The organism is Pseudorhizobium halotolerans (assembly GCF_902153235.2).
GTDB classification, from domain to species: Bacteria; Pseudomonadota; Alphaproteobacteria; order Rhizobiales; family Rhizobiaceae; genus Neorhizobium; species Neorhizobium flavum.
Genome location: NZ_CABFWE030000002.1, coordinates 16408 through 74078, shown reverse-complemented (window position 1 = coordinate 74078; position 57671 = coordinate 16408). Strand labels below are relative to the sequence as shown.

Below are 57671 nucleotides of genomic sequence, written 5' to 3'. Positions count from 1 at the left end.
CGCCGACGGGCAAGCCAGTTATCGATTTTCAGGGCACGAAACCTTCGCCTGTCGATATGCCTGGCTCCCCAAAGCCTACCGCGCGATCGCTGCTGACCCTGGCATTTTCTTCGACGAGGATGCCGCGATGGTTGAGTTAGGCATTGGCAAGAACATGGTACGGTCCCTGCGTTTTTGGGTAGACGCTATGGGTATCGCCCGCCCTGCTGCGGACCGCACTCACACGATCACTGAGTTGGGCCACACAATTTTCGGAGCGGAGGGCTGCGACCCATTTTTGGAGGATACGAGGACACTCTGGTTGCTGCACTGGAACCTCTCCTCTGCGGTGACGCCGGGTTTGTTTGCATGGCACTATCTACTCGGTGCTTGGCCTTATGCGGAATTCTCGCGTTCTGAGGCTCTTGCCGCGTTCCTGCGGCAATCGCAACGCCTGGGATATTCCCATTCCAGCGTCACGCTGAGCCAGCATCTGGACGTGTTTCTACACACATATCAGTCAGCGCGAAGCTCTCGAGTCGGCATTGAAGACTCGCTCGATGGTCCGCTCGTGGAATTGCGCCTACTACAGCAGACCGGTGAACGTCGTGGGGAAGCCGGGCGTAGGGAACCGGTATACGCCTTCCGAAAGGAACCGAAGCCCGAAATTTCCAATGATCTGTTCGCTTACGCCGTTCTTGACTATTGGGATCGGGTTGCGTCGGGGGAAAAGACGCTCCTTGTTCGAAACATCCTGTCCGCCCCGGGAGCGCCCGGGCAATCCTTCAAGCTTCCGGAAGATGATGTTCGTGCCCGTCTGGAGGCGCTTTCCCGCGATCGCAGGTATGGCCTCACCTATCGGCCTTCGGCAATTCAAGGTCTGTTGACGCGCGATACCAACCAGAAGGCGAGCGCGAGAGCCATCTATAAGAATGAGGCAATCCTAAATGGTTGAGCTGACCACAACAACGATTGCCGACGTTTTTTCGATCCCTGGCCGGTTTCTCCGATCGATCCAGCTGGAAAAGGACTTCTTGGACGAAGCCGCGCTGGAAAGCTACATCATCACTCCACCCGTGGCGGCTGCGTTGCACCAAATTCTTGCGAGCCTCCGCGCCGGATCGAAGCGGCGCGCCTGGCGCATTACGGGCGACTATGGCGTGGGCAAGTCTTCCATGGCGCTAGTCTTGGCCCGCTTGTTGAGTGATCCCGCAGGCCAGGACACGCAGCGACTGGCGAAGGCAATTGGCTGGGCACAGGCAGACACCGACAGACAGCTACTTCCTATTCTCGTCACAGGCAGTCGCGAGAGTATCCCTGCCGCCATTGCCCGCGGTGTTCGCGAAAGCCTGACGCTTCAGAATGCGGTCGACATACTTAATCCGCGTCTCCAACTAGCACTGGAGGCATGTGAAACGACGGGTTCCATCCGAGCATTGGAGCAATTGATATCCCAGCTCCTGAAGCGCGCCTCCGAGCGTGACCTCGGTATTTTGCTGGTCATCGACGAGCTGGGGAAGCTGCTTGAATATGCAGCGATGAACCCGGACCGAGAAGACGTGTTCGCGCTTCAACGTCTAGCCGAATTGGCGGCCCGAAGCAGCGCAAATCCATTCCTGCTTCTCGGGATCTTGCACCAGGGTTTCCAAGCCTATGCAGAACGCCTGCCGTTAGCGCTGCGCCATGAATGGGAAAAAGTGGCCGGTCGGTTCGAGGAAATTGTCTTCGATCAGCGGCTGATCCACACGGCCGCTCTGGCTGCCGGCGCGCTTGGAGTCGATCGAGATAGGCTTTCCAGGGATGTGAAAGCGCAGGCCGATACGGCGCTAGACAAATGCACTCGGATTGGCTGGCTGGGTGGTCGTGGATTCGCGCTCGACCCCGCAAGTTGTTACCCGCTGCACCCGGCTCTTCTCCCGGCGATGGTGCGGTTCTTTTCGCAGTTTGGCCAAAGTGAACGATCGCTTTTCGGGTTTCTGCTCTCAAGTGAGCCGATGGGCCTGCAGTCTTATGCGGCATCCACACAACTCGGAGCAGGCTGGTTCGATATTCCGCAATTTTACGATTACGTTCGAAGCACATTCGGCCACCGCATATCGGCGGCAAACTACCAAACCCACTGGCTCCGCATCGTCGCGACGATTGATAGCTGTGTCGATGTCAATCCGCTCGAGCTAAAAGTTCTGAAGACCGTTGGGCTTTTGAACCTCCTGGATGCTGACGATCTGTTGCCAACTGAAAGCAGCGTACCCGCCTGCCTGTCGGTGTTTGCCAGTGACGATGTCAACGATGCGATCGAGAACCTTGGTCAGGCGGGATTGCTGTTCAAACGCGGTGGCACTGGCGCATTTCGTCTGTGGCCGACGTCGAGCATCAACCTTTCGGGCGCCGTCGAGGCGGCAAGACGGGCGGTCGGTGAGGTCGAAGCGGTGGCACCGGCGCTCGGCAATTTTCTCGACGGCGAAATGGTATTGGCTCGACGGCATTATCTTGAGACCGGCACCATGCGCTATTTCGAACTTCGATACGCATCTGCCGAAGAGGTTAGCAAAGCCGCCGCTAAACCGACGAATGCCGATGGCCTGATCGTATTGACCCTTGTCGATCAAAAGGAACAGCAGAAGAGCGCAAGGGATACGGCCATGACGCCGCAAATCGCCGAAAACCCGGCGATCCTTGTCGCTCTTACTCCTCCCGTGTGGCATCTCGCTTCACACCTGCGCGATGTCATGATCTGGCAATGGGTGGAGAGCAACACTCCCGACCTGGAAAACGATGATTTCGCATCGGCGGAGGTTCAACGCCAGATCGTCCGTTCGCGGCAGGCGCTGCGTGCTCAATTCAATGAGCTCATCAAAGCCGACAGCAATCATGGGATGGAGTGGATTTATAGAGGAGAGGCATTCACTGCGGTTGGCAAGCTGCCGAAGATCGTCTCGCAGATTTGCTCGGATCTTTTTCCGCTTGCCCCACATGTCACGAATGAGTTGATCAATCGCAACGTCTTAAGTAGTGCGGCCGCATCTGCGCGCATGCGGTTAATCGAAGGGATATTCAATGCCCCGGAGAAGCCTCTTCTCGGCATCGATGAGCGCAAAGCGCCTCCGGAAAAGTCGATGTATCTCTCGGTGCTACGACGGGGCGCCTTGCATGTTGCAGATGGCGACGCCCTCACGCTCCAAATCCCGGCGCCTTCAAATGACCCTCTTCATCTACGGCCCAGCCTAACCAGAATTCTTGCCATGGTGCGTGAAGGCAAGGGCTGCCGCATCGCGATCACGGACATTCTGGCGAGCCTGGCGGGACAGCCATACGGCGTGCGGGATGGACTAGCGCCGATTTTATTGGCTCTCGTCGTCAAAGTGCACGGGCACGAACTCGCTCTCTACGAAAACGGTACGTTTCTCCCGACATTTGGTGCGATGGAATTCTTGCGCCTTACGAAGGCGCCGCAGGCGTTCGAGATCCAGCACTGCAGTGTGGAGGGGGTACGATCCGACGTCTTCATACGCCTCGCCAATCTCTTTGCGACAGGAGTTGAGGGGCGTCAGCCGGTGCTGCTTGATGTCGTGACACAGCTCTGCCAGTTCGCGGCAAAACTTCCGGAATACACGCGGAAGGCAAAGGCATTGTCGCCGACCACCCTTGCCGTGCGCGATGCGCTTCTTTCCGCGAGGGAACCGGCAACTTTACTATTCGCCGATCTGCCCCACGCCTGCGGCCTGCCAACTTTCCGCATCGATGAAGCCGATAATGGCTCCGTGGAGGAGTTTATCGGGCGCTTCACCGATGCGATCCGCGAGCTTCAAAACACCTATGGTGATCTCATCAAACGGATTGTGAAGAGGACGGCCGAAGCGATCGGTCAGGATTCCGTCCATTTTGACCGCGTAGCGTTGGCATCTCGAGGTGCTCGTGTGTCTCTTGCCGCTCGAGAGCCCCGACTTCGTGCGTTTGCGCTGCGGCTAAGGGATCCTGCCCTACATGATGAGGCATGGGCTGAGTCACTCGCGAGTTTCGTGGTGGCAAAACCCCCAAATCGCTGGCTGCCCGGTGACGAGGTCCGGTTCATTGAGGAGATCGGTGCGCTGGCAGAAGTCTTCGCGAAGGTCGAAAGCACAGTCTTCTCAACATCTGAGGACCGGCCCGACATTGACGCTATTCGCCTGAATCTTACTCGTGGTGACGGAAGGGATCTCCTGCGCGTCCTCCATCCAGTTGCACTCGATCAGGCTGATCAAGACTCGATGAACGCGCTGGCGAAGCGACTGCCCCAGGGCGAAACGCAACGCATCCAGATCCTGGCAAATCTCCTTTGGGAGGAACTGGAACGAGCAAACGGAGCCCCGTCCGCGGATAAGACGCCTGACCAAGCGGCTGATGGAAGAAAACAGCATGACCACTGATTACGCTTTTCGGATATCAACGTCCTTCGGTACAGAGCGACCACGGCACATTCTGAGTCTTTCCGGAGGCAAGGATAGCGCGGCGCTGGCAATTTACCTGCGCGACCGCGTTCCCGAGATCGAATATATCTTTCACGACACGGACAAAGAACTTCCTGAGACATATGACTACATCGGCCGCCTTGAGGCGATTCTGGGCAAGCCGATCGTTCGGACGACACCAACCGACAGCTTTGACCACTGGCTGACCGTTTATCGGGGCATGCTCCCCTCGAACCACCGACGGTGGTGCACAAAAATGCTGAAGCTCAAGCCTTTCGAGGCCTATGTCGGCGATGGCCCTGTGATCAACTATGTCGGCCTCAGGGCCGACGAAAACCGATCGGGATACATTAGTACAAAGCCGAACATTCTCGCTGTTTATCCTTTCCAAGATGACGGCCTGGTCCGGGCCGATATCATCCGGATACTGGAAGATTCCGGGCTAGGGTTGCCTCCTTACATGGACTGGGGACGATCGCGATCGGGATGCTATTTCTGCTTCTATCAGCAGAAGATCGAATGGGTTCGACTCCTCGAAACACATCCCGAGTATTTTGAGTTGGCGCAGGCCTACGAAGAAAAAGCGGTTCAGTTCGGTGAGCAGTTCTATTGGTGCCAGAATGAATCCCTTCGAGAGCTGGCAAAACCTGAGCGTGTGGCAAAGATAAAGGCGGACTGGGAAAAAGCTCAGACGAAAAAGAGAGCCAATCGCAAATCACTGTCCCTCGTCGAAACCTTGGGAGGGTTGGAGGTGGAGGATGACAGTCATTTGCGCGACGGTTGTCTTGTGTGTTCAATTTAAAGATGATGGTTGTAGAACCAAGGCTACGGTGAAGCATCGCTAGTCGAGTAACGTGGTGGCGCGGGGGCGAGTGGGATGAATGGGCTAGGAGGCCGCTGGGTTCGGTTTTTAAGACAATACGGACCGATCTCCCGAAATGACAACATGTACGACGAACAGATCCGGCGGTCTGCTCGAAGGTATGATGTCGAAGCGTTGGACTTTACTCACCCGCTTGAAGCAGATCTTTTCACGGCTATTTCCAAGAGCGCGGAACGAGCTCGGTCGGTCATTCTGACTGGGACCGCAGGAGACGGCAAAAGCCGGCTTTGCGGGCGTCTTTGGACAGAACTTGGTGGAAGTTCTGATGATTGGACGGCGAATGAGATCTATCAAGAAGTCTCCGCCGCTGTTGCAGGTCGCGAGCGAAAGGTCGGTATCATCCGCGATCTGACGGCCCTGCCCGCCCAGGGAACCTACGGGGTCTGGGATGGCAAGCATGCGCTGCTGGAGGCGATCAACCGCAGCTTCTTGGATCCGGACCCAGATTTAATCTTCATCGTTGCAGCAAACGACGGCCAGCTACTGGATACGTGGCGACGAGCGGACGTTCCGCTCTCAAAAGAGAGTTATGATCTGCTTGAAGCCTGTCTGGTCGAGGGAAAGCCCGCCACCCACGGCGAAGTGGCGTTTTTCAATCTTAGTGCCGTCCCATGTGCAACGATTATCGACTTGACGTTGGAGGCAATCGTCACGCATCCCGGTTGGGCGGCTGCATACACGGAAGCCGAGCCCGACGGCTTCTTCTCAGAAGCGTGCCCGATCCGACGCAATTACGAAATATTGTCGTCGCCGCAGTTCAGGTCACGACTTCGGCAGCTGTTTGAATTGATGGACCTCAATGAGCTGCACACGCCGATCCGGCGAGTCCTGCTGCTGATTGCGAATATGTTGCTCGGCCATCCTGCTGCCAAAGATCGGCTTATGTCGCCGTCGGATATCCGGCCGTACCTTCGAGCCGGCAAAGCACATTTGGCCGATATTCATCAAAACCTTTTTGGCGCAAATCTTCCAGCCGCGCGGCGGGAAGGCCTAGAAATATTTGAGTTCTTGAACCGCTTTGGCATCGGCGACGAGACTACAAATAGGATCGACAACATCTTGGTCTTTGGTCCTTCGGATGAGACTTTGAGGCCGTATTATGAAAGCCTCGTCGAAGGCGCATTCTCGTCGCAGGCTCTCGACGAGCTGTCCGCCCTGCGAAGTGATTATCTCGAGCGGCCCGACGCAACACAGGAGGGGGAGAACCCCTTCCTGAGTAGCCTTCAGGCGCAACGCCGAGCAATTTTCTTTCAGATCCGCGACGAACAATCGGAGGATCTAAGGCTCTGGGATCTGACTGTCTTCCGTCACGCCGGCGAGTTTTTAAGAGACGTTGTCGCCCCGCTGCAGCAAACAGGAAGGGTGAGCCGCTCCATAGTCGGTCGCCTCGTCAATGGTCTAAACCGAATTTTCACGGGAATGTTGGTCTCAACTGACCGCGAACTTCTGATCGCAGCTGGCCTCTCCGGTTCTGCCGCTGGCCTCAGCCAAATACTGCTGGAGCGGGTGAGTGTGGCACCGCGACGGCATGAGCGCGTGGAGCTTCGAAAAGGAATGCTACCAACCCTCGTCGTGCAAATCGACAGCGGGGTCGAGGTAAGTTTAGAACTCAACCTTGTTCGCTATGAATTTCTCATGCGGGTCGCCGGAGGCGCCTTGCCGGGAAGCTTCTCCAAGGAGTGCCATGAGGACATCCTCGCCTTCAAGGGTGCGATTTTGGCTGCTCTGACCCGCTCCCGCCCGATGGAAGAAACGAACGATCTCAGTTTCAGAATTCTCAGCCTGAATAGCGAAGGCGAACCGGTGGATGATGTTATCGAGGTGAACTGTGCTTGAGTCCCTGCCGCCGCCGCCCAGAAATGATCATCCCAACAATGACATGTGGATTGATGAGCAGATCTGGGGCCATCGTCTTTGGGATGCCACGAGCCCCTGGCTGATTTTTTTGGAGTTCCTTGGCGTCGCTGAAGCCAAGGAACGAGATCAGTTGCTGCTCGACGACCGCGGAGAAAAATACCCACTTCGTTTCAAGCCAGCGCAGCGCATGTATATCCGCAACATTCTCTACAACAACGAGCCGCTGCTGCGGATTGCCGATGAGGGCCTAGCTGATAGCGCCTCCTGGGAAAAGTGGCTCACAGCAATGTCCGATCGCGCCCAGGGCGTCCCCGTGCGGGATTTCACCTACTTGCGAAAGCGCTTCAACTCCTTCGCCGACTTCGTTGCCTTGGTGTCGATGTTGCGTGGAACGACGATCGAGAATGGCTCGAACAAGCGCTGGTCCTCCCGTTTCGTGTTTCCGTTCGGCCGGCACGCCCTTTACGAAGACTTGAACGTTAAGAACAATTCGACCTCCCGCGAGTACATCAACTTTGGGCTTCCCGGCGAACTCGTCTACCAGATGCTCTGTCGGTCGGATCTCGCCGGCGAACTCGCGCCAGAAATTGCGAAGATGTTGGATGGCGACCCGTGTGATCGCCTTCTTGGTTTGTTGGAACCGGATTACGAGGAAGACAAGTCGACTCGAGGCAATAGCTACCTGCCGTACATCCGCCATGAGACGTTCGACGATCTGGCGCGTGACTGGCTTGCTCTGCTGCGCGGCCCACTTCCCCGTTTCGACACCTATCCCCACTTGGCCGCTCTCACAGCACTGCATCTCCTTCGCTATCAGCTAGTCGTTGCCGCCGAGCATTGCTACGCGCCCAAACCCCATTTCGTTTGTGAGATTATTGCACCAAAGCGGACGCCGGTGAGAGAGTTGTCCATCTCGAATTTCCAGATGAACGACACACTGCCCTCGCGAGCGGTGGACGCCTATATCGATGCCATAGGCAGAAGCGACGAGTGGCAACGCCGTCAGCGGGGCGAGACCCCGTTCCCGGATTGCCGGCGCTTGCTCGTTGACACCGTTCGTTGGCCAGACGATGACGATTACAGCGGTCCGCCCGACGAAACCGCGCTTCTCCAGGATCTCAAGCGATCGGCTCAGGCAAGACATCGGCAGCATGTTGCCGCCGTTCATCGATCATATGGTACAGGAGCGGGGTTGGTTTCGCGTCGAGGCACCAGCCAGCTTCGCTATGCGCCGACGGACGCGCTCCTGAAATCTTTGATCTTGGCGAACGTACAAAATCGCATGGACTACAGCGAGTTCTTGGACTTGCTTTATCGCCGGTACGGCTTTGTGATTGGTGAGCGGGAAGCGATTCAGGTTTTGTCCGACGACGAATTCGACCGCAAATCATTTCAATTGAACTCGGGGCGCCTTGAGAGGCGGCTTAGAACGCTCGGTATGCTGCGGCGGCTCTCAGACGCGTGCGCCTATGTCGAAAACCCGCTATCCCTCAGGATGTGACGACGCCATGAATATTCACGAACTGATCGGGAAAGTCGCATGCTCCATTCTCAAGGAGGAGCTCAGCGACGCAAGCGCCGAAGCCGGCACAGCGCGGTTCCTGCTCGATGGTCTGAGCGTTCCGCAAACACTTGCCGTCACCCGGGCTGTGCTCACCGACCTGTTCTTGAGCGAGCGTATCGACATTAAACTGCCGAGGGGGCTCTTTGGCGGGCATGCATTGCCCGAAGAGGTTCTCACTGACCGCAACGCGACGTTCTATCGGAGCGCCGATTGCGACCGAGCAGCCTATCTGATCACAAACGCCAGCGCAGATGAGGGACAAGCGGAAGACATGTCCCTTCATGAGGTGACGCCAATCGGGGCAGCACAGCTGATGGAACGACTGGCGGCGTGGGTTTCAGCCGCGAGTGCAGGTCTCGCATTGACGGATGATGCGAAGGCATGGTGGGACAGGTCTCTCGCAGGCCTTGCCCAAGTGGGATCGGTAGCGCTTGAACGGTTTGCCCGATACGTCGTAGCCACGCGTGAGGCCGTTATCGATGAAGGTTATCCAATCATCGAAGCTCTTGGTTACGCCCTTCCTGCCCTTCAGCTTCCGCGCGATCCTGCTGCCTTCGCCGGAATCAAAGATCGATCGCGTTGGCACGCTTCAGCCTGGCGCCGCGAATTTGTCGGCCTTCGGCGCAAACGGCATCCCTACCTTCTCAAGCAGAATCCGAACCAGATCGTCATCTCGGAGGCCGAGCTGCGAGATGCGTTTGACAAGGCACGGGACGTCATTCCAGCGATTGCACACCCAATTGTCGAGCTGTTCATTGAAAGCAGACCCGGCTGGAATTCCAGCTCGGAAGCCTTGGCAAACTGCCTTTGGGAACATGTAAAGCCGCTCTTTGAAGGCCTAGCCAGGGAAAAGACAAATCTAGGTCAGGATACTCAGCGGTTCTACGCAGAGGGCCCTGACAACCTCCTATCGAGCGAGGATGAAGAATATCTGGAGCTCCTGGCAAAACGGAAGACTACGGGGGCCCCGGATGACGAAGACATCGAGTTCTATGAGCGTCATCGCGATGAAATAAGGGAAGACCGGAAGCTCAAATCCTCTTGGGACAAATTCATCTATGGGCGGCCTTTGGAAACCGAGGATTTCCTCGCCGGCCTGGCCATGATGATGGAGACGCTGAATGCTCGCGCCATGGTGGGCGCGAAACGCAGCCTGACGATCAGGTGTGACTCTTTGACGAAGAGGGACCTTCGCGGGCTGAACAGTGAAGCCGGTCTTTTCTTCTCGCTCAGATATGCTGGTCTGCAAAGGCTGCTCGGCGCAGGCGTGTCCATCGAGTTCGGCTCGTTGATGGATTATCCAGCCGTGCTGCGCGGTTGGCTGGATGCCAAGGACAAGTCTGCCATCAACCGGTCCGTCGCAAAGGCCGCGTTGCAACTCCGCTTTCAGCTTGAGCTGGAAACGACGGATTTTGAGGGAGGAACATCGATCGCCTCCGCTCAGCTGATCTGGAAGTATCGACCCGACGTCATATCCTCTCAGTTGACGGATGACTGGGACCGCTTGTCCGAACATGCTTTTGTCGCACTCCGATGCGGCCGGGAGCCAGGAACGGCAGGGCGCCGACCAGGCTCAATCGATCTTTCCGACGTAAAAACCCTTGTTCCAGCCTATGATCGCGATCGGGGCTCTCTGGTCCCGACCTACAGGCGGGATCGCGACTTGCGTCTCAACTGGCAGGCAAACCTCAAGACGGCGCTTGAGCAGGGCCTTGTCAGCGAGGATGTTTCCAAGAGGCTTCTTGGGGGCTTCGAGCTTTTCTGCGAGCGTTACGAGTTGGCGATCAATTCCTTCCGACTGGAGGGCGCTTCCAACCCCGCATGCCGCGATCAGGCAATGCGTTATTCCGAGCTGCTCGACCTGGTTCGACAGCTCGCACCTGGTGACCGCAATAAGGATCTTTTGTTACGTCCTCTTCTCGAGTTGGGCCAGGCGCAGGTTGGCGACGGCGCGGCAGCGGCAATCGTGGCGCCATGGCATCCGATGCGACTTGCGGCCATGTGGAGGAAAGCCCACCTTGTTCGGCAAGTGGTGCGTAACATCATCGACTTGCCCGGAGGCCTGGAAGGCGACACAAAGCTCTTCTTCCGAGACCTGGCAGAGGACATGCGCCACGTATTCTATCCTGAAGTGGTTGTCTCCTGGACTGGACGCAAGCCGGAGCTTCTGTCACTAGCAGACTTCCAGGGTGATTACTCACTCCACGAACGACCGGTACTCGAGGGCGCCGTAGGCGGTGAGACCAACGACGACGCTGCTGCGGGCACAAACTGCCTGCTGGATTTGACACAACGATATCTCAACCTGCACCCCCACGAGCGCGCGAACATGTCGCTCGTTCTCTACAATTGCGATTCAGCGCGTCTCCCTCAGCAACTTGTCGACGGCCTGGGTGAGCTGAACGATGATGAGGATATGAGATGTCAGGTCATGTTGCGTCATACGGACGGTACTCGTCTCCGCGACATCTATCGGTCGATCCTGACGAGCACGAGCGGCTCTGCTGAGGTCTTGGCAGCTTCAGAGATGACGCAGGATTTCATGGCCAGGCTGCGTATCAGCGTGATCGCTGACCAGGCCCCTCCACCCGATCCCAGAGACGGCCGCCCATACGACATTGTCTTCAGCCAGGACGTAATCTCCCGGCATGCGTCCGTGGAGTGGTATCGGGAATCCGCAGAGCCCGCCGATCTTGTTAGCCTCTTGCCGGCGAGATGGTCGCGCCGGCGACCGGGCGCGATGGATGACCTGAAGTCCTGCGTTTATCTATGTTCCCCAGTCCAAAGCCGGGAAGGCTGGGCTTATCTGTCGGCCATAACCGCATTCCTCAAAAGTGAGGAGGATCCGCAGGACGGTAAGCGCTTGTTGCCGGTACGCCAGCTTGACTTTCGTGATGACAGGACGGCCCGGATCTTTGAGGAAACCCACGACTTGGGCGCTTGGGTCGTTAATTACGATGAACTGCTCGACCGGCGTCAGCTGCAAAACCAAAGCGTCCGAGTAATCCGCTACAAGCAATCCGCGACACAGGGGCGCAACGTCGTTATCTCATCTCGCGCCCCCCTGACGCTGCTCCGTGCAATGGTCCGCCGGAGGCTGGAGGAGCTCCAGCTCGAGCTGGAGCCCGAGCAGTTAAATGCACTTGCGGACCGGTTCATCACCGATGCGAACGACATTTCCGGCGACATTGTTCTAAGGGCTGCCAAACGGGGTGAGGCTGCCGGCGAACTCATCGGCGTCGTCCTAAGCAGATTTCTTGCTCGACAGTCTCTCGAACCGGAGCGGCTAGTCGGCTGGTACTTCCTGGACGATTACGCCAGCTGGCTTGGAGCCCGCGAGGAGACGCAGGCCGACATTCTGGCACTCTCGCCTGCGACTGATGAGAGTGACCAGCTCACCTTGCGCATCCTCGTGACGGAGGCCAAGTATGTCGACGCCGCTTCCTTCCCCCCGAAACGCAAGGAGTCAGAAAAGCAGCTTCGCGACACGATGCGCCGTATTGTGGATGCCCTGGCCGAGCCTAACCGCCTCGATCGCGACTCATGGCTTTCTCGACTCGGCGATCTTCTTTTGGACGGCATCCAGGTTCCGGCTTCGAGCAACGTTCCATTGGTTGAGTGGCGTCGACGCGTCCGGGACGGTTTTGCAAAGATTGAGGTGGTCGGCTTCAGCCACGTGTTCGTCCCGACTGCACTAGATAATTCCTCGGTTACCGACTTCAGCGAGGTTAGCGGTGCGCCTGCTTGTCGGCAGATGATCTTCGGTCGGGCGGAACTAAAGGCGTTGATCGTCGCCTACGCCGAAAATTCGAGCGTCGGTGCGCTACTGACCTCAATTGATCCAATCTACGGAAAGGCGCCGACGCCGCATATTCCCGGAGAGACCACCAAACCCAAACCGAGTTCGCCGCGAGGTGTCGCCAAGACGACGGCGCAAGCCGACGTCGCGGAGGAACCGAAACGCTCTGTGACCGAGACGCCCTCTGCAGAATCTGTCCATCGGGAAGCAGCGGAAGAGCCAGGGGAGCCGGTATCCGCGGAAAACACCGTTGCTGCCGTCATTGAGCGGCATGCTAATGTTGGCCCGGCGGAAATCGGAGCAGACGAGGAGTGGTTGGCAAATACCGGTTTGATGGCGCGTAGCGCCTTGCAGCAATTGGGGCTGCAGGCGAAGCTAGTTGACCAGAAGTTGACTCCAAATGCTGCCATTCTACGCTTTAGCGGGAGCTCTAACCTAACGGTGGAGCAGGTGCTCAAGCGGCGGTCCGAGCTTTTGACAACACATCGCCTTGACATAATCTCGGTCCGACCAGAGCCCGGCGCTGTCGCGCTCTATGTGGCACGAACTCAACGGCAAATCGTCGATATTCAGAGCCTATGGAAACGCTGGAGCCCTGCGGTCTCGCCCACGGGAAACCAGAACATTGTGATTGGAGTGCGGGAGGACGACAACGAGCTTTTCGTCTTGTCGCCCAGTCAGCGGCACGCGCCGCATACACTGATTGCGGGCAGCACCGGTTCTGGCAAATCAGTGTTGATGCAGTCGGTAATACTGGGCATCGCAGCGACGAATGATGCCCGTCACGCGAAAATCGTGCTGATCGACCCGAAACAGGGTGTTGATTACTTCGCGTTCGATGCCCTACCCCATCTGGAAGGTGGGATAATCGATCAGCAAGAAACAGCGGTCGACCAATTAGAGCACCTGGTGCTGGAGATGGACCGTCGGTATCGGTTGTTCAAAGAGGCGCGGGTTCCAAACATCAGCGCATATAACGCCAAGACTACGCCTGAAGAGATGCTACCCACGTACTGGGTCATTCACGATGAGTTTGCGGAGTGGATGCTCACTGACGACTATCGCGCCGCGGTCACCTCGACGGTCGGCCGCCTTGGCGTTAAGGCACGTGCGGCGGGTATCCATCTTATTTTCGCGGCTCAGCGGCCGGAGGCAAACGTCATGCCGATGCAACTCCGATCACAGCTTGGCAATCGGCTAATTCTGCGCGTGGACTCAGAAGGCACGTCTGAGCTCGCCCTAGGTGAGCGTGGTGCCGAAAGATTGCTCGGAAAGGGGCATATGATTGTCCGTGCTGAAGGCGAGCAAGGCCTTATTTACGCTCAGGTCCCTTTTGCCTCGGAAGCGTTTGTCGCAGATATTGTCGAAGCTATTCAAGTCCGTGAGACTTGATTTTTGGCATGGCAAATGCCCGAGCGAACGCAAATCCGTCAGGCAAATGCTCCGCCATCGCCACCTTGGCCTCACCGCAAGAGAACGCAGACCAAGTTTTTGCGCGAAAGCTGCTGTTCGGTGGGTGCCTTGTTCTCGCGACATACAATCAGGGCGTCGGAGAAAAACTTTGCGCCCGCCTTCGATAGCTTGAAAGGTTTGAGCAGTTGTGCCCACTCCCCAGGAAGCTTCATAGAGGCTTCGATGGCCGCTTTGTACTCTTGGTCCTTTGCGACTCCTGAAATCTCATATTTCGCTAAACCTCTAACGAGAAGTTCCTTAATCTTTACGATGAACTCCGAAGTGAAGGCGACCTGATCATCGTCTGTGTCTCGAGCCATGACGTACTTGCCCTGCTGAGAAGCGACCTCGCCATCGAGAAATTTTTGGCCAAAAAGAGGTTTCGCCGTAGCGGTCAGTTCTTCATACACGGGGGGTGGGGAGGGCAGTCCAACTCGGGTGAGATGTGCATGTACGGCCTGTTGAAGCGACAGGATGTAGAGCGGCCGCATCGCAGCTCTTCGCTTCTTGGCACCGAGCCACTCTTTGAAACCTTTGTATTCCACCGAAAAAAGGGCCGAGATCTTCCAATGGATGCGAAACTTGGCTTCATCATCCAGGACGAAAAAGGGAGTATCGGGAAGCGATCGCCGCACCGTTCGATCAGCATGGTCTACAGCAACCAAATCACCCGGTAACAGCAGAATTGTCTGATCTGCGGCAATCTTACGGGTGCCTTTAGGGCTGTAGGCAAGGTCGCATTCAGGGTTCATGATGATGTAAACAGACTTAGGTTTGCCAGCCTCCTCTTCAACGATCAGATCGCCCAATGACAAATGAAGATCTGGGTCCGCTGTGCCTTTAGCTTTGTCGTGGGGATGAGGCTCGAAGTCGCCGACATGCATATCGAAGACAGCGCTATTATAGACGCGTGCGAATGCGGAAGTCGGCGCGGTGATAGCTGGCAGACTCGTGAAATCTTCGTGGTCCAAATCAAGTAGGCTTTTCTTTAGGTCCCCGCGAAAGAGTGCGTCCGACCATAGGCCGGAGAGAAGGTTCATAAGATAATCACCCAGAGGGTGACCGTCCTTCTTAAGCGCAAAATGTTGTAGATTTGCATAATCGCTGAGCGTCAGCTGTGAGATAGTCTCGCGAAAGGTTAGCACTGCGCTCGCAGTCTGCTTTTGGATATTGTCCACGAAAGCTTGGACGACATGACCTTTTTGAAACAGTTCGGCGAGGGCCGTCATCTGGAGATGGATGCCATATTCGTCGGCCAACCATTCTTTAGGCATCGCGTCAAAGAGCCCCGCGATGAGCCCGCTGGCCTCGCGAAACACCTGGGAGTTGCTTTTCACTGATGGATCGGACGAAATAAGAACGATGAGCGGCTTGCGTTCCGACGCGTGAATCTTGCGGGCAGCACTGGACGCTCTGTCAATTGCCTCTTGGCGACCATCAACGCCCAGAAACCAGTCCAGAAATACAATGTCTACGCCCTCCAGACGATCCTCCCACTCGTCTCGACCAGCTGTCCGGACTTCCAATCCAAGTTGGCCCAGGTGATCTACAACGGGCTTCAGACGGTCAAGTTTGGACTGGTGGCCGATTACATATGAACTATCACCAAGAACCTGCTGCAACTTTCCGTCTGCATTATTGCGGGCAGCCGCTACGCCATCTGCGGTGACGTGATCTTGTGATGAAATCCCGTGTGCGCTGGCTTCAGCGAGTAACGCGTCATCTTCTTGAATCTGAGCCCAAATTTCCGCGGCCTCCGTCTCGGTCGGCTCAAAATTGCTGATCGGCTCGAATGCATCATCGATGAAGAGAACACACGCAATCCCCTTGGTCTCAAACAAACCTTTCAAATCGACCTGCACCTGCTCGGCGTCGCCCTTTTTAACTGCAACGTTCATACCATTTCCCCCAAATCCAAGACGAACGAGCGGTAAATGCCGTCGTCACCCCGCTCCAGCTCCAGTGTCGCTTTGTGATACTTTGCAATTTCGCGTGAGATAAAGAGCCCCAGGCCCTTTCCCTGGCCGGCAGGCTTCTTTGTAAAGAATGGATCGAAAACGGCCCGATGGTCTTCGTCACGAATTCCCGGACCATTATCGGTGAAACGGACAGTACCCTCGACGGTATCGAGGTCGATCCAAAGCCTTGGTTGAAAATCTGGATCTATGCGCTTCGCCTGTTTAAGCCAATAAACCGAGTTGGAGATCAAATTTTCGAGCACTTGAACGATCATTCCCCGTACCGCCGTTACGGTAATGTTTGACCCTGACTGCGGAAGTACCCGCAAGTCGCACAGAATACCTTCCCTCGCGAACTGCTCGCGGTGCGACTCCATAATTTCATTGAGAAATCCGCGTAGTTGAATCTTCTCTCTGCGATTGCGACCTGCGGTGCTCAGGGGGTCCAGAATCTTTAGCCGCTTCTGCAACGTCTTCAATTGGGCCGCGAGCGTTGACAGCGCCCGATCCGAAGCAGAACTCGGCATGTGCTGCAAGGTCTCCAGCGCTGTCTCGGTCGCACGGTTCAATTCATGTGCCAAAACCTCGACTGTGATACCAACTCCCGCCAAATTGAGTAGCTGCTTTCGTCCCTCTTGGTATTCGTCAGCCAGGGCGCGCACGTCTGCCATTACCGAGCTAATCTCTGAAATGCCAGATTTGATCTCCTTGATGATTTCAGGCTGTTTTCTTACTTCGGGAACGAGATTCTGCAGAAGGTTTAGGTTCTTTTCCAACCGCTGCTCTTGGGTCTGCAGTCTTTGTTCAACAACTTCTTGGCGTACAGGCTCGCTTGGCGGTTTAGCCGCCTTTTCCATACGCGAGATGAAAGACCAAAAGGTTTGTTGAACGAGATAGGCAAGCACGTCTTGAAATGCCCGCTTCTCTTCACTGTCGATCAGCCCCTCTCGATTAGCCTGATCTTTTAGTTGGGGGTTGCCTGTCTGAGTAATTAGAACCCTGCCGACAAGTTGGGCGCGGTTGACCTTGAAACCGCTGCGCGCCAAAGCCTTTCGGTCCAGGTCGAGCCAGTCATCGTCACTGTTGCCATATGGCAAGACACGAAAACCATCGCGATATAGCAACAATCCACCAGTCCATTGGGCAAGACGATTGCGTACTGTCGCAAGATCTCCCACCCCTTCCATAGCTTTGAGGAGACCGCGGTTATACCAGTAAAACTCAACCTCGAAGGGTCCAATTGCGCGTAAAACAGAGGGATCAGGAGCATCAGAAAACGACAGGAGCTCGACTTCTTCGTAGCCGAATGCCTCCTCCCGCTGCCCGAAGCCCATCCGACCGGACAAGTAAAATTTCCCGTTGGAAAGCTGACGAAACTCTCCGGAGAGTTTCCCGTGAGCATGCTCGAATATCCATGGCTCAATACGCGGGATGGGAAGAACTTCGTCATTGTATTTTAGGATAATGGGGAAGCGCGGCTCCTTCGCGAAGGGATCATTCAGCTTGGCGAAGTCCCGACGCGCAATTTCCTCTACATGAGCCTTTGACCATTCCCGGTGAAACCCGGACACGTGGATACTCGTACCATGGTCTGAGCTGGACTGTTTTCGTTCGCCTTGAAAGGGGGCTAGCGCGATGTCGCCGAGTAGCTCATCGCTCGCGTGATCAAAGCGTGACCAATCAATTACGAGCTTATTCCAGTTTTCATCCTGAAGCGTCGCAGTCGTCACGACGAGATGGCTTCCCAGCCGCATCGCGGATAGACGGCCGATCCCTTTTTCTCCAAGGACGACGAAACCATCAGAACCGCTTCCCTTTTCTCTGAGCTTGGATCTCGTCCCAATCGTTAGGAAGGCTGAATCTAGCTGTTCCAGCGTCATCCCGGTGCCGGCGTCTGCCACTATGATATAGTTTGCGGCAATGACAGCGACCCTCAATTCGATGTAGTTGGATGCGTCCGCCACGTCCTCCTTGAGGTCCGCTACTTGGGGCGCTCCCTCTATTAGGCCGCCAATAATTAGACGCTTGAGTTCGTGGAGCGGCCGCGGATCGGAAGACATCTGAAGGAAGTCGCGCTGAACCGGTCTGGCCAACCTGTTGACTACTGATATGCGGACGTTCTTCGCACCGGCGTCGTAAGAGTTTTTGATGAGTTCGTATAGCGCTATTCCATCGGAGCTGATTAGCTCGCTTCCCAAATGCAGGATCGTCCGGGCAGCAATCTTGAACGACAATTCGTATTCCCCCTGGCGCTCAGGCGCCTGATCTTTCAATAAATCGCATACTACAGAAGTTGTAAAAAACCATTACCAGTGCTCTCTTTAAGAGCGGGCGCAAGCGCTCCCAGCTAGACTACCCCCCGCCCGAAACCGCCCCCTCCCGGTCATCTCGCGCGGCCTGAGCTCGCCAACGATCCTGAGCGCCGCCTGCGGCGTGACCTCGAGCGTCTCGGCGATCATGCCCGCGGAGACGAGCAGCCGTGCGATGACAAGATCGATCAGCGCCGGCAATCTCGAGGAGGCACCCCCGGCCAATGAGGCGCCGCTCCATCATCTGTCTGGCCGCGCCCAGATCCCAGATCGGCCTCAACAAGGGCATCTTCCCACCATCGGCAACGTTCCATGCAATGTTCTACGCCTCGACCTTCTCGGCTGGCTTGACCGGGGCATGCTCTGGGGTCGGCGCCCGAGTGGGCGCTAGCTATCGCATCGTTCGCTGCGCTTGCCCGCGCATGATTTTCCGCGAGACCGATGAGGGCCGCAGCGGTTTCGTGCCGCGTCCGGCTGACGACCCCCGCCGCGGCTGCCACCCGTGAAACATCGCCTCGATCGCCTCCTCGCACTCGAGGTGCCGATACGGGTGTTGTCGGGCGTTTCGGGTGCGGAATTTTCACAGACTCCCTCCTGAAGCATGGAAGCACGTTCAGGAGGACGGCTGCTCGCGATCTAAAGAAAATACTGTTGCGTCGTCGGCTCGCTCTCGGAGGCCCTTGAATGAAGGATGCCGCAGCTTTTCGTCTTCCGTCCAGGCGCGATATTCAATTTCGGCGACGAGCAGCGGCCGCACGAAAACAGCGGCTTTGCGCCGGAGCGCGACCGGAGGCTTTTCCTCCTTGATCGTGTCCAGCAGCTCGCGCAGCTTGACCGATTCCTGGCTGCTCCAACCAGTGCCGCAGCCGCCGACGTAAATGAGCCGATCCTTTTTCAGGGCCGCAAGCAAGAGCCGACCGATCGCCCGGGGAACTGTCGAAGGCTCATAGCCGACGATGACGAAACTGTCGCGACACTTGCAGGTGATTTTCTGCCACCAATCGCCGCGGCCGCTGTGATAGGTCTTGTCCTGGTGCTTGGCGATAATTCCCTCGAGACCATGCTCGCAGGCAGCGCGGAAGAACGCTTCGCCATCCGCTTCGACCTCTTCCGACAATCTGATCACACCTTCGCGGTCGGCGACGATCTGCTCGAGCTGTCGTCGGCGTTCGCGTAGTGGCAGCCGACGCAAGTCGTGCCCGTCGAGATAAAGCAAATCGAAGGCGAAGAAGAGAATTTCGCGCGGATCATGCAGGCTCGGTTTCCGGCCAAGAGCGCGTTGCAGTGCGCCGAAATCAGATCGTCCCTTCTCATCGAGCACGACCGCCTCGCCGTCGAGGATCATAGATTCATGTCCGAGCTGCCGCGCTTCGGCCGCGATCGCGGCGAAGCGGCGCGTCCAGTCATAGCCGCCGCGCGTGATGACGCGCACCCTCCCCGGTTCGACGTGAACCGCGAGACGGTATCCGTCCCACTTCACTTCAAAGGCCCCTTGCGGACCTTTGGGCGGCTTGTCGACAAGCATTGCCACGCACGGTTCGATGCGGGCCGGCAAAGGGTCTGGCGGCGGCTGATCGGACGGCTTTTTTGATGATGCTCTCGTCATGCCGCATTAACGCACAATTTCGCGGAGGCGGCGCAATCGTCGGGCTAATTCTTTTGTGTAGCCCCGTCCTGAGCGTCTACTTCCTGCCGAGGTATTGCATCACCTTCTCGCGGCTCGGGCCTGCCTCACGGATCGCCTCGAGCGCTTTCTGTCGTGTGACCCCCGCGGCCTTCATGATATAGGCGACCTCATGTTCCTGCGTGGACGCAAGCTTGCGGTCACGGCCCTGCTTTTTCGGATCGTCTGCCATTGGCTCCTCCATCGTCACGCAGAAGGATAGGAGCCGATTGGATGGCGACAAGGTAGCGCCCTGGCCCGGCCCCGCGCCATTTGCGGCGCACCAGACCGATTTTATCGCCGATTCTTCAGGCCAGGATATGGGTCTCGCCCCAATGCCTTGGCAATTTTGCGCCAGTCCCGTCCGCCCACTCCAGGTATCCTCAGTATTTCGGCTGCGGACAGGTGCTGCATATCTCCGATCACCTCATGTCCGTGCTGGTTTAGCTCGGTGAGGACCCACGGCGTGAGTTTCAATTCTGCAAGTTTTGTGTCCATGTCGAGATAAGATCAGACCCACGTGCATCGCGCAATTTGCATGATTATGCAATCCCGCCAATCTGACGCCTCAGGAGGAACAAAAATCGCGCATTTCGCAGGTCGCCGCGCCGATCGTCTTCGCGAAGCTGCAGACTATGGCTTCGTCGCCCCCCGAAGAGCATCCTGCGCACTGCGAGCAGCCGCTCAGACATGGAGGGAGCGAATGTCGCTCATGATCGATCCTGTTCGGCGAGCGCTTTCACCAGGCTGACAACGCGAGTCCGAACCTTCTCGTCCTCAATTCGACAGAAGGCGCGAACGAGGGCAAGCATCTGGTCGTTCGATACCAATCGCATTAGTTCCGGATGGAGCGCGGAGCGGCCGCCGGCGTCGCTCTTGGCTCCACCGGGCATATCTTCGAAAAAAAATACGAGACCGGAACCTCCAGCACGTCCGCAATCTGTTGCAGGCAGCTTGCGCCGACGCGGTTGGTCCCCTTCTCGTATTTTTGCACTTGCTGGAACGTGGCCCCGATCGCCTCGCCAAGAATGGCTTGCGCCATCTCCATCCACACCCGCCGCATGCGGATTCGACGGCCAACATGAACGTCTACGGCTTCGGGCTGCTTTCTTTCAGGGGTACGAGTCAGCATGAATTCTCGATCCTTGGGCGATCGGTGCCCTCCCCCGCCCTATCGCAGTTCTGATAGTTCCTCTTTCTTGGTGCCGACGCTCCTATAACGTGACCGGCTCGGTGAACATTCCCCTATTTCAGTGAATATTCCCGTTTTCAGTCCAGTGCTTCGCTGGCGAGCCTGGCTCCAGATATCGGCCGAGGGAGCGAAGATATGCGACAATTTCCAGCAGGAGGAAATCCCGGTCCCCGAACACTTCACCGATGCGATTGAGCTCGTCGGCCGCGGCGTCCATTTCCTCGAGGTCACCGAGCACGTAGCAGTCGTGGCCGATCGCGCAGATGTCGCAGCCGGCCTCGATCTCCGCGTCGGCAAAGGCGGGGATCTCGCTTTCCAACATAAGCCGTCCAGATTCACGTTTCGCCATGTCCATTCATCCTCTTCAAACGCTCGGCGGCCCGAGGAGAAACGGCGCGGCTGACGCCGGGCCATTGCCGCCGTGGCCGCTCTTTCCGATCTTCCCTTGCCGATTGTGCAAGCTGAAAACGTCCTGCAAGGTTTCCTCGTCGAAGCTCGCAGCTTGTCGATGCAGGCCAGGAGCCGATCTACTTTGGTTTGGTTTTCGCCCCACAGATGGAGAGCTGCCGGCGCTAGAAGCTCTTCCGGACTTGCCCCGAGCACCTGGCAGAGATGGATCAGGCGGCCTACCGTCAGGCGGGAAACGCTTGTTTCGTAGCGGGCGTAAACCGCTTCACTGAGACCAAGCAGGGGCGCCAGTTTCGACCGGGAGAGATTTCGCCTCTCGCGGGCTTCCCGGATACTGGCGGAGATTCTTTCTTCCAGCGCGGCGCTGAGTATATTTCGACCGTCCGGGGGTGCTAGCCGATACACTGGTTTGTCAACGTCCGGATCATTGACTTGCTGCAATCCGAGATCCGAAATCCATTGCTGCAGCGACGGTCCTGCCATTCATCCTGCCGGTGGTTGTTCCCGGTGCAGACCACTTTAATGGAAGTGGTTGTGTTCTTGGAACCATCAAAACGTCTTGGGTGGTATCAGTTTGGTGCATCGCTGACGCGACCCCGCTCTATGCCTTCGGCACGAAGACCGCAAAAAAGCGTTCTGCGCCCAGTAGGGTAACGATCGGTTGCGCAAGACCGGCCTCGCGGCCTTCACGTCATGACTGCATCAAATTGCTTCTGAAAGCCGTTTACAGCTTGCGGTGAAATCAGCATATTGGCAACCGGCAACGACAATCGAGAGTTGGTCGTGGCAAGTCGCTAGCCCTTCTTGTCATGCACCACGGGGCCGTCCTGATCTACGAGCCAGGGCGGCCCTTCTCGTATCTGAAATGGCGGCCGCCAGGCGGCCGGCTTTGCCTTCCTGAAGGAGGGAAAGAGGGCGCTGCCCTCTCTCCCTCACAAGGGAAAAAACGGTCTCCCCGTCCTTCCTCCCCTCGCCTCCGGCTCGCTCCGTGCAGGATCGACGAATCCGCATGCGCGGATTTTGCGTCGCCCCTTCGGCTTTGGCCTCGGGCGGGCGAACCCCCTCCGTTTTGTTCCCTTGCCTCCCTCTCTCCCGCTGCTCCGCGCGAGCTCGGGGAGCAGGAGCGGGGCTCCTGCCCCTCGGGCAAGAGCTAGACCGCTTCGCGGAAAGGAAAGGGCTAGAAAATGGTACGAGCAAACACCGCATATGTGCTGGACCCGGAGACCACGATTTTTAGGCCGGTGGAGCTTCAGGTCGATATGGGCATCCGGCCGATCTATGCAATCATCGGGTGCCGACTGCTCGAAGTCGTGCGTTTCGACGAGCGACACACGCTTTTTGTCGATGAGGAAGGGCTGAAGGACGGCCTGACCGCCTTCACCATCTTTGAAGGTTTCCCGCAGCCGATCGCCGGCAAGATCGTTCTCGTCGGTGGCGACGGTCGCGATCCGTACACGTCGCCGCTGATCAGCCTTGAGGATGCAGCCAAGCATTTCAAATGCTGCCGCCCGGTCCTGGACCCGGTTTTCGCGAAGGCAGACGAGATTTCGCCGGGCGGTATCATCATCGCCGGTGCGCTCGCAGGTTTGCAATGCCGCATCGAGCGCCGCGCCCCTACCCTTGTCGAGGGAGAGGCATGATGAAAATCGCTGCCTTAGACAACAACATCCTCGCCATCGTCGCAGGAACCTTCGCCGCAACCATTGCGGCGGAGGACATCGAGGCGCAGTTTCACGCCCTCACCCACTTCCCCGACCGGCGCGCGAAGACCGAGCTTGCCGACCTGGCTGAGCGGCTGAACCGGTTTGCCGCCTATGTCGTGGAGCTTTGGGACCAAGCCGCCGAGCGGATTCCGGAGCCGGAAATCGAAGCTTTCGCCCGCCGTCACGTCGATCTGACGCGGCGCTATTGGGGGGCGGAAGGCCGCTGCATGAATTGGTTTATCACCGGCCCTGCCCGCTTCCCTGTCGCCCGCAATGAAAGGCGCATGAAGATATCCGACGCCCGCCGCGCCGATCTGAAGGCGCACGAAGCGACGGCCAGAAAGGCAGCGAAGCGGAAGGCGTTCCCGCACGGCACGGACGATGAGCCGATCCGTTCCGGCGATCCGGCCGCCTTGCAGCGGATCATGACGCGCATCGAGGAGACCGCTCTTTCCATCGACCGGATGAAGGCCGCGAACGCGATCATCCGGCGCATTGAGAAAGACCTTGCGACGGAAGAGGACATGATTGCTGCTGTCGCGGCGAACACCGGCCTTTCTCCCGAAGCCGCAGCCAGAGGCATCAAACTAGCGCCGTGGCAGTCCCGACGCGGTTTCAGCACGACCAACAGCCGCGCCGAACTTCGCCGCTTGCAGCAGCGCCTTGCGGCCCTCGCACGGATGAAGGAGCGCGGCAACCAAAGCGAAGAGGTCGAAACGGACGTCGGAGCCGTCGAGATCAAGGAGAACGCCGACATTGCGCGAATCCAGTTGCTCTTTCCCGGCAAGCCCGACGACCCGACGCGGCGCGTGCTGAAGGCGAACGGCTTCCGCTGGTCACCGTCGCAGGGCGCATGGCAACGGCACCTGAACGAGGCCGGACGCTACGCCGCGCAGCGCGTGCTGAAGACGATCAGCGGCGCCAGCGCCGCCTGATCACCTCGCCCCATTCAAGGAAAGGACAGTCCGATGACCCAGACGATCTATTGCGTGGTGGAGTTTTGCGGCAAGGGCGACCCCATGTTCGGCGGCACTGCTGCCGATTGGAGCCTCTACAAGACCGAAGACGGCGCGCACGCTTTCATGGGCGCCGCCGAGGCGCAGCGATGCAAGCTCGTTATGGCCTATTTCCCGACCGCCGCCGAAGCGGAGAAGGCCGGAGCCGCAGCAAGCACCCGGAAGGGCCTGATTTCCGCCCTTCCCGTCAAGCCCCGGCTCGAAGTGCCGAGGGCACAGATTTCATGGACTGTCGGCAACAAGCACGTTGGCGAGGAGGACCGCGAGCTCGCCGAGCACTTCGCCGACAGGGCGAAAAGGGCGGGCGCGGCTGATCCGGATTTGATCGCGCAAATCGTCGCCTACGCGCTTGCCTGCCACCGCGCAAATCAGGCGTTGGTCGCGCATTTCCGGCTTTAGAAAACGTGTGGACGCTATTAATGACGCAACCAAAGATTGGCCGCGCTATTCGACGGCGCGGCCCGCAGCATGAGCTACAGGAGCGGAAGTTGAGCCGATACACTGTGCAGATCACGAACGGGACGACAACGGACGAGGAAGGGACGATCGGCTACGATCGGCCGTTGCGGACCTTCTTTCTACAGGCGTTTCCAGACCCGGAAACTGACGAATGCGCTCTTTGGCTGGGCGCGTTCATTGAGGAAAATCCGACTTTGGAATCCATCATCGAGGCCGCCCGGGCGCGAGGCTACGAGGTCCGCGGCCTGACGAGGGAAATGATGCTGGCGATGCTCAAGGAAGCGGGACCGCCGCACCCGCCGAGCCTTGGTGAACGACTCGGCATAGTGCGGTAAAACGTAGAGATCAGTTTCGAGGGCGGAAGCAGCAGCGCCGAGCCAGCGGCGCGTTCGGGGAGGATGGGCCACCCCGACCGAGGCGACGGCCTCGCCCTCGAACCGGAGGTGCTGCATGTGGTTCCTACCACTTAGCATCACCCTAGACGTGAAAAGGACCCGGACCACCTGGCAAGTGCGGATCCGAGTCCAATTCTGGCTCTAGGAAACGGGGGCGGGCCGCACGGCTCGTCCCCACTCCGGAACTCAATATAGCGATTTTCTCTCCAACTTCAAAGCGCCCCGGCCGTTCCAACCCCGCATCGAGCGGGCCAGGAACGGAACGAGGGGCGCCCTTGACACCCCTCCCCTCGTGCTCCCCTCCCCATCCACGGCGGCCGCCCCGCGTGAGCGGGCCGGCTCACTTCGACTTCTTGTCGTTGTCGGCCGTTGAAGACCTGGTGAGGGCCTGACCCACTGCAGCGAAACCGCGACCGAGATCCGGCCTGGCGGCTGGATGGCGACTTGCCGATTGACGGCGAAGGCGGCGGCCGGGGCTACGAAGGCCGCGCTTCCCGGCATCTCCTTAGTGGCTGTACGCAATCTAATGCTGCGCACGATACGCCACGCCCAGCCTTGGCGTGCAACCCTAAAGGTTCTCCTCTCCGCTTTGCTCTGTTGCGACCGCTTCGCGGTGCACTCGGCGGTGCCTGCCGTATTCGAGCTTCGCGATTACGCACAACCACTAACGAGGATCCACCTCATGAAAACGCTCGTAACCTTCTGCCAGAAGACCGGCCGCCGCCTTCGCCTCTACCTCAATCGGCAAGTCTCCAAACTGTCCCATAAGGGCCAGTTGAATATCTCGGTCGCGGTCTCGCTTCCGCCCATCGCAAAGGTCGAGGTCAGCTATCAGTGCGACTTCAAGGCCAAAGCCGACAACGACAACAAGCCGAAGTGAGAAGGCCGCGCCCTGCACGCGGGGCGCGGCTTTCCGCCGTGGCCCGCGTGCCGCCGGATATTGCGTCCCGGTGCTTGAAATCTCAGATTGAATGGGTGAGCATTGGACGTCAACCAACAATGGAAGACTTCGTGACCATGACGAGCAACGCGATTCAGCAGGTTCAGGAGGACATGGCGCTGATCGCCCGGGGCGAGGAAATCGACCTTCCGTGGCGCCGGTTTCGCGTTCTCCTCGATCACGGCCTGGTCGAGATCAACACGTCTGTCCTCCTGGGTGGACCGCTTGCAGGAAGTCGAACATCCATCTCGTGGACAGACGACGGCATGCGGTTCATGGGACAGGCCAGCTAAGGCAAAGACCATCAACGAAAATGAGGTATGACTGCGTGAAAAGCATCTTTGCAGGTAATTTCGATCAGGAGAGCGCCATCGAAGCCGCTGTAGAGCTCTACGGTGTCGATGCCACAACGGCCGTGGCTCATTGCGCGCTTGAGGCCTACGTCGATCGTCGCGAGGCTGACCACCAATTCTGGTTTCGCATTTTCGCCCATCTAAAGGGCATTCCACTGTCCGATAGCAGGCATTGAAGCCTTATTGCAGGTCCAAAAGCGTTTCCAGTCGCGCCGGTCTCGGTGGGGCTGCGAGCGGCCGGCGTGAGCCGCCAGGCGAACTGTGCAGGCGGAGGAAACCCACCGCCCTACCCGCGCCCTCGCTTTTATGAATTGCCCGACCGCAGAACGCCCGCCTTGCCGGGGTGTTGAGCTTTAGGGTTCTGCCGCCAGACGAATTCGACGTTGACTGGGATTCGCCACTTTTTGGCGAGCCGATCAACTTCTTTCCACGCATCCACTGCCGACTGCCCCTGCACCGAAATGCCAAGTTCGGGGAAGTATCTGTAGCCATCGTCCTCGTAGTTGGCAGCCTTAGACGGAACGCCCAGTTCCCGAACCAGCTTCTCGCCCTCGAACCCCTTAGCCTTCACGTGCGCGATCATCATGTGCAGGATTGATGCCCAGTTGGGGTTCTGGATCGGCTTGCCGTTGATTGTCGCCCTCATCGGCTTGGTGAAGGTAAGGCTGGGCGCGGTGTCGAACACCAAAGCGCCATCAGTTGACGCCACAGGAGCGCCCGCCGCTTCGTCATCGCGTTCGATCCCGAGTTGCTCCATCACCTCCTGCACGACGCGGTCGATGGTTTCGCTCGGCGACTTGGTCCCGAACCACGTCTTGAGCGTGCTGATATCAGCAAAAGTTGCATCGTTGATTCTGACTACAGGCATCATCGCTTTCTCCTATGCGAGTATCATAGAAAATATGTAACATTATCTCTCGATGCGAGTCAAGGGAATATGTTACATATTTCGTATGGCAGTCGCTATGCCTCGAATGTCGTGCTTGCATTGAATGTCGCCTCGCAATCTGGTCGTTCCAACGGGCTAGACGAATGACGGTCTGCCACCCTGTGCAGCCGTTGAGCAAAGAACTGCTTCGACCCCAAAGCGCTCATATTGACCGCATCTTGCTGATCGGCTCCGGTACAGTTCGGACTTCCAAGAGGTGTGAAATGGAAGATGATATCTGGGGTCGGGCTTTCTATGACGATGGAGAGTGGGTTTCCTGGTCGGACGTGGAAGAGCAACTCCGATACCAGGAGTGGCGAGCAAAGTATCCTAATGCGATAAGATCTTTGATTCCGTATTTTCAGGATCTCTTGTCGCTGGCAGAAAGCTACCACCTTGAGACAGGTCGTCATCTCAATGTGTACGGAGACATTGGGGAACTCTTCGGCGCCATCACCTACGGAATAAAGCTGAACAAGAACTATGCGCAGGGTTCTGATGGTAGGCTTGGCAATGATCACGTTGAGATCAAGACCATCACCCCGTTCAAGTCCAAGGACGAGGTTGTCGTGAAGTTATCAGGTAACTTCAGCAAGCTGCTCGTCGTGAAGATCAATGCGGACTTTGAAGTCTCATCCCGGATGGTCGATCGCTCGAAGCTTCCCAAAACCGCGAAGCCTTTCCTCACGATTAGGTGGGGGGATCTGCTCGTGGCCGAATGACGGCTTCGTCCGCATTGCGGTCGTTCCGAGGGTTCGCGCCGAGCGGTGGCTCTCCACCTATTGAAAAGTTTTGTATCCGCCTGACCACCTCGTTATCACGATTTGATTCCCCTACTGTTGTTTTTAGCGGGAACCCAACGCTGCGTCATCGAACGCGAGGCGTTTTCCAGCCGCGCCGGCATAGCCGGCACAAGCGGCCGCAGCGAGCATCAGCGAGCGGAGCAGCCGAAGGCAACCCGCGCCCGTCAGGTAGCGCCGTAGGGTTTGCCGGAGGCTTGTGGGAAACGCCGGCACCAGAGGCGGAATGCCACACGGAACCGCTTGCCGGGGGCAGTCGGTCCCAGTTTCCGCCCTTCGGGCGGCGCTTCGCTTAAACCTCCTGCGGCTGCCCTTTTAACCGGTCAGCAATGCGCGAACTGGCTTCGGCTGCGCCTGCGCCTGGTATGCTCATTGTTTGCTTTTGAGGGGGAAAGAGGGCTCTGCCCGCCTCTCCCCCAACAAGGCGAAAATCGGTCTCCCCGTCCTTCCTCCTCTCGCCTTCGGCTCGCTCCGTGCAGGATCGACGCGGATCCGAAGGTACGGATCCTGCGCCGCCCCTTCGGCTTTGGCCTCGGGCGGGTGATCCCCCTCCGATTTGTCACCTTGCCCCCCCTCTCCCCCGCTGCTCCGCGCGAGCTCGGGAGCAGGAGCGGGGCTCCTGCCCCTTCGGGCATGAGGCCGCTTCGCGGGAAATAGGGAAAAGGGAACCATCATGACTGACATCATAACCGTTGCATTGAGCAAGCTCGACGCCGATCCGAGGAACGTGCGCAAGACCTACAGCGTCGAGGGTATCGAGGCGCTGGCTGCGAACATTCGCGCCGACGGCTACCGGCTTCTGCACAACCTCGTTGTTCGTAAGGGCGACAAGAAGGGCCGCTATTTCGTCGTCGCCGGTGGCCGCCGGTTGGCTGCGCTCAATCTGTTGGCCGAGGCGGGCGAGATTGCCAAGGATTACCCCGTCGAGTGCAAGGAACGCGAAGGGGAGATCGCCACGGAAATCAGCCTCGCAGAGAACGTCATGCGCGAGGAAATGCACCCGGTCGACCAGTACGAGGCATTTGACGCACTGGCCAGACAGGGAAAAGACATTGCCGACATTGCCGCTCGGTTCGGCACGACCGAAACCATTGTCCGCAAGCGGCTGGCTCTCGCGCGCGTTTCGCCGATCCTTTTGCAGCAGTTCCGCGCCGAGGACATGAGCTTTGCGCAGCTATCGGCCTTCACGGTCAGCGATGATCACGAAAGGCAGGTGACCGTTTGGAACTCGCTTCCTTCTTGGAACCGCGACCCTCATTCGATCCGGCGAGCGCTGACCGAGGAAATGATTCCGGCGACCGATAAGCGTGTGCAGTTCATCGGCGGGCTGGAGGCTTACGAGCAAGCCGGTGGACAGGTTCAGCGCGAGCTTTTTGACGAGCGAAACGCCGGTTACGCGATGGACGTTGCTTTGGTCGAAAAACTCGTGGCTGAAAAGCTCGAGACGGCCGCCGCGACCGTTCGTGCCGAAGGCTGGAAATGGGTCGAGTGCTCCGCCACGGCCCCTGCCGGGTATCATGCGATGAAGCGCCACTATCCCGAGGCTCTTCCTCTTTCCGAAGAAGATCAGGCGGCGCTTGATGCCGCACAGGCAGAATATGACGAGCTTGCCGAGTTGATTGAAAGCGGTATGGCCGACGACGAGGCAGAGGCGAAGCTGTCTGACGTCGAAAAGCGGATCGACACTCTTAAGGCCCGATCGGAAGCCTATAGCCCGGAGGCGTTGGAACAGGCGGGAACCTTCGTGTTCCTCGACTATTGCGGTCGGCTTGCCATCGAGCGCGGCTTTGTGAAGCCGGGAGAAGTCGAGTCGGCGGGAGATGAGGACGGTGAAGGCTTGCCGAGCGCCAGCAGCGCGGCAACACCCAAGGCACCGAGCATCAGCCATTCCGCCGCGCTGATCGAGGACCTGACTGCTCACAAGACCGCTGCTTTGCGTATCGAACTGGCAAATAATCCGGGCGTGGCGCTTGTTGCCGTCGTTCACGCGATGCTGCTGCGCGTGGCCTATCCGTACAATTCGGAGCAGAGCGCTCTACAGTTGTCGCTCACGCATGAACGCTTGGAGCCTTCGATGAAGGACTCCGAAAGCTGCAAGGGGCTTTCCGCCTTCAACGATCTTGCGGATAACTACGGCCATCACCTGCCGGGAAACCCTGCCGATTTGTTCGAATGGCTGTTGGAGCAGCCGCAAGACATGGTGATGATGCTTCTCGCATTCGGCGCGGCGCACTCGGTCAATGCGGTGGAGAAGAAATTTACAGACCGCAAGAAGGGTGTCGAGCAGGCGAACCAGCTTGGCCGAGCGCTCAAGGTGAACATGCCAGATTGGTTCGAGACGACCGGTGGCAGCTATTTCAAACACGTCAACCGCACGACCATTGAACTTACGGTGGCCGAGGCGAGAGGCAGCGAAGCGGAATTGTCGGTGAGAGCCGCCGCCAAAAAGTCCGAAGCCGTCACGATCGCAGATCGCCTCCTTGCCGGAACCGGCTGGATACCGGCCCCGGTGCGCATAGCCCCCGCCGAGCCGGAGCAGGAGCTTGAAGCCGAGAGCATCGCCGAAAACGAGCAGTTCCCCCAAGCGGCTGAGTAACATCAGTCGCGGGCCGGTCACATTCCTCCCGCGTGATCGGCCCTTCCCGCTTCACAACCGCCGATGACCGTGGGCCAGGATCGACCTGGCCCACTATCATGTTGAGGGGAGGCCCGATTCCCCCTCCCCTCAAACTCCCCTTCCCGCCCGGGTTTTCTTGCGTTTCAGGAACTGTTGTGCATCAAATTGCTTCAGCTTTGGGACCCAAAGGCGGCGTTCTAAGATCAGCAAAAATGCGGCAAGCCACTAAGAAATAGAGGAATTATCGGTTTAACACGCGCCTTGCAGGCTTTTGCGTGTAGCACGTTGTTGCACCTGTTTGGTTTATGAGGTTATTTTTCAAATGGCGGAATCACTCGTGATTCCGGCGCTCACGCATTCTGATCAAATTTCACGGAGATGACAGCCCGACCAGAAAAGAAAAACCGCTCCCGAACAAGTCCGGAAGCGGGGTCTATGAGTCAATAAATTAGCCGAATCCTTTCTCGCAGACCCTCCCTTCCCTGTCAATTGCAAAAGCACCTTTTTGGTGAACGGCGAAGCTTTGCCTGGTCCCTAAGTGGAGACGAGGAATGGGGAATACCCAAATTCATCAGCGGCCAATCGGCCGCAGGATAACGCCGCAGCGTGCGCAATTCCGGCGTCTGGCAGAGTCGGCGGATATCGGAACCGTGACGCGTGCCCAATTGGCCGTGCTTGCTCAAAGCCTGACATGCACAGGGCTAATCAACGGGACCGAAAGCCACCTGTTGGCCGCGCTGATCAATACGGTTCCCGCTGAATCATTCGACCGGTCCGGCCGTCCGATCGTATTCAAGTCGAACCAGCAACTGGCCTTCGAAATTGGCCGTTCGGTCGGTCGCGTCAGCCGCATGCTATCCAGCCTCTTCGACGCTGGCCTGATCACGATGCAGGACAGCGGCAACTACAAGCGCTATCCGATCCGCAATGGCGACGGCGAGATCACGGACGGTTGCGGAATCGACCTTCGCATCCTGATCGTGCGATATGCCGAGCTTGACGAGCTCGTGAGACAGGTTCGGGCTCAGAAGAAAGCCGCCGACGCGGCGCTACGGCGCTACCGCGGGGCGCTTCGCAATGCTCGCTATGCCCTCTCGGCCGCCGCGCGTCTCTCGGAGGATTCTTTGAGCCGTATCGGCGCCCGGATCGAGCGGGTGAGCAACATTGTCGGAATCGCCGGCAAGGCATCGAGTCGCGTGCTACGCCGGGCAACGGCTCTTCTGGAGTGGTTGATAGAGCGGATGATGGAGCTCCCGCGCCGATCGGCAGAAGCGCAAGAAACGCAAAATATGACATGCCCGCATGCCGAAAACGGCATGCACAAACAGATTACAACCTCTCATCCCTTTGACGAGAGTAATCAGGAACGGCGTTCGACTAACGCCGAACAACTCAATTCGCCTAAGGCTGGCTCCGCCAGCAAATGGGCTTTTGAAGAAAGCCTGAGGCGAGGCCGGAGCGAAATCAACAAGCCACGGCGCTTGCGGCAGGCAATGGTGGCATTGCAAGACGTGCTTAGGGCGGTGCCAGCGCTGAAGACCTACGGGTTTGCCCCCAGCAGTTGGGCCGACCTAACGCGGGCCGTGCCGCTGATGTGCCGGTTTGCCGGGATCTCCGAGGATGCCCGCGCCCGCGCCGTCGAGCAGATGGGCGAGCAGCAAGCCGCCGTCGCCGTCGCCGTGACACTCGAGAAATACGACCGGCAGGAAGTCAGCTCGCCGGGAGGGTATTTGCGGGCTATGACGGACCGCGCTAGAGCGGGCGAATTGCATCTCGCCCGCTCTGTCTTCGGGCTCGCCGCCCGAAATTCCACGGAGGTCAGACATTGAGACGTAACGCTTTGCCGGCGCTTTTCGCCGCCCTTGTCATCGGTCACGGTTCGGCGGAGGCGGCGGATTATTCCGGTCGTGCCCGCGTGATCGATGGCGACACCATCAGCATCCGGAATCAGCGAATCAGGATAGCGGCGATCGATGCTTGCGAGCGCGGCCAGACCGGATTGAAAGACGGGAAGTTATGGCGCTGTGGCGTCGCAGCTCGCAGCTATCTTGGGAAAATGATCGACGGCCAGCACGTTCGCTGCGACATCATCGATCAGGATCAGTATCGCCGCCTGGTGGGCCAATGCTTCATTGGAGACGTCGATATCGGCCTTGCGATGGTGAAGGCAGGACTGGCGGAGGCAATGCTACGGTATCTGCCGGCGACCCACTCGATCAGCGAGGTCGAGTACGGCCAGGCCGAGAACCGTGCCCGCGATAATGGCTTTGGCATGTGGTCGGCCGAGATCGAGAGCCCGCACGTCTATCGTCGTTCCAAACCTTCCGGGAACCAATGACCCGCGAGATAGCCAATACGGAGCAGTGGCGCCGACGGCGTGCGAAGCATATTGCTTCAGTGTCGTCATCGGAATCGCCGCAAAATCTGTTGATCAGGTCGCGCCATTGGATAATATTGCTGCAAATTGTGCGGTTGGTACGTCGCTGACAAACGGGGAAACGTTGCCAAAACGGTTCAAGCCACACTCCTCCAGGGCGGTTGCTTTTGACGCTCGTTCGCACGTCGACGCGGTTTACGCAAAGCGGACGCCACAAAAATTTCCCCGCCTTCGGCTTCCTCGCGAAGCAAATTTTTGCGTCCTCTCGCCTCCTCCGCTCACGCTCCGGCCTACGGTGCGCACCGCTTTCCGCCGTGCCTTTGGAACGATCATTGCAACCACCAAAGAGGAGTGAAAGACATGAACATCACCAACTACATCCAGTTCGACGGCGACAACCTGGACACCGCAAAGGGCGCCGGCCTCATCTCCACTATCGACCGCGACATGGACATCAAGGTCGTGCCGTTCGAGTCCGACAATGAAAAGGCCCCGACGCACCGCGTCTACGCCAAGTCACCGCGCGGCCATGACATCGAGGTCGGCGGCATCTGGAAGAAAGAGAACCAGGACGGCAAGCCGTACTACACCCTCTCGATCCGCAAGCTTCGCTACAACGCCAATCTCGGCCGGTTCCCCGGCCAGGACGATGCCTCCCTGCAGGCGATCATCGAATGGGAACCGCGCGATTAATCCGCTCACAGCGCCCGGCTAGTAGCCGGGCGCTCACCTTCGAAAGGCCGGAAAATCCCGCAAATTGCTGGATTTTCAGCATTTTTCTTGCTAAGGTGGCTCGTAACTGGAGATTTGCCGATGAACGTTCATTCCCGCCGTCCGGATCGTTCCCCGGAAGCGATCGAGAAGCGGCGCAAGGCCGCTGAGCAGGCGCGCGCTGCCAATATCCGGCAGGGCTACGTTCACGATCCTGCCCTCGAGGAGGCGACCGCGCGGTATGTCGCCGGCGACATCACCCGCGAGGAATACCGGCAGCTCATGATCGAGCCGCCTGTCAGATAACCTCCCGATCAACCTTCAAGAGCAGAAGGCCGCCTGCTTAGAGCTGGCGGCTTTTTGTTGAGCTTCGCCATGGCTGACGAGCGCCCCAAAGGCTCCTACACCTATCCCAACACGTCGGATGATCCAGACCGGTCGAACGTTCTGAAAAACAGATGGGGCATTGAAACCCATTCCGAGCTGCGCGTGAAAGAGTATCGCGCGACCGCGGTGCGGATGCAGGAAATTGCTGAAGGCGACGGCCCGAAAGGCAATTTTGACAAAGCCCACCTGAAGGCGATCCACGGCTACATTTTTCAGGATGTGTACGAATGGGCCGGTCATACGCGAAACGAAAGTCCGATTGTTGAGGGGCAGCGCGTAGAGCCGATCGGTAGCCTCTCTAAGGGCGGCACGTCCTTCCTGCCCGGCTCGCGCCTAGAAATGGGCCTGGACGAGGCGCTGAAGCCGATCCGAGATCCGCAGGCCCTTCGCAATGCAACGGCTGAGGAATTCGCTGAGCGGGCCGGAAGAGTCCTCTCAGAGCTGAACTATGTGCATCCATTCAGAGAGGGAAATGGACGTGCCCAGGAAGCGTTTATTTCCGAGCTTGGCCGCCATTACGGCCACGAGATCGACTTCTCCGTAATTACCAAACCGCGCATGATCGAGGCGTCAATCGAGACCACGAACGACCCGTCCAGTCCCGTGATGAAGCACGTCATTGAGGACGCGATGAACCCGGGCCGTCGGGAGGCCATTCCATCCGCATTCGAAGACTTGCGGGAGGTCGGTGAAGAGCCTCTGCACCATCATGTTCGCACTGCCCGCGCCGGAGAAGAAATCACTGGCCAGATTCTCGGCCACGACAATCGCGTTGCCAGCCTTGTGACCGATCAAGGGATTGTCGTCGCGGATCGCGCGGACCTGCCGGAGAAGTTGCCAGACGAGGAGGAGATCACCTTCACTGCCCGGTCGGACTTTTCCCGAGTGAGGCGAGAGCAGCCGGCCCAGGACGCGCAATCGCAGCCGGCGCCAGCACGGCAGCCACAGCTGGACCATAACCCGGAGTTGAAGGCGATCGAGGCGCAAATGGCGGCACACCGCAGTCGGGAGCGTGATGACGACGATCGCGAGCGGTAACCTGCCCACCGGCTCTTTAGCTGCAAGAGCTATCCGTGAGCCGAAGGCGCCGATGTTCTGCGCCCTCTCCTTCCGTTGGGTGATTTGACGGACAAGCTACGATAGCCCCTCCCCCACGCAACCGCTGGCGCGGTCCTCCACTCTGTTGCGGCCCTTCGGGTGCATGGGCTCGCTTCGGCTATCTCCGTTTTCTGCCGTCAACCAACGGAAGGAGACGGCAATGCAGACCATCAAGGACACCTACCAGCGCATCACCGATGCCATCATCGAGCAGCTTGAAGCCGGAACAAAGCCGTGGATCCGGCCCTGGCGCGGAAACAGCCGCGGCTCCCTCGTTCCGCGCCGCGCCACCGGCGAAGCCTATCGCGGGATCAACGTCCTGATGCTTTGGCTCGCAAGCGAGCTCGCCGGCTACGAGGAAAACACCTGGATGACCTACCGCCAAGCTCAGGATCTCGGCGGCCAGGTCCGCAAGGGCGAGAAGGGCTCCCTCGTCGTCAAATACAGCACCTTCAACCCCAAGGAGCCGGAAGATGACGACGAGCGCGCAATCCCCTATCTCAAGGGTTACACGGTCTTCAATATCGAGCAGATCGAGAACCTTCCAAACCGGTTCTATCGACCGGCCGCGGATTTACCGGCGACGCCAGTTCTGCATCTTGAGACCGTCGAAACCTTCGTCCGCAACACCGGCGCGGCGATCACCTACGGCGGAACGACCGCCTGCTATCGTCCCGCCCCCGACGACATTCTCATGCCCGATCGGGCACGCTTCGTCGACGAGGTTCACCTCTACTCGACCTTGCTGCACGAGATGTCGCATTGGTCAGGCGCAAAGCATCGCCTCGACCGTGACTTGAGCGGCCGATTCGGTAGTGAAAGCTACGCCATCGAGGAGCTGGTTGCCGAGCTCTCCGCTTCGTTCCTCTGCGCCGATCTTGGAGTGGCCCACGATCCTCGCGACAATACCGCGACCTACCTGGAAAGCTGGCTCAAGGCGCTTAAGAACGACAAGCGGGCGATCATCACCGCGGCCGCCAAAGCCCAGGCCGCAGCCGAATATCTGCACGGGCTGCAAGCGCTCAAGGAGGATAGTAGGGCCGCTTAGCGGCCCACTTCGAACGTTGGTTTCTGCGACTGTTTGCGAAAGTTGACCATGGTCAACTTAGACTTTCGCCGTTGACCATGAGTTTGTGGTTAACCTTTCGTTAACTTAAAAACTCTTGCCGGATCGACAGAATCACCGCTACATGCGGTTAATAAGCGAATAACTCGTTTAAAGTGCATGTGCAGGATTTTTCGATGAATGTGAAAGCGAGCATTCAGGACCAGATTGTGGAAGTGGATTTGCTGATCACCCAGCAAGCCAACGAGCTTTCCGCAATGCTTCACGAGCATCGGCTGGAAATGTTCCCGCCGAACGCTCAGAAGACACTGCGGCCGTTCCAATTGTCCGAGGCAGCGCAGTACCTTCGAGTGACAAGCGGTTACCTTAAGAACTTGAGCTTGGAAGGCAAAGGCCCGCAGCCGATGGTAACACCGTCCGGCAGGCGTTCCTATACGGCCGAGCAAATGCTCGAGATGCGTTATTTCCTCGACAAGAACAGTCGTTCTGCGGCCAAGTACGTACCTCATCGACGTGGGTCCGAACACCTGCAGGTGATCGCGACTGTTAACTTCAAAGGTGGCTCAGCAAAGACGACCACGACTGCTCACTTAGCTCAGCATCTCGCGCTTACGGGACACCGTGTTCTCGCCATCGATCTCGATCCGCAGGCATCGCTTTCAGCCCTTCACGGATTCCAGCCGGAGATCGACCACAATGAATCTCTGTATGAAGCGCTTCGGTATGACGACCAGCGGAAGTCTCTGTCTGAGCTTGTTAAGAAGACCAACTTTCCCGGCTTGGACATCGTTCCAGCGAACCTCGAACTGCAGGAATACGAATATGATACTCCGCTTGCGCTAGCCCGAAATGACGGCTCCATGGGCCGCATTTTTTTCGGTCGTCTCGATGAAGCACTAGGCGACGTTGCGGATAACTACGACGTGGTCATTATCGACTGCCCGCCGCAACTTGGCTACCTGACCCTCACGGCTATGTCGTCCTCGACGGGTATATTGATCACTGTCCATCCCCAAATGCTCGACGTCATGTCGATGTGTCAGTTTCTGCTGATGATGGGAGAGGTCATGGGGACCCTGAAGCGTGCCGGCGCCAATATGCGTCTCGATTGGCTCCGTTATCTGGTGACGCGGTATGAGCCCACCGACGGTCCTCAAAGTCAGATGGTTGCTTTCATGCGCTCGCTCTTTAAGCAGCATGTGCTCGTCAATGAGATGCTGAAGAGCACGGCCATATCGGACGCGGGGATTACAAAGCAATCACTTTACGAGGTTGAACGCTCGCAATTTACGAGAACGACCTATGACCGGGCCATGGAATCCCTTCATCGCGTGAACGATGAAATCGTTGGTCTGATCCACAAAGCGTGGGGTCGATGATGTCCAGAAAGAACCTCCTGACCTCAATCACTGAACGCAAGTTGACCATGGTCAACTCGGCGCCGGCACCCGAGAATTCGACGCCTTCGCTGTCGCCAGCCATGGAGCGAAACCGCAATCGAGGTGCCTTCGGCGCCATAACGAAATCGATCGACGAGCTCGCTGAAAAAGCACAAGCAGCTAAGGAGTTCGAGGCACGATTGCTCGAAGGGGCAACCGTGGTGGAATTGGACCCCGCAACAATAGATGCTTCTTTCGTCGCCGATCGCATGGGCGATGACACAGAGGCCTTCGAGGAACTCGTCGAGGCTATCCGTCAAAGGGGGCAAGACAGCGCGATCCTGGTGCGTCCACACCCGGATTCGGAAGGCCGTTACATGACGGTCTTCGGCCATCGAAGGGTGCGTGCCGCAAGAGCGCTCGGCAGACCTGTTAAGGCGGTTGTTAAGGAGCTCGATAACAAAAACCACGTCATCGCCCAAGGGCAAGAAAACAGTGCCAGGGCCGACCTCTCGTTCATTGAGAAGGCGGTATTTGCGAGCAATCTCGAACGTAGCGGTTACGATCGCGAAGTGATTATGGCGTCGCTGTCGGTCGACAAAACCGTAGTTTCTAAGATGATCTCCGTCACCAATGACATCCCTGTAGACGTCATTCGCGCAATCGGACCCGCCAAGAGCAGCGGCCGCGATCGTTGGTACAGACTCGCCCTCAAATTCCGTGACGGCGGTGTAGAAGAGAAGGTGGCGGAGCTTACTGGATCTCCGGAATTTCAAACTGCTGATAGCGATCAGCGTTTGGAACTCCTGACGCGCCACCTCGATACCGAAAAGCCAAAGAAGAAAATCAGCAAATCGAGGCCAAAAGGCCAAGCGTGGGTCCCTGAGGACAAGTTGGTTAGCGTCGTGGCAAAGGCACAACCAAAAGGCTTCTCGCTCGACATCAGAAATAAGGATGCGAAGTCGTTCGGCGAGTGGATTTCTAGCAATCTTGAGAGCCTGTACGAGGCGTTCAGGAAGTCGGAGCAGTAGGAAAAAACGGAGACAAAAACCGCAAAGAAAAAGGCCCCCAGACATCACTGTCGTGGAAGCCCTTCTCATATCCTTAAGCAAGATCGAGAATCGCATTTCCACGAATCCCTGTCAAGAGTCGCAACGTGCGTTTTGGGCGGCCGGTATTCTTTGCCTAACTTGAAGGCGAAAGTGAAATGCAGGTTGGAAATGTGACGACGCCCTTCGGGCGGCGGCCGATTTCGCTTGCCCAAGTCAAAGGGCAAATGCGGACGGCCGACATCAAACCCGGCAAGACAGCCGACAAATGGAAGGTGTTCCGAGACGCCTGCGAAGCGAGGGCGGTGCTCGGCATCCAGGACCGCGCCTTGGCGGTGCTGGATGCGCTGCTGACGTTCTATCCGGACAACGAGCTTTCGGAAGACCGCGGCCTGGTCGTATTCCCATCGAACGATCAGCTCGCCGTGCGTGCGCACGGCATTGCCGGCACGACCTTGCGTCGGCAGCTCGCCGCGCTGGTCGACGCTGGCCTGATCCAGCGCAAGGACAGCGCCAACGGCAAACGCTACGCCCGTAAGGACGAAACCGGCGCGATCGAGGAGGCCTTCGGCTTCAGTCTGGCGCCGCTGCTGGCACGCGCCGAGGAGCTAGCGCACGCCGCACAGCAGGTTGCCGCAGAGCGCAAGCGCTTCCGCATCACCAAGGAAGCATTGTCGATCTGCCGGCGCGATGTCCGCAAGCTGATCAGCGCGGCGATGGAGGAGGGGGCTGCCGGCGACTGGGGACGCATCGAGGAGATATTCCTCGGCCTGACCGGGCGCATCCCCCGCACGCCGACGATTGCGGATCTACAGCAAATCCTCGAGGAAATGGAGATGCTCCGCGAGGAAATCATCAACCGGCTGGAAATTCAGGAAAATTCCGAAAATATGGGCAGCAATGCTGGTCAAAACGAACGCCACATACAGAATTCAAATACCGAATCCAGCAATGAACTTGAACCTCGCTCTAGACATGAGCAGGGTGCGAACTCGAGCCAGACCAGCCGGCCGACGAGCGAGCCGATAAAGGCATTTCCGTTGGGTATGGTGCTGAAGGCCTGCCCAGAGATCAACGATTATGCGCCAGGCGGCGCGGTTGGAGGCTGGCGCGACCTGATGTCCGCGGCGGTCGTCGTTCGATCGATGCTGGGGGTCAGCCCATCAGCCTATCAGGAAGCCTGCGAGGTCATGGGACAGCAGAATGCCGCGGTTGCTGTCGCATGCATCCTCCAAAGGGCGGGGCACATCCACAATGCCGGCGGCTATCTCCGGGATCTCACGCGAAAGGCGGCGCGCGGCGAGTTTTCGCTCGGGCCAATGCTGATGGCACTGATGCGGGCGAACCAGGACGCGGTCCGGAAAGCCGGATAGTGCTACCGCAAAGCGGCTGTTAAGCTTTGCCGATCGGAGGAGGGGAACGTAGCATGCCGTCTGAAACTCGATCACCACGCCTTGCGGTCCTCATCGATGCCGATAACACTTCGGCAAAGATCGTCGACGGATTGTTCGAAGAGGTCGCCAAGTTAGGGGAAGCCAGTGTCCGTCGTATCTATGGCGATTTCTCAGGCACGCGGTCCAAAGCGTGGGCGGATGTGCTCGCGAAACACGCGATTATTCCACAGCAACAGTTTGCCTACACGACGGGAAAAAATGCCTCCGATATCACCCTGGTGATTGATGCAATGGACTTGCTGCACAGCGGCCGCTTCGACGGCTTCTGCCTTGTTTCCTCCGACAGTGATTTCACAAGGCTGGCCGCCCGGATACGCGAGCAAGGCGTCGATGTGTTCGGCTTCGGCGAGCAGAAGACGCCGGAGAGTTTTCGCCAAGCCTGCCGGCGATTCGTCTACACCGAGAACCTGCTTTCCGGCGCGATTAAGGACGAGCAGAACACGGCGTCCGTCGACAAGCCGCTGCAGCCGGCGAACGCCGCCGTTCCGCTGATCAAGAAGGTGCTGTCGCAGGAGGATACCGAGGACGGCTGGGTGAACTTGGGCACCGTCGGCAAGCAGCTCCTGAACCTGGCACCGGATTTCGACCCCCGCACCTTCGGCTTCCGAAAACTCAGCGATCTTATCCGCAAGACGAACCAATTCGAAGTTCGCCAGGCCGAGGGTGGTCCCATCAGCATACGGATGAAACAACGAGGCAAAAAATAGCGCCACCGCCACGGCGATTGGAGAAGGCGGGGGAGTGCCGGGCGCGGCGACAAATCGTTCGGCTTTCCCCTGCGGCCAGAAGCGAAGCCCGGTGCATCTCTTCCCGCGCCGGGCTTTTGTCGTTTTCGCAAGAACTCCATTCTGATTTTGCCATTCTTATCGATCAACGCCGCGCGCGCCGCCAACCTGCAACGCTCGCATCGATTGAGGGGAGAGATGGCGTCGCTGATGCAGCGTGCCGAGGCCCGGGGCAGGGCAGCATCGGCCGCTGACCGGCACGATAGATCGGGAGGCGAAAGCGGAACCGGAAGGATGGCAGTCGTTTGAGAGGCGAGCCGATGCACTGTTCGGCGCGTACTCCCGCCTAGACGATCAGCCGCGCCGCTCGTCCATTCTTTCGTTCCGCGTTGTTGTAGTAGCTCGCCGCTTGGGTCACCGATTTGTGCAGTGACTGCTGCATCGCTTCCGGCAGCGGAATGCCACGGTTTGCCGCCTCGGTCAGATAGCCGGACCTCAAGCCATGCGCCGAAAACAGCGCCGGATCGAGACCGGCTTGCTTGCAGCGGCGTTTGAGGATCAGGTTAACCGATTGCGGCGTCAGCGCCCGCCGGTCGACATTGCCCCACTGATCGATGCGCCGGAAAACGGGCCCGTCCTTAATTTGCGCGTCGGACAGCCATCGCTTCAACACGGTCACCGGCCGGCCGATCAACAGTACATGTTCGTCATCGTCGGCGGTCGTCGTCTTGGTGCGGCCGAGAAGGATGGACAGACAGGGCAGGGGAGGGGAGTTTTCGTCGTTCGGATTGGCGCGCACCGGTTCCTCGTCGGAAAGGTCTTCGACCTGCAGCGCCGCCACTTCCGAGCGACGGCGGCCGCCGGAGGCAAAGGCGGCCAAGAGCAGTGCCTGGTCGCGCACATCGACCAGCCGATCGCCTGCACAAGCCTGAAGCACCTTCGCCAGGATATCGACGGTCACGGCCTTTTTGCTCTTGCGCTGGCGCGGCCGATTACTTGCCTTGACCGCCAGCCTCAGCGCGCTCTTCAGCGATGGTGCGCCGAAGGCGCCGGTGAGACCGCGCCAGCGGGTGAGGATCGACCACGACGTCAACCGCCGCCGCACCGTGCCGGGCGCATGCGGGGCGGAGGCTCGGAGCAGGCGCTCGGCGCGCAATCCCGCCTCGACCTCCGTTGGCATGCCGTGAGCCGAATCCTCGGCGCGTTTGACCGGATCCCAGAGATGGTGGGCGACGAATTTCAGGAGTAGCGATTCCGGCGCCGGCCAGGGCAGGGGGGAGCCGGTCGCCAGCCGGCACCAGGCCTCGAGATAACCCAGGTCGGAGGCTAGCGCCCTGAGCGTGTTTTCGCCCATGCCCTCGGCTGCGAGATGTTTGAGCGTAGCGACGTCGTCGTCGGTCAGCAGCGCGGCCAGCTGATCGCGCCGGTCGAACGGCAGGATGGCGTCAAGCGCGTCAAGTTCCTCGGAGCGGCGGTGGACCGCTTGGCTGTCCGATTCCGCCGCTCTATGATTGTCAATCATTGACCCTAGTCTCCGGCGATCTTGCGGGAATTACGGAAAATCCGTATATTCCGGAAAAAGGAGTTTTGACATGACGTCGACCGTGACCGCCGCGGCGGTTTCCAAGAACTTCGGGGCCTATCAGGATGCCGCCGTGCGTGAGCCGGTGATCATCACCAAAAACGGCCGGCCGCGCACCGTGCTGATCGCCTATGAGGACTATCTGCGGCTGTCGCGGCGCGACCGTCGCGTCGAAGCGACGGCGGAACTGAGCGACGATGACATCGCCGCGGTCGAAAAATCCGAAATGGAGCCAGGCTTCGATCATCTCAATGCCGAACTGCTGACGGGCAAGAATGCTGCCGACTGAAATCAAGGTCGGCCACGTCTTCCGCTATTCCTATCTCTGGCACTGGCAACATCTCGAAGGCCGCGAAGAGGGCGACAAGGACCGGCCCTGTCTGGTGCTGGCGTTGGTCACCACGCTCGAGGATGGCACGCCGGTGGTGCGCGTGCTGCCGATCACCCACACGCCGCCGGGCCGGGCCGACGAGGCGATCGAAATTCCGCCGGCGACCAAGCGCCGCCTCGGGCTCGATGACGAGCGCTCGTGGATCGTGCTTTCCGAAAGCAACCGCTTCGCCTGGCCGGGACCGGACATCCGGCCGGTCGACAGCGACAGCGGTTATTTCGGGCCATTGCCGCCGGCGCTGTTTGCCGAGGTGAAGCGCCGCTTCGTCGAACTTGCCCGGGCGCAGCGGCACACGCCGACGGCTCGAACCGATTGAATCTGTCATGACTTCCGTCCTTTTCACGCCGGCTCCGATCGCCAGCGTTTGATGATGCTTTCGATCTCGCCACGGTATTCCGTCGGATAGACGGCGTTCTCCACCCGCGCGAGGTAGGTGAAGATCGTCGCCATGTCCTCCGAGACCTCGCGGTCGACGGCGAACAGGTCGGCGATGTCGAAGCCGCCGAGCGCCTCGGCGTTCCACCAGGCGAGCAGCAACTTCGCTACCCGGCGGCCTTGGCCGGTATTGTCGTGGGCGATGTTCAGCAGCTTCTCGAGGGCAAATCTGACGCGGTCTTCCATGTTTTAAGCTCCGAGCAGCCGTGGTTTGGGGCGAGCTTAGGCGATTTGCGACTCCAAAACCATTACTATCGATACTTGAAACTTATCGGCGGCCAGGCGTGGCCTGGAGCATTCTATCCAGTGGCGAACCCGAACCCCGAACTAGCTTTCGCTTAGCAAATCATTTACCATAAGATCAATGGCTTACAATCTATCCAAATTGCCCATCCCAACCCTGCTGAAACCCGTCGCCGACGCGGGCAGCGCCTTCGCCCGCCTCGACGAACGCATCGCCCGCTCGCCGGTCGGAGGCGGCTTCCTCGAGCGCACCCAATATGCCGACGCCTGCGCCTCGCTGTGGATCGATGGCGAACTCGTCCACCTCGAAGACCTCATCCTCCACGACAGCCTTCGCGATATCCGCACCCCCACCCACGAACTCACCATCGCCCGCGACGTGCTGCGCACCCGTCGACGCATCGTGTCACAGCCGCCCGCCTGGGCACTCTCAGAAGACGGCCTGCGCAGCCTCCGCCAGACCCGGCCCGGGCAGGCGTGGCCTGCTGCATCTTTGGGAGATGGGGGCGCCGGTGTGGCCGACGAAGCCGCGACGGGTGAGGTTGCCGACGGGCCAGGGCTCGCTGAAGGGGACGGGGAGGCTGGTGAGGATATCCTGGATGCCGAGCTCGCCGCCATCGATGCACTGTTGGCCCGTTCGGAAGCGGTGATCGAACAGGCCAGGAAGCCGGGCCCCGCGAAAAGCGCTCCCGGCCCCGCTCCCGGCCGGGAGCGGGACCCGTTGGTCTATGATCTTGATTGGGATGAGGATGCGCGGCTGGAGGAATGGCGCGCCATGCTGCGCGGGGCGCAAGAATTTCCGGCGGTGCTGCAGGCGATCATTGCGCTCGACGCCTGGAACGAGATTGCCGTCCTGCAGCACGCCGGCTGGATGGGCCGGCTGCTGGCCGCATCCATCCTGCGCCACGGTGGTGTCACATCAGGTGGTCACCTCGCGGCCATCAATCTCGGCCTGAAAACCATCCCGGTTGATCGCCGCCGCCATCGCCACCGCGAAACCCGGCTGCTGGCCATCGCCCAGGGTTTTATCGCGGCCGCCGAGATCGGTCTCAAGGAGCATGACCGGCTGGCGCTGGCGCGGCAGATGATGGAACGCAAGCTGGCGGGAAGACGAACCTCGTCAAAGCTGCCGGAGCTGGTCGAGCTGGTGATGGCAAAACCGCTGGTGTCGGCGGGGATGGTGGCAAAAACGCTCGAGGTGACGCCGCAAGGAGCGCGGCGGATCGTGTTGGAGCTCGGCTTGAGGGAGATGACGGGGAGGGGGAGGTTTCGGGCGTGGGGGATCTTGTGACGCCCATGGCCTTGATCATCTGGTAATCTCTGGCGGAGGCATCGCCTTCTTGCAGGGACTGGCCTTTGATTGTCCTGCCCCTGTAGATGCATGGATGAGCCGGCTCCGTCGGAGCGGAACAAGAACGCTGACACTCTCTCGCCGTTGTGTCCGAGGTCGCGGATTTCTTTCAGGCGCTTTGGGTCACGACAAATTTCTTGAAGTCCGACACTGACGGCGCTAGCACCTCAAAAACGGGATCGAAGCGCCTCATGAGAGTGTTGATCGCCTTCTCCAATTCTTCGATGTTTTGGGTGTCGCTGATATGCACCCCATTGTTCTTGAAAAATCGCGAATACTTCTTGCCTTGCTGGGTGGATCCCTTTTGAAACCCGACAAGCCTCGTGCCATCAGCTTTGCTAGCCTCATCAATCCGCTCGATGAGATCCTTCCTTAGTTCGTAATCCCGCAGGGGGCCGACTTCAGCGAATAGCATCAGCCGTCCGGAACTGCTATCCCCGTCCTCACGGAGTTCCAACCAACATATCAAAGGGTACCTAGCCCACCATGTCTCGCAGCCCTCCCATTTCAGATCCGGACCGAGGCTCTCCACCCAGCGCCGAGGAAGGAATGAAGCCTGATAATTATTGTGCCCGCTGAACATGAAGGTGCGGTCGTCTATTACAAAATCATCACCGTAATCCAGGTTTTCCCCGAATGCGGACTCTACTGCGAGCACAAAATCAGTAGTGGCACCGTACTCCATGATGAAGTCCAAAACCTTACGATGCGAGCGGTAGAGTTGGCGCGCCAGACCTTCTATTTCGATCCGTTCACTGCTCATCCCGGTCGCTTCCCGTATAATTTCGACATAATGGCGTACAAACAACCCGACATCACTGCGGATGGTCTCCCCGTGCTGTTCAAGCAGGCTCGGCAGGATTTCACAGATCGCGGAGTAATGGATGGGTACGAAATTTTCATCCTGAGGTGGCTCTTCGTAGAGGGTCAGAAAAATCCCCCTTACCTTTAGGGCACCTTCATGAGGCTCGAAAATTGAACGCACACGATCGGCATACTTGGCTAGCTGCCCTTCGTGCTGGTTGCTCTGGAACTTGTTCTCAATAATGAAAACCCAGTTTAGGCGGGGCAGCAGGATGAATATATCGATGTTCTGCCACTCGCGACGGACATCCGCATCCCGTAGATCAGCCTGAGAAGGCACCGTAAGGCATCGTAAAGTTAAGAGACTCCGGTCAAAAGCTTCGTCCGCCGCTCTCGCTTATGCTGCCTGCAGGCGTGCGATCTCATTCCACATCCGCATGGCTGCGGCTCTCAGTTCGCGGTGATGATCGGATGGAATATTGTGGCGTGGAAAGTGGAAGAGATTGGCGACCGGGTCATGAATTGAAACGAAGCGCTGGAGATGTCGGGCAGACTTGAAGCCCTTCATGATCTGCTCTCGCCGTCGTGTCGGTTGATGGGAGTTTTCAGCCCGGTTGTTCAGGCCTTTGTGTGAACGATGATCGACGCCGGGCATGATGTCTCGCTTGGCAGCGCCATAGGATCGCAGTTTGTCGGTGACCATGACGCGCGGCACATGCCCTTGGCCTTTGAGAAGCTTTCGCATCAGGCGTTTGGCGGCCTTGGTATTTCGGCGGCTCTGCACCAGCACGTCGAGAACGAAGCCATCCTGATCGACAGCCCGCCACAGCCAGTGTTTCTTACCGCCAATGGAGATGACGGCTTCATCGAGGTGCCATTTGTCGCCGAGCTTTCCGGCTGAGCGTCGCCGGATGTCATGCGCAAAGTGCCGACCAAATTTCTCCGCCCAAAGGCGCACCGTCTGATGGGAAACGATGATCCCTCGCGCCGCCAGCAGATCTTCAACCATCCGCAGACTGAGTGGAAAACGAAAATAGAGCCACACGGCATGGGCAATAACTTCGGCTGGAAACCGGTGGCGGCGATAAAGGCGATCACGAGTGACTTGGGTCATGCTGAAAGATCGCATAGGCCGATCGCCGGCTGGTTAACTTTACGGTGCCCGCGCCGGCAGTCGTCGTCGCAAACGATGCCCATTCCCATGATCACGGCGATCATTCGCACGATGACGATCTGGAGTTCGCCCTTAACGCCGCCGATGCGCCGGATCACCATCACGCCGATCACACGCACGAAAAGGCGGGTCTGGTCGCGGTGGCGGGTGACATGTTGCGCAACGCCCTGGAGGCGGACTATGCGCTCGTCGATGGATACCTCGACGGGGGCCTTCCATTCGGCATCGACCGGCCCCCGCGCTCCGTAAACCGCGCCTGATCCACGCCGCATCCCGCGGCCGGTTCACCTCGTTTACGGAAAACACTCATGACTACACCACTCCGCGGAGGTGTGTCGCACGGCCAGTCCGTCCGGCACACGCTTCTTTATGCGGCGCTTGTCGCGCTCTCGCTTCTGCTTCTCGCGGGCACGGCAGCAGCCCACGCCGTCGCCGAAGGCGACAAGGGCTACATCCAGGAAATCACGGGCATCCACCTGATCCCGTTCGTCTATCTCGGCGCCAAACACATGGTCACCGGCTACGACCACCTGCTCTTCCTGTTCGGCGTGATCTTCTTCCTCTACAGGCTGAAGCACATCGCCATCTATGTCAGCCTCTTCGCCATCGGCCATTCGACGACGATGTTGCTCGGCGTCTATTATGGCTGGAATGTCAGCGCCTATCTGATCGATGCCGTCATCGGGCTCTCGGTCGTCTACAAGGCACTCGACAACCTTGGCGCCTTCCAGCGCTGGCTGGGCTTCCAGCCGAACACCAGGCTGGCGACGCTGATCTTCGGCTTTTTCCATGGTCTCGGCCTCGCAACCAAGATCCTGGAATACGACATTGCAGAAGACGGGCTCGTTCCCAACCTTCTCGCCTTCAATGTCGGCGTCGAACTCGGCCAGCTTATCGCGCTCGCCGTCATCCTCATTGCCATGAGCTACTGGCGCAAGACCTCCGGTTTCCTGCGCCATGCCTACACCGCCAACGTCCTGATGATGACCGCGGGCTGGCTGCTCGTCGGCTATCAGCTCACCGGCTATTTCGTCTCCTGATCCAACAAGGACAATTCAAATGTTTAATTCACAAGCTCCCAATCCCGATGACCTGCCGACCTCCGCGCAACTCGTCAAGTCGACGGTCATTTCCGTCGTCGCCGCTGCCGCGCTTCTCGTCACCGTCGTAATGCCGTCCGAATACGGCATCGATCCGACCGGCCTCGGCTCCACGTTGGGGCTGACCGAGATGGGCGAGATCAAGACCCAGCTTTCGGACGAGGCCGAGCGTGATCGTCAGATCGACCAGAACCAGCCCGCCTCGCTGGATCAGGGGGCGGGATCCGCGACGGGCACGGCACCTGTCGAGGGATCGAGCCTTCTCGATCGCATCATCCGCGAGTTCGGCGTCTCGTCCGCCCATGCGCAGGAGGCACCGCGGCAGGACGAAACGTCCATCACCTTGCAGCCCGGCGAGGGTGCCGAGATCAAGCTCGTCATGATCAAGGGGGCCAAGGCAAACTATGCCTGGACGGCCAACGGCTCGAAGGTGAACTTCGACACCCATGGCGATGGCGGCGGCGAGAGCATCTCCTATGAAAAGGGTCGCGGCGTCGCCGAGGACTCGGGCGTTCTGGAAGCTGCCTTCGACGGCAACCATGGCTGGTTCTGGCGCAATCGCACCGGCGATCCGGTCACGGTGACGCTGAAGACCGATGGCGCCTATTCCGACATCAAGCGCATGATGTAACAATCGAGGCCGGCGGATGCTGTTCCGCCGGCCCTTCCTTACGTCCAAACAGGAGATTTCAAGGTGCGCGTCAGGCCTGAGGATTGCAGGGCCATCGGCCTGTTCGAAAGCATCGCGGGAGAAATCCTTGCCGAGCGCGACCTCCTGATGAACGCCATCGAACTGCGGCATCTCAACGCCGGGGAGGCCCTGTTTTCGCAGGACGAAGCCCACCCCTTCATCTATGTGGTGCGGCAGGGCCTGCTGAAGCTGACCTACCTCAACGCGCATGGCGACGAATGGACAAAGTCGCTGGTCGCTGAAGGGCAGTTTTTCGCGAGCCTCTCGGCGCTGCGCTCGGGCCAGGCGAGTTTTTCCGTCTGCGCGATCGAGGCCTGCGTGCTGGAAAGGATGCCGTTCCGGGTCGTCGAACAACTGGCGGATCGCGATCTGGCCTGGTCGCGCATGGTGCGCAATGCGCTGATGATCTTTGCCGAGCGCAAGGAACGCCGTGAGCGCCAGTTCCTGACGATGTCCGCAGAAACCCGCTACAGGCTGCTGCTCGACGAGGAGCCGCATCTGGCGGCCCGCGTGCCGCAAAAGGATCTGGCTTCCTATCTCGGCATCACGCCGGTCGGCCTGAGCCGTATCGCGCGCCGTGTCCGGGCCGGCGTGCGCGAGACTTAACCCGGGTTAATGCGGACCGAACCGGTCTTCGCAATATCGGCTTCATCAATGATGGAGCCGAACATGAACCTGTCGCGACGCACGCCCGATCACCTACTGTTTCTCCGGTCATGGATAAGCCGGCCCCTCCAGGTGGCCGCGGTTGCCCCTTCGAGCCGCCGGCTCGCCGAGGCGATCACCGCCGACATCTCGCCACGCTCCGGCCCTGTTCTGGAGCTCGGACCGGGTACCGGGGTCTTTACGCAAGCGCTCCTGCGACGTGGCATTCCCGAAGCGGCCTTGACGCTGGTCGAACGCGAACCGGCATTCGCCGAATTGCTGCGGATACGCTTTCCGGCCGCATCCGTGCTCGAATGCGATGCGGCAACACTACCCTCCGGATGTCGCGGCTTTTCGGCGGCCGTCAGCGGCCTGCCGCTTCTGTCGATGCCGCCGGGTCAGGTCGAACGCATCCTCGCTGGTGCATTCGAGCGCCTTGTCGGCGACGCGTGCTTCTACCAGTTCACCTACGGTCCGCGATGCCCTGTACCCGAAGCCGTCCTGCTCCGGCTTGGCCTGGCCGCATGGTTTCGTCGCTTCGTGCCCCTGAACCTGCCGCCGGCAAGCGTCTACCGGATCGCACGCACGTCATCGCTTCACGAGCGGGAGGCCTCGCAATGCGCATCCTTCTGAACACCAAGGCGGAGACCATTCCAGACGATCTTGCAGAAGAGCCCTTGCTCTTCGTGCTCAGGGACCATTTCGGGCTCAATGGCCCGAAATTCGGCTGCGGCGTCGGCTCCTGCGGGGCCTGCACCGTCGTTGTCGATGGCGAGGCGCAGCGCTCCTGCCTGCTCCCCGCCGGTTCCCTCGACGGCAAAGCCATCCTGACCCTTGAGGGACTGTCCGCCGGGGCAAAACTGCATCCCTTCCAGCAGAGCTGGATCGCCGAGAGCGTGCCGCAATGTGGCTACTGCCAGAATGGGCAGATCATGACCGCCTATGCGCTGCTTGCCGCACGGCCCGAGGCCGGTGCCGACGACATCGCCGAAGCCATGGATGGCGTGCTCTGCCGTTGTGGAACGCAGGCGCGGATACACAAGGCGATCATCCGGGCGCAGGCGATGATGCGGGAGGAACGGTGATGGCAGACCTGTCCCGGAGACGTTTTCTCAAGGCGCTCGGCTGGAGTGCTGCGGGCATCACGGTCGTTGCTGGCGGGGCGACATTCGCGCTGATACCCGTCTTGCCGCCGCGCAACAGATCGACGCCCTCCGACGCGGCCGCCTGGATCAGCTTGCGGCCGGGCGGCAGGTTCAGGCTTCTGTCGACGCGCGTGGAAATGGGGCAAGGCATATCCATCGGGCTGAGACAGGTCGCAGCCGGCGAACTGGGCATCGAACTCGATCACATCGATCTGGAACTGCCCGATACGGCGCTCATTCCCGTCGCCCGCTCGACGGTCGGTTCCGATGCGATGCGCGAGACCGGACCGCTGGTGGCCCAAGCGGCGGCCGCCCTTCGAAGCGCCATCTTGAACAAGGCCGCCGAGCGGCTCGGTCGGCCCGTCTCGGCGCTCGAGATTGTTGCGGACGGCGTCAGCGACGGCATCGCCAGCCTTCTGACGTTCGAGGCGCTCGCGTCCGGCCCGCCGCTGCTCGTAAAGGCGGAGGATGTCGGGACAGCACGGCCGAGGCTGATGGAAAGGCGGGATGGTCACAGCGCGGTGGGCCGCCCCATTCCGACGCACGACATCGAGGCGATCGTCACCGGCAACCGGCCGCTCTATGCCGACGATATCAGGCTCGACGGCATGGTGTTCGGCGCGGTCGTCCGTCCGCGCACGATCGGCGGGCAGATCCGCTCCGTCGATGCGTCGGCTGCAAGCGTCGTGCCCGGCTATGTCGGCCTCTACCGCGAGGGCGATTTCGTCGGCATCGTGGCCACCCGTCGCGGTGCGCTCGCGCAGGCGCTGGACCTGCTGTCAATCGACGAGGACAACGGTCCGCCGAACGCGACCGCCGACGTCGATACTATGCTTGACGTGGCTGACGCCGGACAGATGGAGCACGTCATGCTCGACGAGGGCGAGGCCGGGCGCGGTCCCTTCGACATCGATATCACGCTGTCCGTGCCACTCGCGGCACATGCCTCGATCGAGCCCCGCACGGCCATTGCCCGTTTCGTCGATGGCGGCCTGGAAATCTGGACCGGAACGCAGGATCCCTTTTTCGTGCGCGACACGCTGGCCGCCGCCTTCGGCCTCTCCCGCGAAGCCGTCCGGGTGCATGCCATGCGGATCGGTGGCGGTTTTGGCGCACGGACCATTGTTGCGGCCGAGCTGGAGGCGGCAAGGCTGGCCAGGCTCTGCGGCAGGCCGGTGAAGGTGCAATGGTCACGGCGCGACGAGTTCCAGGCGGGGTTCCATCGACCGCCGTCCTGCCACCGTATCCGGGCGGCAGCCGACGGGACGGGGCGCATTTTGCGCTGGCACCACATGTTCCGCTCCGGTCACGTCATCTTCACCTCCGCCGCCATGGGACCGGGCCTGCAGTTCGCCACGAGCTTCGTCCCCGATCCCGGCGTCGGGCGGGGTGCGATCCCGCCCTATCGCGCGGATGCGACGCATGTGGCCTTCGAGGATGTGCGCCTCCCGGTCAAGACGGGTCCATGGCGCGGCCTCGGGGCTGCCGCGAACCACTGGGCGATGGAGACGGCCATTGATGCACTCGCCCGGGTCAAGGGGCTCGACCCGCTGGCGATGCGGCTTGCGGCGCTGCCACCGGAGCACAAGCGACTGAAGGCCGTCCTGGAAGAGGTCGCGGACATGGCCGGCTGGAGCGATCGTCCGGGCTCGGGCGAAGAGAGGATGGGCCTTGCCTGCGGTATCTACAAGGACATGTCCTATGCCGCAGCCATCGCGCGGGTGATCCGCACGGACGGCGGATACAAGGTGGCGCGCCTGTGGTGCGCCCATGATTGCGGCCTGGTGATCAATCCGGATCAGGTTCGCGCACAGATCGAGGGCAATCTCGTCTGGGGCATCGGCATGGCCCTCAGGGAAGCGCTCGCCATCGACGGCGGCGCAATCACGCCCGAGAATTTCTTCGATTATGCCGTTCCGGTCCTGTCCGATGTGCCCGACATCGACATCCGGCTTGTCGAGGGCAGTGCCGCGCCGACCGGCGCCGGCGAGACGGCCATCGTCTGCGCGACGGCCGCCATCACCAACGCGGTCGCGGCCATCACCGGTGAAACCGTGATGCGGCTTCCGGTAAGCGTCGCGTGAGGATAAATCCCGCCCTCACCGCATGCCGGCAAGGGTCCAGGCCATGCCGAGCACCGCGCTGCCGAGGAGCACCGTCATCACCGACATTTTCAGGCGAAAGATTGCAAGGACCGCCAGGAGCGTCAGCACGAGCGAGGCCCAGTCGACGGACGAAAGCACGGGAACTTCCATCTTGAGCGGCCCGGCCTGGATAGTGGTCACGTCCGCAAACAGGACGTGCAGGCCGAACCAGATCGCAAGGTTGAGGATCACGCCGACGACGGCGGCCGTGATCGCCGCCATCCCGCCGGAGATGGCCGCGTTGCCACGCAGCCGCTCGATGAACGGCGCCCCGAGGAAGATCCAGAGGAAACACGGCACGAAGGTCACCCAGGTCGCAAGCACGGCACCGATCGTGGCGGCCTGCAGGGGACCGAGACCGCCCGCGTCGCGGTAGGCACCCAAGAAGCCCACGAACTGCAGCACCATGATCAGCGGTCCCGGCGTCGTTTCCGCCATCCCGAGGCCATCGAGCATTTCGCCCGGCCGCAGCCATTGATAGTTCTGCACCGCCTCCTGCGCGACATAAGCCAGCACCGCATAGGCGCCGCCGAAGGTCACCACGGCCATCTTGCTGAAGAAGAGGCCGATCTGGGTTAAGGCATTGTCCGGACCGAGCGTGACGTAGAGAATTGCAACGGGCGCGAGCCAAAGCAGCAACAGGATCACTGAAACGCGAAGCGACCATCGAAGGTTTGGCCTCGCGTGCTCCGGCATGCCCTCCCCGAGAACGGAGTCGGCATCGGACAGGGTTTTTCCTGCCGCCGACTTGTGGCCGTTCGATATCGAAAACCAGCCGTACCCGGCTCTCGCCCCGATAAAGCCGATGGCCCCGGCCGCCAGTATGATCACGGGAAAGGGCACCCGGAAAGCAAAGATTGCGATGAAGGCCGCCGCCGCGATCAGCACCATCGCGGGGCTTTTCAACGCCCTGCCGCCAATGCGGAAAACGGCCTGGACAACGATCGCCAGCACAGCGGCCTTTAGTCCGAAGAACAGCCCCGCGACCACGGAAACCTCGCCGTAGAGGACGTAGATATAGCTGAGCGCAAGGATCGATAGGAAGCCGGGCAGGATGAAGAGGATGCCTGCCATGAGACCACCGGCGGTCCGATGCATCAACCAGCCGAGATAGACGGCGAGTTGCTGGGCTTCGGGGCCGGGCAGCAGCATGCAGTAGTTCAGCGCGTGCAGGAACCGGCTTTCGCCGACCCACTTTTTCTCGTCGACGATGATCCGATGCATGACCGCGATCTGGCCCGCCGGACCGCCGAAGCTCAGCGCCGCGACGCGCAGCCAGACCTTGAACGCCTCCCTGAACGAGACGCCGTGCTCCGTCGGCCCGCGCGAAGGTTTCACCGAAACGATCGTGTCCGCCATGATCAGCCTCCCTTTCTCGCGGAAGGCCAGTCATGCGCCTCCCCCGTCGCATCCCGGCACCAGCGATAGAAGGCGTCGTAGAGTGTCATGCCAGCCTCGAGCTGTTCGAGGTCATCGTTGAACATGCGCGACAGGCCAAGCGATGCAGCGAGCAGGCCCGCCACTTCGGGTGCCAGATCCGGCCGGGCCGTATCGGCGCCGCGCACGATCGTCGAAAGCCGCAGGAGCGGCGGTGTCGAAAGTCCGAACGCCTCGACCATCACATCGAACGTGCAACGCTCGCCCCGGTGGCTCCAGAGGACATCCTCGATATCGAAGGGCGTGGCACCGAAACGTTCGGCGACGGCGGCGACTTCGCTTGCCGCAACGAACAGGAAGAGAGCGTCCGGATCGACGAAGCGCCGGATCAGCCAGGGGCAGGCAATACGATCGATCTTCGGCCGCGCGCGCGTCACCCAGACGGTTCGCCCCTGAGCATCGCGCTCCGGAATGAGACTGGTCGGCACCAGCGGAAGACCCGCGGCTTGCCACGCCTCAAACCCGCCTTCCAGAACTTCGGCACTGATCCCTTCCGTCCGCAGATAGGCGGCCACGCCATGGCTGAGCTTCTTGCCCTTCTGGCAGATGGTCACGACAGCTTCGCCGGTCACATGCCCCGCCCAGGCTGCGACATCATCATAGGGATGGCGGCGCGAACCGGGGATCAGCCTCGGATCGGCCTGGAAATCGTCGTGCGTGCGCACGTCGATGAGCACCGGAGCACTCGGTGTACCAATAAGGCGGTTTAGCTTTTCGGGTGAAATTTCAAGAAACGACGGCATCGCGCGTCCTCCGTTAGCCGGGTCAATGGACGCGATTCTCTAGCATGACGCCTCGTGGGGTGATCGCGACCCCATGTGAGATTGATTTACAGCAGTTTTGGAGGCTGTCAATTCGTGACTGCCGCATAGTCTCGACAAGATTCTGACTTTCTCATTATCTCCGTTGACAATGATAATGCGGAGGTGAGGGACTGGGTCAGAGGTTCAGATCCCTTCAAGGCGTTCGATGCCAACAGCCGTCCATGCTTATCTGTTCTATCCCGGCAGACGGCAGAACTCGCCAGCCTTCAAGGTTGTTGTCGAGGCGTTGAAGATTTGATGTGCCGATCAGCCGGTTGAGCTGCAAATGGCGAGCCTGATCCTCAGTTGAGCCACGCAAGCAGCCCAACCACGCCGACGGCCTGTCTTTGTGCGACTGCGTCTGGTACCGAGATTGCGTGAGTTTCTCCTCGAAGGCCGTGCTCGTCTCAATGTCCAGTTCCAACAACAATGACGGGCCGCTTAAAACACTGGCCGACGCTTTGCGACAGTCGGCTGCGCGACACCGAGACGCTGGGCAACATCCACTTGCCGGGCCTCGTCCGCCGGAACTGTCGGTTGAAGTCTGCCAACACAGTTTTGATGTCAGCCTCAGGGTCTTCCTCCCGCCATGGCGTCGATGATCCGGCAATCGGCCACCTGACCGAGACGGCATTCGGCTATCATCCGCCGCAGTTCCGTTTTCAGGTTCGTAAGACGGGCGATACGATCTTCCACGGCGTCGAGTTGGCTTTGGGCGATGCGGCTTGCATCCTCACACGATGCTTCCGGTTGTTCCTGGAGAGCCAGAAGAACGCGCACCGATGCCAGATCGAAACCAAGTTCCCGGGCATTCCGGATAAAGCACAGTCGTTGCGCGTCTGCTTCGCCATAGGTGCGACGGCCGTTGGACATCCTGGCTGGGATTGGGAGGACCCCGATGCGCTCGTAATAGCGAATAGTCTCTATGTTCACGCCCGATTTCTCGGATAAGTCGCCGATCTGCATTTTTCGTCTTGCTCCTGTAGTCACTACAGGTAGTACCATGGTCGAATTCGAATATCGAGGACCGACGAAATGGCAGCAGCTGCAACCGACACGATCCGCTATCAGGTGACGGGGATGGATTGTTCCTCCTGCGCCGCCAAGATCGAGGGGGCCGCGCGCAAGGTCGAAGGCGTGGCCGACGTGAAGGTATCGATCGCATCGCAGATTATGACACTGCAAGTTGACGAGCCGGCGAACCGCCTGCCTCTGCTGGAAAGCGCCATCACGGGTCTGGGTTATCAGCTTGACCGCATCGGCCCATCCAGCGACACGGCAGACGGCGATGACGACGACAGGATTCCGGACCTGTCGCATGTCACCCCGGCATATAAGAGGGCGCTCTGGATCGTCGTGCTGCTGAACGTTGGCTACGGAGTCGTGGAGATCGTCGGAAGCTTCCTCGCCGGCTCCCAGGCGCTACAGGCGGACGCCCTCGACTTCCTGGGGGACGGCATGATCTCATTCCTGGGGCTGGTCGCGGTCGGATGGGGCCTCGCCGCTCGCGCCAAGGCGGCTCTTCTACAGGGTGTTTTCCTCGGCCTGCTCGGACTTGGCGTCGTCGCGTCCACCATCTACAGGGTGTTTATCGAGCATCAGCCGGAATCCGTGCTCATGGGCGGCTTCGCGCTTGTCGCCTTCGTCGTCAACGTTCTGGCGGCCGTGGTGCTCATCCCGCACCGCAAGGGCGACGCGAACATGCGGGCGGTGTGGTTGTTTTCGCGAAACGACGCGATCGGCAATCTCGCGGTCGTGGCCGCCGCGGGCTTGGTCTGGTGGACGGGAACACAATGGCCTGACCTCGTGGTCGCGTTCGCAGTTGCAGGCCTCTTCCTTCAATCGGCGTGGTCGATCATCCGGGACGCAAGACAGGACCTCTCTGCGGCGAGGGACAGATGAGGGCGGTTGCTTCAATTGCCGTGGTCCTGGTCGGCGCGGCACTTGACCTGGGAGCGAAGGCGTGGGCGCGGGCGAGCCTTGAACCTTACGGTCCCCCCACGGACTTTCTGCCTTTGGTACCGTTGCGACTGACCTTCAACAAAGGCGTGTCGTTCAGCATGTTCGCTGTCGACGGCGAAATCGGCAAAGCCGTCCTGATCGGGGTTACGGGCATTATAACACTTGTCATCGCCATATGGGCGTATCGTTCGCGCGGCTGGCAACGGGCAGCCCTGTCGATGATCCTGGCTGGCGCGCTCGGAAACCTGATCGACCGCAGCATGAGGGGCGCCGTGACTGACTTCCTGAGCCTCCGCTTTGGTGAATGGGAGCCGTTCGTGTTCAATCCGGCCGATGTCTGGATTTCTTCAGGCGTGGCCCTTCTGTTGGTCCTGCAGACCACGCAAAGCGGAACCGCCGAGGTGGGCGACGGTACGTCAGCACGGTAACGGGGCCTAAGGGCCATTCCTGTCATTGCGGCGAGAGTGGCAGGGCGCGCTTGTGGGCCGTCGCGACGTGCGTCGCGAGGATGCGCTGAAACTCGGGTTCTCCGATCGGCTTTCCTTCCAGGAAGTCGTCGATGTCATCATACGTGACCCCGTAGACGTCTTCATCGGGCCGCAGCGGAGCGTCGGACTCCAGATCGGCGGTCGGCACCTTGAACACCAGGTCCCTCGGCGCTCCGAGATATTCGGCGAGCGCCCGCACGCGCCGCTTGGTCAGTCCGGAAAGCGGCAGGACGTCCGCAGCGCCGTCGCCGAATTTCGTGAAGAAGCCCATCAATGCCTCCGCCGCATGGTCAGTCCCGATCACCAG

Annotated in this window: 52 protein-coding genes and 3 pseudogenes (1 of these 55 running past the window's edge); 36 read left to right on the top strand and 19 right to left on the bottom strand. The window is 59.5% G+C overall.

What is annotated here, in order from left to right; genetic code table 11:
* The 6 genes from FN060_RS02890 to FN060_RS02865 form a co-directional block, all read left to right on the top strand.
* On the top strand, positions 1–934 hold the 3' portion of the coding sequence (locus tag FN060_RS02890) for a DUF4007 family protein (protein WP_210310806.1). The gene continues 50 nt to the left of window position 1, outside the view; the window shows 934 of its 984 coding nt (coding positions 51–984); the start codon falls outside the window, past its left edge; it ends in the stop codon at positions 932–934.
* A complete protein-coding gene (locus tag FN060_RS02885; protein WP_142586810.1) occupies positions 927–4385 on the top strand; it encodes an ATP-binding protein in 3459 nt (1152 codons plus the stop codon). Before FN060_RS02890 ends, FN060_RS02885 begins: the two co-directional genes overlap by 8 nt.
* A complete protein-coding gene (locus FN060_RS02880) occupies positions 4375–5229 on the top strand; it encodes a phosphoadenosine phosphosulfate reductase family protein (protein WP_142586809.1) in 855 nt (284 codons plus the stop codon). Before FN060_RS02885 ends, FN060_RS02880 begins: the two co-directional genes overlap by 11 nt.
* A 144-nt stretch (positions 5230–5373) precedes the next feature.
* Positions 5374–7146: a hypothetical protein gene (locus FN060_RS02875; protein WP_210310805.1), complete on the top strand. Its 1773-nt coding sequence runs from the start codon at positions 5374–5376 to the stop codon at positions 7144–7146.
* Positions 7139–8668 (top strand): hypothetical protein, encoded by a 1530-nt coding sequence (locus FN060_RS02870; protein WP_142586807.1) that lies wholly within the window; start codon positions 7139–7141, stop codon positions 8666–8668. The genes FN060_RS02875 and FN060_RS02870 overlap by 8 nt, the downstream gene beginning before the upstream one ends.
* A gap of 7 nt (positions 8669–8675) precedes the next feature.
* On the top strand, positions 8676–13922 hold the full coding sequence (locus FN060_RS02865) for an FtsK/SpoIIIE domain-containing protein (protein WP_142586806.1): 5247 nt from the start codon (positions 8676–8678) through the stop codon (positions 13920–13922).
* Positions 13923–13993: 71 nt separating this feature from the next.
* Here FN060_RS02865 and FN060_RS02860 read toward each other — a convergent pair whose 3' ends face one another.
* The 9 genes and pseudogenes from FN060_RS02860 to FN060_RS23010 all read right to left on the bottom strand — a co-directional run.
* Positions 13994–15880: a hypothetical protein gene (locus FN060_RS02860; RefSeq protein ID WP_142586805.1), complete on the bottom strand. Its 1887-nt coding sequence runs from the start codon at positions 15878–15880 to the stop codon at positions 13994–13996.
* Complete coding sequence (locus FN060_RS02855) at positions 15877–18174, bottom strand: sensor histidine kinase (RefSeq protein ID WP_142586804.1); 2298 nt, start codon at positions 18172–18174, stop codon at positions 15877–15879. The genes FN060_RS02860 and FN060_RS02855 overlap by 4 nt, the downstream gene beginning before the upstream one ends.
* A gap of 87 nt (positions 18175–18261) precedes the next feature.
* Positions 18262–18511 (bottom strand): annotated as a pseudogene (locus FN060_RS02850) (helix-turn-helix domain-containing protein); the annotation flags it as partial.
* Positions 18512–18862: 351 nt separating this feature from the next.
* Positions 18863–19855 carry a non-homologous end-joining DNA ligase gene (ligD, locus tag FN060_RS02845; RefSeq protein WP_142586803.1) on the bottom strand — a complete coding sequence of 331 codons (993 nt, stop codon included), beginning with the start codon at positions 19853–19855 and terminating at the stop codon, positions 18863–18865.
* Positions 19856–19931: 76 nt separating this feature from the next.
* A complete protein-coding gene (locus FN060_RS02840) occupies positions 19932–20105 on the bottom strand; it encodes a DUF3606 domain-containing protein (RefSeq protein WP_142586802.1) in 174 nt (57 codons plus the stop codon).
* Positions 20106–20206: 101 nt separating this feature from the next.
* Positions 20207–20410: a hypothetical protein gene (locus tag FN060_RS23015; protein WP_142586801.1), complete on the bottom strand. Its 204-nt coding sequence runs from the start codon at positions 20408–20410 to the stop codon at positions 20207–20209.
* Positions 20411–20622: 212 nt separating this feature from the next.
* A pseudogene (locus FN060_RS02835) lies at positions 20623–21044 on the bottom strand (helix-turn-helix domain-containing protein).
* Positions 21045–21162: 118 nt separating this feature from the next.
* Positions 21163–21453 carry a hypothetical protein gene (locus tag FN060_RS02830; RefSeq protein WP_142586800.1) on the bottom strand — a complete coding sequence of 97 codons (291 nt, stop codon included), beginning with the start codon at positions 21451–21453 and terminating at the stop codon, positions 21163–21165.
* A 284-nt stretch (positions 21454–21737) separates the two neighbouring features.
* A pseudogene (locus FN060_RS23010) lies at positions 21738–21995 on the bottom strand (helix-turn-helix domain-containing protein); the annotation flags it as partial.
* A 701-nt stretch (positions 21996–22696) separates the two neighbouring features.
* Here FN060_RS23010 and FN060_RS02820 point away from each other — a divergent pair.
* The 7 genes from FN060_RS02820 (at position 22697) to FN060_RS02790 (ending at position 26554) form a co-directional block, all read left to right on the top strand.
* The gene (locus FN060_RS02820; RefSeq protein ID WP_142586799.1) at positions 22697–23152 is read left to right on the top strand and encodes a DUF3846 domain-containing protein; all 456 of its coding nucleotides are present in this window, start codon (positions 22697–22699) and stop codon (positions 23150–23152) included.
* Positions 23152–24150: a hypothetical protein gene (locus FN060_RS02815; protein WP_244665678.1), complete on the top strand. Its 999-nt coding sequence runs from the start codon at positions 23152–23154 to the stop codon at positions 24148–24150. Before FN060_RS02820 ends, FN060_RS02815 begins: the two co-directional genes overlap by 1 nt.
* 33 nt (positions 24151–24183) lie before the next feature.
* On the top strand, positions 24184–24630 hold the full coding sequence (locus tag FN060_RS02810; protein ID WP_142586797.1) for a hypothetical protein: 447 nt from the start codon (positions 24184–24186) through the stop codon (positions 24628–24630).
* A gap of 89 nt (positions 24631–24719) precedes the next feature.
* Positions 24720–25025 (top strand): hypothetical protein, encoded by a 306-nt coding sequence (locus FN060_RS02805; protein WP_142586796.1) that lies wholly within the window; start codon positions 24720–24722, stop codon positions 25023–25025.
* A 742-nt stretch (positions 25026–25767) separates the two neighbouring features.
* Complete coding sequence (locus FN060_RS02800) at positions 25768–25965, top strand: trans-acting factor B (protein WP_142586795.1); 198 nt, start codon at positions 25768–25770, stop codon at positions 25963–25965.
* A 137-nt stretch (positions 25966–26102) separates the two neighbouring features.
* Positions 26103–26318 (top strand): hypothetical protein, encoded by a 216-nt coding sequence (locus FN060_RS02795; protein WP_244665683.1) that lies wholly within the window; start codon positions 26103–26105, stop codon positions 26316–26318.
* 35 nt (positions 26319–26353) lie between these two features.
* Complete coding sequence (locus tag FN060_RS02790) at positions 26354–26554, top strand: hypothetical protein (protein ID WP_244665677.1); 201 nt, start codon at positions 26354–26356, stop codon at positions 26552–26554.
* 128 nt (positions 26555–26682) lie between these two features.
* Here the strand turns inward: FN060_RS02790 and FN060_RS02785 are convergent, their stop codons facing one another.
* Positions 26683–27249 carry a T4SS efffector SepA family protein gene (locus FN060_RS02785; protein WP_142586792.1) on the bottom strand — a complete coding sequence of 189 codons (567 nt, stop codon included), beginning with the start codon at positions 27247–27249 and terminating at the stop codon, positions 26683–26685.
* A 281-nt stretch (positions 27250–27530) separates the two neighbouring features.
* On the opposite strand from FN060_RS02785, the gene FN060_RS02780 reads away from it, so the two are divergent.
* The 12 genes from FN060_RS02780 (at position 27531) to FN060_RS02725 (ending at position 40951) form a co-directional block, all read left to right on the top strand.
* On the top strand, positions 27531–28028 hold the full coding sequence (locus FN060_RS02780) for a hypothetical protein (protein ID WP_142586791.1): 498 nt from the start codon (positions 27531–27533) through the stop codon (positions 28026–28028).
* Positions 28029–28779: 751 nt separating this feature from the next.
* Positions 28780–30702 carry a ParB/RepB/Spo0J family partition protein gene (locus tag FN060_RS02775; protein ID WP_142586790.1) on the top strand — a complete coding sequence of 641 codons (1923 nt, stop codon included), beginning with the start codon at positions 28780–28782 and terminating at the stop codon, positions 30700–30702.
* 572 nt (positions 30703–31274) lie between these two features.
* Complete coding sequence (repC, locus tag FN060_RS02770; protein WP_142586789.1) at positions 31275–32552, top strand: plasmid replication protein RepC; 1278 nt, start codon at positions 31275–31277, stop codon at positions 32550–32552.
* 11 nt (positions 32553–32563) lie between these two features.
* A complete protein-coding gene (locus FN060_RS02765; RefSeq protein WP_142586848.1) occupies positions 32564–33061 on the top strand; it encodes a thermonuclease family protein in 498 nt (165 codons plus the stop codon).
* 399 nt (positions 33062–33460) lie between these two features.
* Positions 33461–33793 (top strand): DUF736 family protein, encoded by a 333-nt coding sequence (locus tag FN060_RS02760; protein ID WP_027991192.1) that lies wholly within the window; start codon positions 33461–33463, stop codon positions 33791–33793.
* A 120-nt stretch (positions 33794–33913) separates the two neighbouring features.
* Positions 33914–34117 (top strand): antitoxin VbhA family protein, encoded by a 204-nt coding sequence (locus FN060_RS02755; protein ID WP_012881325.1) that lies wholly within the window; start codon positions 33914–33916, stop codon positions 34115–34117.
* A gap of 69 nt (positions 34118–34186) precedes the next feature.
* Positions 34187–35236 carry a Fic family protein gene (locus tag FN060_RS02750; RefSeq protein WP_142586788.1) on the top strand — a complete coding sequence of 350 codons (1050 nt, stop codon included), beginning with the start codon at positions 34187–34189 and terminating at the stop codon, positions 35234–35236.
* 220 nt (positions 35237–35456) lie between these two features.
* Entirely contained in the window at positions 35457–36344 is an 888-nt protein-coding gene (locus FN060_RS02745; RefSeq protein WP_142586787.1) for an ArdC family protein, read from the top strand.
* Positions 36345–36538: 194 nt separating this feature from the next.
* A complete protein-coding gene (gene repA / locus FN060_RS02740) occupies positions 36539–37741 on the top strand; it encodes a plasmid partitioning protein RepA (RefSeq protein ID WP_041409793.1) in 1203 nt (400 codons plus the stop codon).
* A complete protein-coding gene (gene repB / locus FN060_RS02735; RefSeq protein WP_142586786.1) occupies positions 37738–38772 on the top strand; it encodes a plasmid partitioning protein RepB in 1035 nt (344 codons plus the stop codon). The genes repA and repB overlap by 4 nt, the downstream gene beginning before the upstream one ends.
* A 176-nt stretch (positions 38773–38948) precedes the next feature.
* On the top strand, positions 38949–40163 hold the full coding sequence (gene repC / locus FN060_RS02730) for a plasmid replication protein RepC (RefSeq protein ID WP_142586785.1): 1215 nt from the start codon (positions 38949–38951) through the stop codon (positions 40161–40163).
* A gap of 53 nt (positions 40164–40216) precedes the next feature.
* A complete protein-coding gene (locus FN060_RS02725; protein WP_142586784.1) occupies positions 40217–40951 on the top strand; it encodes an NYN domain-containing protein in 735 nt (244 codons plus the stop codon).
* A gap of 364 nt (positions 40952–41315) precedes the next feature.
* Here the strand turns inward: FN060_RS02725 and FN060_RS02720 are convergent, their stop codons facing one another.
* Positions 41316–42491: a site-specific integrase gene (locus FN060_RS02720; RefSeq protein ID WP_142586783.1), complete on the bottom strand. Its 1176-nt coding sequence runs from the start codon at positions 42489–42491 to the stop codon at positions 41316–41318.
* Between the two features lie 70 nt (positions 42492–42561).
* Between FN060_RS02720 and FN060_RS02715 the strand changes: the two genes are divergently transcribed.
* Both FN060_RS02715 and FN060_RS02710 read left to right on the top strand, forming a co-directional pair.
* Positions 42562–42840, top strand: coding sequence for a type II toxin-antitoxin system Phd/YefM family antitoxin (locus FN060_RS02715; RefSeq protein WP_046119001.1), 279 nt, complete (start codon positions 42562–42564; stop codon positions 42838–42840).
* The gene (locus FN060_RS02710; protein ID WP_142586782.1) at positions 42827–43258 is read left to right on the top strand and encodes a type II toxin-antitoxin system PemK/MazF family toxin; all 432 of its coding nucleotides are present in this window, start codon (positions 42827–42829) and stop codon (positions 43256–43258) included. Before FN060_RS02715 ends, FN060_RS02710 begins: the two co-directional genes overlap by 14 nt.
* 23 nt (positions 43259–43281) lie before the next feature.
* Here FN060_RS02710 and FN060_RS02705 read toward each other — a convergent pair whose 3' ends face one another.
* Positions 43282–43563 carry a DUF7673 family protein gene (locus FN060_RS02705; RefSeq protein WP_142586781.1) on the bottom strand — a complete coding sequence of 94 codons (282 nt, stop codon included), beginning with the start codon at positions 43561–43563 and terminating at the stop codon, positions 43282–43284.
* Positions 43564–43741: 178 nt separating this feature from the next.
* Between FN060_RS02705 and FN060_RS02700 the strand changes: the two genes are divergently transcribed.
* Positions 43742–44911: an RHE_PE00001 family protein gene (locus FN060_RS02700; RefSeq protein WP_210310804.1), complete on the top strand. Its 1170-nt coding sequence runs from the start codon at positions 43742–43744 to the stop codon at positions 44909–44911.
* Between the two features lie 169 nt (positions 44912–45080).
* Here FN060_RS02700 and FN060_RS02695 read toward each other — a convergent pair whose 3' ends face one another.
* The 3 genes from FN060_RS02695 to FN060_RS02685 are packed head-to-tail and all read right to left on the bottom strand — an operon-like array spanning position 45081 to position 47221.
* Positions 45081–46115, bottom strand: coding sequence for a PD-(D/E)XK nuclease family protein (locus tag FN060_RS02695; protein ID WP_142586779.1), 1035 nt, complete (start codon positions 46113–46115; stop codon positions 45081–45083).
* A 57-nt stretch (positions 46116–46172) separates the two neighbouring features.
* Entirely contained in the window at positions 46173–46889 is a 717-nt protein-coding gene (locus FN060_RS02690) for an IS6 family transposase (RefSeq protein WP_142586778.1), read from the bottom strand.
* A complete protein-coding gene (locus FN060_RS02685; protein WP_185929034.1) occupies positions 46886–47221 on the bottom strand; it encodes a hypothetical protein in 336 nt (111 codons plus the stop codon). Before FN060_RS02685 ends, FN060_RS02690 begins: the two co-directional genes overlap by 4 nt.
* Before the next feature lie 36 nt (positions 47222–47257).
* Between FN060_RS02685 and FN060_RS02680 the strand changes: the two genes are divergently transcribed.
* The 6 genes from FN060_RS02680 to FN060_RS02655 all read left to right on the top strand — a co-directional run bounded on the left by FN060_RS02680 (position 47258) and on the right by FN060_RS02655 (position 52614).
* On the top strand, positions 47258–47989 hold the full coding sequence (locus tag FN060_RS02680) for a HupE/UreJ family protein (RefSeq protein WP_082077839.1): 732 nt from the start codon (positions 47258–47260) through the stop codon (positions 47987–47989).
* Between the two features lie 19 nt (positions 47990–48008).
* On the top strand, positions 48009–48680 hold the full coding sequence (locus FN060_RS02675) for a transmembrane anchor protein (RefSeq protein ID WP_142586776.1): 672 nt from the start codon (positions 48009–48011) through the stop codon (positions 48678–48680).
* Positions 48681–48827: 147 nt separating this feature from the next.
* Positions 48828–49346, top strand: coding sequence for a Crp/Fnr family transcriptional regulator (locus FN060_RS02670; protein WP_142586775.1), 519 nt, complete (start codon positions 48828–48830; stop codon positions 49344–49346).
* 63 nt (positions 49347–49409) lie between these two features.
* Positions 49410–50018 (top strand): class I SAM-dependent methyltransferase, encoded by a 609-nt coding sequence (locus FN060_RS02665; protein ID WP_244467752.1) that lies wholly within the window; start codon positions 49410–49412, stop codon positions 50016–50018.
* Positions 50003–50470: a (2Fe-2S)-binding protein gene (locus FN060_RS02660; protein WP_052642655.1), complete on the top strand. Its 468-nt coding sequence runs from the start codon at positions 50003–50005 to the stop codon at positions 50468–50470. The genes FN060_RS02665 and FN060_RS02660 overlap by 16 nt, the downstream gene beginning before the upstream one ends.
* Complete coding sequence (locus FN060_RS02655; protein WP_052642657.1) at positions 50470–52614, top strand: xanthine dehydrogenase family protein molybdopterin-binding subunit; 2145 nt, start codon at positions 50470–50472, stop codon at positions 52612–52614. Before FN060_RS02660 ends, FN060_RS02655 begins: the two co-directional genes overlap by 1 nt.
* A gap of 15 nt (positions 52615–52629) precedes the next feature.
* Here FN060_RS02655 and chrA read toward each other — a convergent pair whose 3' ends face one another.
* The 3 genes from chrA to FN060_RS02640 all read right to left on the bottom strand — a co-directional run bounded on the left by chrA (position 52630) and on the right by FN060_RS02640 (position 55880).
* On the bottom strand, positions 52630–54033 hold the full coding sequence (chrA, locus tag FN060_RS02650; RefSeq protein WP_142586774.1) for a chromate efflux transporter: 1404 nt from the start codon (positions 54031–54033) through the stop codon (positions 52630–52632).
* A 2-nt stretch (positions 54034–54035) separates the two neighbouring features.
* Positions 54036–54854, bottom strand: a complete 819-nt coding sequence (locus FN060_RS02645; RefSeq protein ID WP_052642660.1) for a chromate resistance protein ChrB domain-containing protein — start codon at positions 54852–54854, stop codon at positions 54036–54038.
* 630 nt (positions 54855–55484) lie between these two features.
* Positions 55485–55880: a MerR family transcriptional regulator gene (locus tag FN060_RS02640; protein WP_097143401.1), complete on the bottom strand. Its 396-nt coding sequence runs from the start codon at positions 55878–55880 to the stop codon at positions 55485–55487.
* 69 nt (positions 55881–55949) lie between these two features.
* Between FN060_RS02640 and FN060_RS02635 the strand changes: the two genes are divergently transcribed.
* On the top strand, positions 55950–56816 hold the full coding sequence (locus tag FN060_RS02635) for a cation diffusion facilitator family transporter (protein WP_225341519.1): 867 nt from the start codon (positions 55950–55952) through the stop codon (positions 56814–56816).
* Positions 56813–57304, top strand: a complete 492-nt coding sequence (gene lspA / locus FN060_RS02630; RefSeq protein WP_080843345.1) for a signal peptidase II — start codon at positions 56813–56815, stop codon at positions 57302–57304. Before FN060_RS02635 ends, lspA begins: the two co-directional genes overlap by 4 nt.
* A 22-nt stretch (positions 57305–57326) precedes the next feature.
* On the opposite strand, the gene nadE is transcribed toward lspA, so the two are convergent.
* Positions 57327–57671, bottom strand: a 345-nt coding sequence (nadE, locus tag FN060_RS02625) for an NAD(+) synthase (protein ID WP_185929032.1), incomplete at its 5' end; no start/stop codon positions are given.

Bases quoted from the DNA above. Each gene is read 5' to 3' on its own strand.
- FN060_RS02885 (WP_142586810.1), top strand. From the start codon at position 927: ATGGTTGAGCTGACCACAACAACGATTGCCGACGTTTTTTCGATCCCT.
- FN060_RS02880 (WP_142586809.1), top strand. From the start codon at position 4,375: ATGACCACTGATTACGCTTTTCGGATATCAACGTCCTTCGGTACAGAG.
- FN060_RS02875 (WP_210310805.1), top strand. From the start codon at position 5,374: ATGTACGACGAACAGATCCGGCGGTCTGCTCGAAGGTATGATGTCGAA.
- FN060_RS02865 (WP_142586806.1), top strand. From the start codon at position 8,676: ATGAATATTCACGAACTGATCGGGAAAGTCGCATGCTCCATTCTCAAG.
- FN060_RS02860 (WP_142586805.1), bottom strand. From the start codon at position 15,880: ATGAACGTTGCAGTTAAAAAGGGCGACGCCGAGCAGGTGCAGGTCGAT.
- ligD (WP_142586803.1), bottom strand. From the start codon at position 19,855: ATGACGAGAGCATCATCAAAAAAGCCGTCCGATCAGCCGCCGCCAGAC.
- FN060_RS02840 (WP_142586802.1), bottom strand. From the start codon at position 20,105: ATGGCAGACGATCCGAAAAAGCAGGGCCGTGACCGCAAGCTTGCGTCC.
- FN060_RS23015 (WP_142586801.1), bottom strand. From the start codon at position 20,410: ATGGACACAAAACTTGCAGAATTGAAACTCACGCCGTGGGTCCTCACC.
- FN060_RS02830 (WP_142586800.1), bottom strand. From the start codon at position 21,453: ATGGCGAAACGTGAATCTGGACGGCTTATGTTGGAAAGCGAGATCCCC.
- FN060_RS02820 (WP_142586799.1), top strand. From the start codon at position 22,697: ATGGTACGAGCAAACACCGCATATGTGCTGGACCCGGAGACCACGATT.
- FN060_RS02815 (WP_244665678.1), top strand. From the start codon at position 23,152: ATGAAAATCGCTGCCTTAGACAACAACATCCTCGCCATCGTCGCAGGA.
- FN060_RS02810 (WP_142586797.1), top strand. From the start codon at position 24,184: ATGACCCAGACGATCTATTGCGTGGTGGAGTTTTGCGGCAAGGGCGAC.
- FN060_RS02800 (WP_142586795.1), top strand. From the start codon at position 25,768: ATGAAAACGCTCGTAACCTTCTGCCAGAAGACCGGCCGCCGCCTTCGC.
- FN060_RS02795 (WP_244665683.1), top strand. From the start codon at position 26,103: ATGACGAGCAACGCGATTCAGCAGGTTCAGGAGGACATGGCGCTGATC.
- FN060_RS02785 (WP_142586792.1), bottom strand. From the start codon at position 27,249: ATGATGCCTGTAGTCAGAATCAACGATGCAACTTTTGCTGATATCAGC.
- FN060_RS02780 (WP_142586791.1), top strand. From the start codon at position 27,531: ATGGAAGATGATATCTGGGGTCGGGCTTTCTATGACGATGGAGAGTGG.
- FN060_RS02775 (WP_142586790.1), top strand. From the start codon at position 28,780: ATGACTGACATCATAACCGTTGCATTGAGCAAGCTCGACGCCGATCCG.
- repC (WP_142586789.1), top strand. From the start codon at position 31,275: ATGGGGAATACCCAAATTCATCAGCGGCCAATCGGCCGCAGGATAACG.
- FN060_RS02760 (WP_027991192.1), top strand. From the start codon at position 33,461: ATGAACATCACCAACTACATCCAGTTCGACGGCGACAACCTGGACACC.
- FN060_RS02755 (WP_012881325.1), top strand. From the start codon at position 33,914: ATGAACGTTCATTCCCGCCGTCCGGATCGTTCCCCGGAAGCGATCGAG.
- FN060_RS02750 (WP_142586788.1), top strand. From the start codon at position 34,187: ATGGCTGACGAGCGCCCCAAAGGCTCCTACACCTATCCCAACACGTCG.
- FN060_RS02745 (WP_142586787.1), top strand. From the start codon at position 35,457: ATGCAGACCATCAAGGACACCTACCAGCGCATCACCGATGCCATCATC.
- repA (WP_041409793.1), top strand. From the start codon at position 36,539: ATGAATGTGAAAGCGAGCATTCAGGACCAGATTGTGGAAGTGGATTTG.
- repB (WP_142586786.1), top strand. From the start codon at position 37,738: ATGATGTCCAGAAAGAACCTCCTGACCTCAATCACTGAACGCAAGTTG.
- repC (WP_142586785.1), top strand. From the start codon at position 38,949: ATGCAGGTTGGAAATGTGACGACGCCCTTCGGGCGGCGGCCGATTTCG.
- FN060_RS02725 (WP_142586784.1), top strand. From the start codon at position 40,217: ATGCCGTCTGAAACTCGATCACCACGCCTTGCGGTCCTCATCGATGCC.
- FN060_RS02720 (WP_142586783.1), bottom strand. From the start codon at position 42,491: ATGATTGACAATCATAGAGCGGCGGAATCGGACAGCCAAGCGGTCCAC.
- FN060_RS02715 (WP_046119001.1), top strand. From the start codon at position 42,562: ATGACGTCGACCGTGACCGCCGCGGCGGTTTCCAAGAACTTCGGGGCC.
- FN060_RS02710 (WP_142586782.1), top strand. From the start codon at position 42,827: ATGCTGCCGACTGAAATCAAGGTCGGCCACGTCTTCCGCTATTCCTAT.
- FN060_RS02705 (WP_142586781.1), bottom strand. From the start codon at position 43,563: ATGGAAGACCGCGTCAGATTTGCCCTCGAGAAGCTGCTGAACATCGCC.
- FN060_RS02700 (WP_210310804.1), top strand. From the start codon at position 43,742: ATGGCTTACAATCTATCCAAATTGCCCATCCCAACCCTGCTGAAACCC.
- FN060_RS02690 (WP_142586778.1), bottom strand. From the start codon at position 46,889: ATGACCCAAGTCACTCGTGATCGCCTTTATCGCCGCCACCGGTTTCCA.
- FN060_RS02685 (WP_185929034.1), bottom strand. From the start codon at position 47,221: ATGCGGCGTGGATCAGGCGCGGTTTACGGAGCGCGGGGGCCGGTCGAT.
- FN060_RS02680 (WP_082077839.1), top strand. From the start codon at position 47,258: ATGACTACACCACTCCGCGGAGGTGTGTCGCACGGCCAGTCCGTCCGG.
- FN060_RS02675 (WP_142586776.1), top strand. From the start codon at position 48,009: ATGTTTAATTCACAAGCTCCCAATCCCGATGACCTGCCGACCTCCGCG.
- FN060_RS02670 (WP_142586775.1), top strand. From the start codon at position 48,828: ATGAACGCCATCGAACTGCGGCATCTCAACGCCGGGGAGGCCCTGTTT.
- FN060_RS02665 (WP_244467752.1), top strand. From the start codon at position 49,410: ATGAACCTGTCGCGACGCACGCCCGATCACCTACTGTTTCTCCGGTCA.
- FN060_RS02660 (WP_052642655.1), top strand. From the start codon at position 50,003: ATGCGCATCCTTCTGAACACCAAGGCGGAGACCATTCCAGACGATCTT.
- FN060_RS02655 (WP_052642657.1), top strand. From the start codon at position 50,470: ATGGCAGACCTGTCCCGGAGACGTTTTCTCAAGGCGCTCGGCTGGAGT.
- chrA (WP_142586774.1), bottom strand. From the start codon at position 54,033: ATGGCGGACACGATCGTTTCGGTGAAACCTTCGCGCGGGCCGACGGAG.
- FN060_RS02645 (WP_052642660.1), bottom strand. From the start codon at position 54,854: ATGCCGTCGTTTCTTGAAATTTCACCCGAAAAGCTAAACCGCCTTATT.
- FN060_RS02640 (WP_097143401.1), bottom strand. From the start codon at position 55,880: ATGCAGATCGGCGACTTATCCGAGAAATCGGGCGTGAACATAGAGACT.
- FN060_RS02635 (WP_225341519.1), top strand. From the start codon at position 55,950: ATGGCAGCAGCTGCAACCGACACGATCCGCTATCAGGTGACGGGGATG.
- lspA (WP_080843345.1), top strand. From the start codon at position 56,813: ATGAGGGCGGTTGCTTCAATTGCCGTGGTCCTGGTCGGCGCGGCACTT.